Below are 57,671 nucleotides of genomic sequence, written 5' to 3' on the forward strand. Positions count from 1 at the left end.
GTGCGGGGCGGTGAACTCCTCGTCGGGATAGCGGGCGAGTTCGGCGTGCGCGTCCTTGCCGTAGCGGGAGGAGTACTCGTCGCCGAGTTCCCGCAGCAGCGGTTCCACGCGCGGGTCCGAGACCGTGACCTGAATCACCGTCAGTTCAGCTGCGGGTGACGGTGGTTGTCCGAGGGAGCTCATCCGCGCGCACCCCGCTCGGCGTCGCGCTTGGCGACCTCCTCACGGACGATCGGGATGACGTACCGGCCGAAGTCGATCGCGTCGCCGAGCAGGTCGTAGCCGCGGGCGGAGATGATGTCGACGCCGAGGTCGTAGTAGTCCAGCAGGGCCTGGGCGACCGTCTCCGGGGTGCCGACCAGGGCGTTGGAGTTGCCCGCGCCGCCGGTGGCGGCCGCGGTCGGGGTCCACAGGGCCCGGTCGTAGCGCTCCCCCGCCTCGGCGATCGCGATGAGCCGCTGTGAGCCGGTGTTCTCCGGGGCGCCGCCGCGACGGTGGCGTACGAGCCCCTGTTCGCGGCGGGCACGGATGGCGCCGACGGTCTCGTGGGCCTTCTCCCAGGCCAGTTCCTCGGTCGGGGCGATGATCGGACGGAAGGCCACCTGGATACGCGGGGCGTCGGTGCGGCCGGCCGCCTTCGCGGCGGCCTTCACCGCGGCGATCTGTTCGGCGGTCTTCTCCAGTGGCTCGCCCCACAGGCAGTAGATGTCGGCCTCGGCACCACCGGCCTCGTACGCGGCGGGCGAGGAGCCGCCGAAGGAGACGCCGGGCCGTGGCTGCTGGACGGGGAACACATCGCTGACGAAGTCGTGGAAGCGGTAGTGCTCGCCCTCGTGGTCGAAGGCCTCGTGGCTGGTCCAGATCCGCTTGACGATCTCGATGTACTCGCGGGTACGGGTGTAGCGCGCGTCCTTGCCGAGGGTGTCGCCCTCGCGTCCCTGCTCCTGGTCGTTGCCGCCGGTGATGAAGTGGACGGTCAGCCGGCCGTCGCTGATCTGGTCGAGCGTGGCGAAGGTCTTGGCGGCGTAGGTGGGGTACGAGACGTTGGGGCGGTGGGCGAGCAGGAGCTGCAGGGTGTCGAGTCTGCTCGCGATGTACGCGGCGGCGGGCGCCGGATCGGGCGAACCGGAACCATAGGCGAAGAGCACCCGGTCCCAGCCGTGGTCCTCGTGGGCCCTCGCGAGCCGGAGCGTGTACTCCCTGTCGAAGGCGGCGCCGGAGCGCGGAGTGGTTTCGGACCCGTCATGGGTGGCGGCGATACCGAGGAACTCCACAGGCATGGACATGACCTTTCGGAAAGGACAACGAGGCAACAGCGGGCGCGTACGCGGGCATGACGGAACGTCAGTGCGTGGAGACAGGCGTGATGACACCGGAACGTCGGGTCAGGAGGGAGCAGGAGAGAGCAGGTGGGGGGAGGTGGGGGACTCGGCACATGTCCGGACCCGCACCGCGGTACGTACGCGGATCGACGTACGCGGATCGACGTCCGCGTCAGGCGGCGTCAGGTCGGGGGAATCGGCCCGCGTCGGGGATACCGAAGGAGGGAAGGGCCGGTCGGACAGCCAGCTGAACGGGTCAGCCGCGACACGCGGCGGACCACACCCGACCGAAGTCGATGTGGTCGCGGGTGACCAAGGGCTGCTGCTGGGCAATCACATGATTAATTGAGCAGCAGATCGTGTGCCACGTCAACCACTGCCCGGATGCCGGACCGGCCGGCCGACCCGCTCCAGGCGTTGTTGACAGACGCGTGGTCCCGAGCCCTACGATCGGGACGGAACGGTCGCGTTGAGGGACGCGGCGAGCGTGATGACCCCGCCCAGCCGCGTCCACTGCCCCGGCAGCGGCGCAGGCAGCCCGCGCCCCCGCGATTCTCTCCCCCCGGAGCCTCTCCATGGCCACGCCGTCCGATGTCACCGCTGCCGACGCCGCCGCGTCCGGGCCGCCACCCGCCTCCGGAGCCGACGAGCACCCCTTCGGCGGCCCACCGCGGATCGTGCCGCGCCGGCACTTCGGCCGCTGGTCCGCGGCCGCCGCCGCACTGCTGGTCTTCGCGATGGTGGCCGGTTCCGTCGTCCGTAACAGCGCGTTCCAGTGGGACGTGGTGGGCCGGTACTTCACCACCGGCGCCGTGCTCGACGGGCTGCTGCTGACGCTGTGGCTCACCGGCGCGGTGATGGTGCTCGGCTTCCTGCTCGGCACCCTGCTGGCGGTGATGCGGCTGTCCGCCAACCCCGTGCTGCGCACGCTGAGCTGGGGCTATGTGTGGATCTTCCGGTCCACTCCGCTGCTGGTGCAACTGCTGTTCTGGTTCAACATCGGGGCCCTGTATCCCACAGTCGGGTTCGGTGTCCCCTTCGGCCCGCAGTTCGTCACCGTCAAGACCGTGAACCTGCTCGGACCGACCCTCACCGCGGTCATCGGCCTGACCCTGCACGAGGCCGCCTACGCGGCCGAGGTGGTGCGCGGCGGCGTGCTGTCCGTGGACGCCGGCCAGACCGAGGCCGCGCAGGTGCTCGGCCTCAGCAGATGGCGGACCATGCGCAGGATCGTCATTCCGCAGGCGATGCGGTCCATCGTGCCGACCGCGGGCAACATGCTGATCGGCACCCTGAAGGGCACCAGCATCGTCAGCGTACTGGCCGTGCACGACCTGCTGTTCTCCGTCCAGCTGGTCTACAACCGCACCTACCAGGTCATCCCGCTGCTGATGGTCGCCACCCTCTGGTACATCGCCGTCACCACCGTGCTCGGCATCGGCCAGTTCTACGTCGAGCGGTACTACGCGCGGGGCACCACCGTCGCGGTGCCTCCCACCCCGCCGCAACGGCTGCGGGCGCGGCTGCGCACGGTCACGGCCGCCGACGCGCGTCCGCTCCCCGACCGCGGCCGGTGACGCCGGGGCGGCGCGCGCACCTCACGTCCGGGCAGGGGGAACGCGCGGTCACAGGGCCCCGGAGCGCAGGGCGAAGGCGACCGCGTGAGTGCGGTTGCGCAGCCCGAGCCGGTTGGTCATGGCGCTCACGATGTTCTTGATGGTGCGCTCGGAGTAGTTCAGCTTCTGGGCGATCTCCACCGTGTCCAGCCCCTCGGCCAGCAGCCGCAGGACCTCGACCTCGCGGACCTCCAGCCCGGACGGCGTCAGCCCGAGCGGGGCCAGTACGTCGCGCTGGATCGAGCGCATCCGGTCGATCAGCCACCCCTGGACCGGCGCGGGCAGTTCGGCGTTGCCCTGGGCGGTCTCCCGCATCGTCTCCAGGACCTGCTGATAGCCGCATTCCTGACGCCACATCACACCGCGCAGCCCGTACTGGACGGCGCGGATCAGCTGGTCCTCCCGTATGCGGTCGGTGACCAGCACGATGCTCATGCCGGGGTTGGTGGACTCGGCGGAGAGCGTCTCCATCAGCCGGACCGTCTCCTCGCCGACCTCCGTCGTCAGCATCAGCGCCACATCCGCCTCCGCGCGGCGGTCCGCGGGGAGCAGCAGCACCCCGCGGCAGCCGCGCAGATAGGACGTCGCGCCCTCGCCGGTGATCCGGTCGTCGGCCAGGACCGTGATCGCAAGCATCCCCGTGTGTCCGCCTTCTCGTCGTGCCCGTACCCGCCGGCGGGCGCCGGCCGTCCCTCGTGTGCGTGAACCGGTTACGCCGGGCCCGGGGTGCCGCGCAGTTCGCGGCAGCGACGGGCGTACTGGCGCTGCCCCACGTACTTCCAGGCCAGCCGGCCGACGACGGGCACCCGGGAGAGGAAGAAGGCACGTTCCTGCGGGGTGGCGTCCTCCAGGATGGCGCCGAGTGCGAGCAGCACCTTGTTCTTCGGGATGGTCTCCAGCCCCCGGGCCCCGACCAGGTCCCATTCCGCGACGGTGAGGTGCTCGGCGATCAGCGGGAGCACGAACTCCTCCTCGTGGTCGAGGTGTTCGAGCAGCGTCGTACGGTGCTCGTCGAGGGCGGCGGCCAGTGCCTCCCCGGCGTCCTTGCCCGCGTCCTCGCGCCACGTCGCGAGCGCGTCGGCCACCGCGGCCAGACCGCGGTCGATGTCCTGGTGCTGCGTCTCCATCCGCGCCACCAGGCTCTCGTGGCCCTCGGCCCGCTCGCGCAGCAGCGGCCGGACGAGCTCGTCCTCCAGGCCGTGGTGGTGGTGCAGACCGCCCAGGTACTCCTGGACGTACCCGGCGAGCGTCGCCGCGCGCCCGGTGTCACCGGAGGGTACGGCGCGCACGAGCCGGGGCAGCAGGCGGGACTCGCGCCGGAACACCCGGTGGATGATCACCATCTCGTGGGTGTACGGACGCTCGCCCGCGAAACCGCTGTCGGTCGTACTGGTGGCGGACACGTGAATCTCCCCGAATGTGCTGCGTCGGACTGACGGGTCCACATCATCGGGGAACGCACTTGGCGGTTACTTGGCGTCCGGAGGGAACCGCCCCGCGGGCGGCGCGGCGCGCCCACCGGGCACGGCCCACGCTCCGCGCCCTCCCGCCGGCGAGTCCGACGGGTCCCCCGCCGCAGGATGGCGGTGCGTCGGAGCGGAGCCGGGAACGGAGCCGGTCCGGGCGCCGCCCGCCGGCGCCGGACGCCTACGGCACCGTCACAGGCCCACCACCGCGCCCGACGCGCGGAGTTCGTACTCCATGACGATCTCCTGCCGTTCCCCGGGCGCGAGTCGGAGGGCGTAGCACACGACGCCCTCGGCGTCGGGGCCCTCGGCGGGTTCGGGGTGGCAGGCCTGGGTGCGCAGATGTACCTCGACCGCCGATACCTCGGAGACGGGGATGCGTTCGCGCACGACGAGGGTGGTGGCCGCGCCCTCGGCCGTGGTGTCGAGCCTCGATACGAAGAGCCGGACCCGGCGGGTGATCACCGTACGGTGGTTGATGCCGGTCAGCCCTGTCGTGCTGCGGGTCTCCTCGACGTCGCGGACGACGCGGTAGGTGTCCTCGGTACCGAAGGCCAGCCGGAACTCCTCGCCGATCCCGGCGAAGGCGAGCTCCCCGCGGCCGACGAAGCCGCTGCCGCGCACCAGGTCCACCGGGCCGGCGAGCAGGACGTGCCCGGACGCGTTGGCCGCCCGGGCCACGAGGGCCACCAGCGGCGACAGTTCCGGGGAGGACGTCAGCCCGGCACGGCAGGGCGCGGTGAACGCCGACAGGTGCACGCGGTGCGGCTGCCCGTCGGACGTGACACTGACCGGCACCGCGGCCGCCAGCACCCGTACCTCGCCGCCGTCCTGGAGGCCGGGCAGATCCGTCGGGAGGGGACCGCCGGCACCCGTGGCCGCCGCCGGGGAGTCGGCGCCGACCGTGCGGATCTCCTCCTCGCGCAGATCCACTTCGACCGTACGGCGTTCCTCGGCGGAGCGGTCGCGCAGCACGAGGACGTCCTCGCGGAGCGTCGGCGGGTTCGCGGCGACGGTGGGCCGGGCGGTGGACAGCGACAGGCGGACCCCGTCCCAGTCCTCTCCGGTGCGCTGCCATACGACGGCGTCGGTCTCCAGGGCCACCGACTGCCGGTCCGGGGCGAGTGTCGCCCGGTAGGCGGGCCGCCACAGGGCGCAGGGCACCAGATGGGTCACCCGGAGCTGGGCCGGACCCGGCCGGTCCGCCTCGACGACCACTTCGACGAAGGCGGTCAGGGTCTCCGGCTCGTTCTCCGTGTCCGCCAGGACCCGGCGGGCCTGGCTCAGTTCCTCTTCGAGGTCACCCAGCCGGCGCCGCAGGACGTGCAGTTCCTCGCGCGGCACCTCGGCCTCGGTGTCGACGCGTTCCAGCCGGTCCGTCCAGCGCTCGGGGTCGGCACTGCCCGCTCCGGCCCCCTCGGTGATGTCCCGGTACAGGTCGGCCTTGGCCTGGGCGATGACCGCGAGCCGGCTCTCCAGCCGCTGCCTGTGCAGACCGGCGTCACGGATCGCCGTTTCGAGGGCGTGCACCTCCCGCCGGAGCACGGAGATCCCCTTTCCCGGCTCGCCGGGTCCGAGCCCGCCGGGTCCGCGCTCGCCCGGAGCCGGTGGGGTGTAGGCGCGGACGACGCGGGCGTCTACGACCCGCGCCCCGCCTTCGGCACCGGTACCGGGGTCGTCGAAGACGATGTCGGCGCGCAGGGACCGGTCCACGGCCAGGGGCGTGACCGGCCCGACGCGCAGCCGCTGCGCCCCCGCGACCAGGTCGACGTGGGCCCGGCGTTCCAGCTGGGCGCGGTCCTCCATGCAGGTCACCGCGGTGATCCGCGCCGGCGCCTGCGCCTGCGCCTGGGGTGCTGAGTCCGTCATGGTGTGGTCAGTCCCTCCGGTTTCCGCCGACCAGTGCCTTGCCCGCCGGGACCCGGACCTCGTAACCGCCCCTGAGGGTGGTGGTCCGGCCGGGCTCCAGCTCGACCCGCCAGACGCGCACCCCGTGCGGATAACGGTCGTCGTCCGGCTCCTCGGGGGCCGTCCAGGGCGGTACGGACGGGTGCTCCTCGATCCGTATGTCCTTGTCCGTGGTCACCGGTACGCGCTCGCGGACCTCGACCAGCACCGGGTGCGGGAGGCGGTTGGCCAGCTCCACCTCCACCGAGTGGTCCAGCACGGTCGTCCCCCCGCGCAGTCCGGCGGCGGACTCGCGCATATGGGCGCGCCGGGCCACCTGCACGCTCTCGACCACGCCGATCCCCACCCGCCGCCGCCGGCCGGGGGCGAGGGTGGGCAGCGGCGCGGTGAGGACGAACTCACCGTTGACCGTGACGTCGGCCGGTCCCGCCAGCAGCGGATGGCCGGAGGTGTTGGTCAGCACGATGGATCCGTACACGCGCTGGTCCTCGGAGGGCACGCACAGATACTCGGGCACCATCTCCACGGATGCCTCGCAGACGGGAACCGTGTGCCAGGTGCCGTCCGCCTCCACGTCGACGGGCGCGGAGGTGTCGAAGCGGTAGTCGAAGGAGCCGGCGGAGGACCGTACGGGGACGGTGTGCGACGGCGGCGCGAGCCGCGCCACGGACTCGGCGCGCCGCCGGTGCTCGGCGACGACCGCGCCGGGTTCCGACCCGCCGGGCCGCAGCTTTCCGCGGGTGCCCGGCTCGTCCGGGCCGGCCAGCGTCAGCCGCGCGTAGTCGAGCATGTCCTCGGTGGGACCGGCCGGCGGTGCGGCCGGGACCCCCGATGGTGACGGCGGCGGTGGCGGGGACATCAGGGGCGCGGCGCCCGCCGCCATCGGCGGCGGGCCCGACGGCGCGGCCGCGAGGGCGGGAGCGGCCGGGGGGAACGGGGCCGCACCGTACCCGGCTCCCGCCGCGCGCCGGGCCGACGACGGGGCCCCGCCCACCAGGGGCGCGGCGGGCCGCCGGGGCCGGGGCGGGGGCGGGGGCGGGGATTCGACGGGGGCGGCAGCCGCGTCGTAGCCGGTGAACAACTCCTGAAGTCCGGAGGGCGGTTCGCGCCATCCGGTCGGCGCGACGGGTACCGACTGATGCCGCCCGATCCGCAGCGACTGCAACTCGGGGATGTCGGTGCGCCGCAGCAGGTCGGCGGTGGACAGCCCCAGCCGCACGCCGGTCCAGTCCTCGCCGGTGCGCTGGGCCACGCAGGCCCGCAGGACGAGGGCCCCGCCGGCGCCGGAGTCCGTTGCGTCCAGCCGCAGTTGGTAGACGGGCGACCAGGTAGCCCCGGGCACCTGGTACTCGACCTCGATCTCGATCTCGATCTCGATCTCCGCGTCGGTCTCGGCACCGGCGCCGCTCCCGTCGAGCGTCAGGATCGCGGTGGCGTACTCCCTGCTCCGCCCGGTGTGGACGGCGCTCGACGCCTTCTCAACGCGGTGTACGAGCACGTCGGCCTGGTGTTCGGCCCGGCACAGTTCGTCCTCCGCGGTTCGCAGCAGGCCGTGGAGCAGCGCCAGCCGGCCGTCGAGGAAGCCGGCCAGGGCGAGCATGGACTCGACCGGCGCCCAGCGGGGCGCGTCCCCGCGCCGGGGCTGCGGCGGTACGGCGCGCAGTGCGGCGACCTCCTCGATCTCGGCCGCCAACCGGTCCCGGCTCGCGGTCAGTTCCACACAGCGGTCCTGGGCGTCCTCCAGGTCCAGCCGCAGCCTGGGCAGTTCGTCGGCCCGCTGGAGCCCGCCCGACCTCCTGACCCGTACGTCCGTCACCCGCAGGCCGGGTGGCCCGGACAGGACGCGGGCCCCTAGCGAGTGTTCGTACACCGTGACCGGCAGGCCCTCGATCCACACGGGGACCGGGGTCCCGCCGGGGCCGCCGACCGGCAGCTCACAGCGGGCACGCCGGGTGCACACGGCCCCGGTGGAGTGGACCACCACGGACTCCAGTACGGATTCCCCGCACAGCACCGGTTCCGCGAGTCCACGCCTGTCTGTCTCGGCCGTCACCCGTCCCCCTCACCAGCCCTCGCCTGATCGTGTCCGAACCATAGTCCTTCGCCCCGGCACGCCCCCTGACGACGTCCGCCCCCCGGTGCTGACAGAGCGTCACAACGCTGCCGGGGGCGACCACTTGGAGGTTTCGACATGCTAACGGTGACGGCCAGGGGCTCGTCGGTCACGCTCCGGATATGTAACGTGTCCGTACTGACCACTGGATTCCGGTGAAGAGTTCGGCCAACTTCACTCCGCCGGTCAGCCGTCAGGTCTTCGCACGCCGGTTCGCGTAATCGTCAGCCACTTCCTAGGGGGCTCCGTTCGTGTCGCACCAGCATCTTTTCTCCAGTGTTTCCTACCCGGTGTTCGCGTATCTGATGGCATGTCTGGGTTCCGCCCTGGGACTCGCATGTGCCAGGCGATTTCGCGCCCGGGGCCTCCGTGCGGGGTGGAACTGGCTGGTGGCCGGAGCGCTCACCCTCGGGTCGGGCATCTGGGGTATGCATTTCATCGCCATGCTCGGCTATTCGGTCGACGGGGTGGAGTTGCGATACGACGTCAGGACGACCGTGCTGAGCCTGGTCATCGCGGTGGGCATCGTGGGCGCCGGGATGCTCGTGGCCGGCCTGTGGCAGAACTGGATAACCCTTCTGAGCAGCGGTTTCATCGCGGGACTCGGGGTCGCCGCCATGCACTACATCGGCATGTCGGCACTGCGTTTCCCGGGCACGACGACCTACTCGACCTCGACCGTGCTGCTCTCGGTCGGCATTGCCGTCGTGGCGGCCACGGCGGCATTGTGGGCGACGCTACGGGTCAACAACCGTCTCACCATCGCCATAGCCGCGGTGGTCATGGGACTCGCCATCAGCGGTATGCACTACACGGGAATGGTCGCCGCCAAGGTCACGGTCGGTGGCGCTCTCCCCGACAGCGGAAGTGTCACCGGCATCGATTTGGTGGCGCCGCTGATCATCGGGCTGGTGCTCGAAGTGCTCCTGGTGTGGTTCGCCGTCCTGACGACTTCCGTGGAGGAAAGGCGCGATATCTCGCTGCGCGAGTACGATGATTCGCCGTCTCCGGTCGGCCCGCGGAATTCCTCCGGGAGTTACGAACAGGGTGCGCCGAATCTCTTCCAGGCGGGCGACCGTCCCACCTATCGTCAGACCCACGGGCGCCGGGCCAGGTAATCCCCCCTTCCCGCGGGGAAATCCGGCGGAGCCGCGGGGAGCGCCGGGAAGCCCCGCGGCCAGGGCCGCGAGGCTGTGCCCGCTCACAAACGCGTCGCAGTGCGGCAGCGCCGCGGCCATCCCGCCGGTGAGCGGGGCGTAACCGGCGGACGCCTTACGGGGGTCGACCCGGACGATGCGATGCGTGAGCCGGGCCGGCCGGGCCATCTCACGGGCGACGGCGGCCGGGGCCTCGCCCTCCCAGCCGTCGGAGAAGATCACCACCACGGCGCCCCGGACCATCCCCCGGCACCCGAAGCGGTTGTTGAACTCGGCCCGGCGGCGGCCGATGAGGGTGCCCCCCGACCAGTCGGACGCGGTGGCACCCGCACGCCGCAGAACCGTGTCGGCTTCGGTGTGCCGCAGCGCCGCCGTGAGCCGGGTGAGCCTGGGGAGTCGGGTGGCGAAGACGAACGCCTCGGCGGCCGCGCCCGCCGCGGCCCGCGGGAGAAGCCTCGGGCAGGCGCGGGTGCGGGGCTCCATCGAGCCGGAGATGTCGCAGAGCAGCACCGGCCGGCGGCGGCGCGTCGTGGCACGGCGGCGGACCGGCCGTACCGGTTCCCCGGGGTTCGTCGGCGCCATGGGGTCCCGCCGCACCCACGAGGAGCGGCTGCGCGGGCTCCGCGAGACCGCCCTCACCGACGGCGAACCGGCCCGGCTGTGCTCGCCCATCGGCCTGCACATCGGCCTTCGTCGGCCTGCACATCGGCGGACGTACAGCGCAGGAGACCGCTCTGTCCATCGCCGCCCGGACCGTCGCCCTCAGCCACGGCGGCTCCGGCAGCCCCCTCAGCCACACCTGCGGCCCCGTCCACGCCACTCCCCCGGTGCCGGCCACAAGCTGACGAACTCCCCCACGAGGACGTACGGGATGGACTACCGTGAATCGCCCGAACTGCGGGGCGGGCGACGGTAGTCCGTGACGGGGCGGAGGGGCGCGGTGGAGGCGGCAGAACCGGGCCGGGACGAGGCCGGCGAGAGCGGCGACGTGCACGGCGACCACATCGACTTCCGGGGTGGCGAGTTCCGGGGCATGGTCGCGGGAAAGGTGTTCGTCACCCAGTGCCGGCACTCCCCGCCCACGGCGCTGTCGGCGCTGCCCGCGGCGCCGGCCCGCTTCTCCGGCAGAGATGACGAACTCAAGGCACTGCTCGACGCGTTGAACCCCACCCATGGCAGGACGGCCCCCGGCGGCGCCCTGGGCTGCGCCGTGACCGGGCTCGGCGGAATCGGCAAGACCGCGCTGGCGCTGCACGCCGCCCACACCGCGCGCGACCGGGAGTGGTTTCCCGGGGGCAGTCTCTTCGTCGACCTCGGCGGCTACGACGCCACCCCGGTCACCGCCGACCAGGCCGTCACCTCGCTCGTCCACGCGCTCGGGGTCGGGCACGCCAACCTCCCGTCCGACAACGTGGACCCGTACACCCTCTACCGCAGCCGCCTCGCCCAGCTCTCCGACGACAACCGGCCGGTGCTCCTCGTCCTGGACAACGCCTCGGCGCCCGAGCAGATCTCCCCTCTGCTGCCCGGCAGTCCGGGGCACCGGGTCCTGATCACCTCCCGCGACTGGCTGGGCTGCCTGCCGGTCCGCGAGTTCGCCCTGGAGACCCTCAGCCCCGCCGACGCCGCGTCCCTGATCACCGGCGCCCTGAGCATGGGCCGCCCCGACGACCCCCGGCCCGCCCACGAGAGCGAGGCCGTGGCCGACCTGGCCCGGCTGTGCGGCCACCTCCCGCTGGCCCTGCAGATCGCCGCCGCGCTGCTGCGCCGCCGCCACCCGGGCCGTCCGGTCGCCTCACTGGTCGGGGAGTTACGGGCGGCGGCCGACCCGACGCAGGCACTGGTCAGCCACGGTGTCGACCAGTACGGCAGACGTCTGGCGCTGCCCCCGGTCTTCGACGTGTCGTTCGGCCGGCTCGACCGGGAACAGGCAGGGATGCTGCGGTTGCTGGCGCAGGCACCCAGCACGGAGTGCGGCACCGCCTCGGCGGCGGCCATGGCCGGCCTGGACCCTCCCGAGACACTGACCCTGCTGGAAGGTCTGGCCTGCGCCCATCTCGTCACACCCCACCAGGACCCGGCGGGGGCCGAACGCTGGCGGATCCACGACCTCGTACGCAGTTACGCGGCCGCACTGACCGCGGGTGATCCGGCCCTGGCCGAGGAAGGCCGGCTGGCCCGGGAACGCGCGCTGGGTTTCTACGGCCGGCTGGCGGATGCCGCCGACCGCCATGTACGGAGCCTGGAGCGGACACCTCAGGCCCTGGAGGGGCGTACGGCCGCGCTGGCGTGGCTCGACGCGGAGCGCGTCAATCTGGTGGCCGCCGCCCAGTGGACCGGGGACCGCTACGCGGCGGCGACCGTACGGCTGGCGCTGTCCCTGGCCGAATACCTGCGCTGGCGGCGGTACTTCGACGACTGGATCGCCGTCAACCGCTCCGCCCGCGAGGCCGCCCGCCACGTGAAGGACCACCACGGCGAGGCGACCGTCTGCCATCACCTCGGCAGTGCGCTGCTGCGGGCCGACCGGCACGGCGAGGCCATCGAGCCGCTGACCCACGCCGCAGGCCTCTCCCGCTCCACCGGCGACCGGACCGGCGAGGCCATGGCATGGAACACCCTGGGGCTCGCCCTGCGCAAAGCGGGCCGCTACGAGGAGTCGATCGCCACCCACACCCGGGCCCGCGACCGCTTCCGCACCACCGGCGACCAGCGCCATGAAGGCCGCGCCTGGCACAACCTCGGCCTCGCCCTGGACGCGGCGGGCCGCCCGCGACAGGCCGTCGGCGCCTTCCGGCAGGCATGCGCGACACACCGCACCACCGGGGACCAGGTGCTCTCCGGCGACTCCCTGAACAGCCTCGGCTGGGCCCTGCACGCGATGGGCCGCCGGGACGAGGCCATCACCGCGTTCCACGCGTCGGCCGACATCCGGCGGCAGTACGACAACTGGTACGCGACCGGGCTGACCCTGAACAATCTCGCCCTCGCCCTGGAAGCCGTCGGCCGCCAGGACGAGGCTCTGGCGGCCCGAGCCGAAGCCGCCGCCGCCTCGGCCCTCGCCGGCACGACCGCCGACGTCTACGGACACCTGCACTGAAAACCGCGTCGGCTTCATCCACCGGATGAAGCCGACGCCTGACCGGACCGCGAATTGCGCGACGAACGAGCTTTACATCGTCGTCGCGGAGAGCGGCTCGTCGCTCAGTCGGCAGATCGCTTCTGCGTGCCGAGCGCCATTCTCCTTCAGTGTCGAAGCCACTGCCTCACCGCCCGAAAGGCAGATGAGGGGAAGAAAAACGGCCACCACCACGATGCCAGTGATTCTGGTCAAGTCTGTCCTCTACCCGGCGCTCTGGCCTGCTCGAAGGAACGTATCTCCTGGCGGAGGTTTTAGCAGGAGCCCGTGGCTACGCGCAAACGACAGCACTATGCCAGCTCAGATGAGCGAATATGTGCAGCCTGACTGCGCTACCGACTCGGTCACACCTGACCATGATCAATCATTTTTGCACTTTTCTGAACGCGGAGCCATCCTCTCCCGCTCCGCCCGGAGTCTCGCGAGCGCATGGCGGGCGAGGTCCTGTTCACTCCCGGCATGGATGTCCCGGGAGAGCGCGAGAGCGGCTTCCAGGGTGGCCGAAGCGGCTTCGAGCTGCCCAAGTGCCAATTCGGCGGTACCGAGCAACCGCAAGGACTGGGCTATCTCGTGCGCCGCGCCGATCCGCAGGGCCATCGCGTGGGCGCTGTGGTGATGGGCCGCCGCCTCGCCGTAGTGCCCGGTGTTCTGCAGCACTTCGCCTATCGAATTCAGGGTGATCGCCTCATTCCTTCGGTCACCGAGGCGACGGAAGGTGAAAAGGGCCTCACGGTGGAGATCCAGCACCTCACCGGGACTCTCCGGGGCGTTCATGATATTCGCCAGATTGACCTGCGCCACGGCATAGTCCCACTCACTTCCGAGATCGCGGGTGATCTCCAGGGACTGCTCCAGCACCTGCCGGGCCGACACCCTGTCCCCCAGGGCCATCAGGAGGTCGGACAAATTATTCTGCACATTCGATTCTTCCCGCCGGTCACCCACTTCCCGGAATCCCGCCAATGAAGCCCGGAACAAATCCATCGCCGATTCATGCCTCCCCAGATACAGAAGGGTGACCGCCAGATTGTTCTGGGACCGGGCGATCTGCCAGGAATCCTTCTGGCGTTCGCGGATCTCCAGCGTCCTCGTCTGGTAGGTGTGGGCCTGATCGAGCCGGCCGAGATTCCAGGAGAGCCCGCCGAGCAGATGGAGCGCTTCGGCCTCGCCCTCACCGTCACCGGCGGCGCTCGCCACGGCGAGCGCACGTCGTCCGGCTTCGGCGGCCCTGTCGTACTGACTCGCGTGGGAGCAGACGGACGCCAGGTCGATCAGGGCGCGCGCCTCGGCCTGAAGGTTCCCCTCGTCGCGCCAGAAGTCCGCGGCATGCCGATGCATCCGCCGGGCTTCGTTCCAGTAGCCGCCGTCATCGAGGAAGGCCGACAGCGCATGGGCGAGGTGAGCGGCCCGGAGGGGGTGACCGTAGGTACGGGCGTGCCGCTCGGCGGCGATCAGCGCGGGGCGCTCGATGGTCAGCCAGTCCCGGGCCTCTCTGGCATCGCGCCAGGCAGGGATGGTGAACGCGTCGGTGTGACCGGCGACTTCGAGACGCGCGCGGCGCGGGAAGACGAGACGGTCCGCCTTGTCGACGGCCAGCACATAGAAATCGACGAGGCGTCGGATACGCGATTCGCGATCTTCCTCCGCGTCCTCGGCGACGGCGAGAGTCCTGGCGTATTCCCCCATGAGGTCGTGGAATCGGAAGCGGTCCGGCTCCGGCTCCTGGACCAGGTTCGAATCCAGGAGCGCCTCCAGGATCCGGTCGGTCTCGTCGAGCGGGAGACCGGTGAGCGCGGCCGCGGAATGCGAGCCGATTTCCGCGGCCAGATGGGTGCTGAGCGTGCGGAATGCCGCCTGCTCGACGGGAGTCAATGTCAGATAGGAAAACTCGAACGCGCGTGCGATCTCACGGTAGCCGTCACGAATTTCCATCAGCCTGCCGTGGCTCCGTGAGAGCCGGTGAATCAGGTGCCCGGCCGTCCAGGAGGACCGGGACTTCAAACGGCCGGCGGCAAGCTCGATCGCGAGTGGCAGATAGCCGCACAGGTGCGCGAGCGAGCGGGCTTCCCCCGGGTCCTCGACGCGGGTCGGATCGGCGAGCTGAGCGAAGAGCGCGACCGCGTCTTCGTCCGGCAGGATGTCGAGGGACATCGAACGGCCGCCCTGCAGACCCACCAGTCGGCGGCGGCTCGTCACGATGATCAAGGAGGTGGATTTGCCGGCAAGGAGGCGGCGAACCTGATCCGTTCCCGCGGCGTCATCGAGGACGACGACCATTCGACGGGTGCTCAGCATGGTGCGCCACAGCGCGGAGAGCTCGTCCACCTCGCCCGGGACAGCGGCGGCAGGGACCCCCAGAAGGCGCAGCAGCGACCTGAGGGCCGCCTGCGGAGTCAGTGGCTCCTCCCTGGGCGAATGACCTCTCAGATCCAGGTACAGCTGTCCGTCCGGGTACTGGTCGGCGAGGCCCCGGGCGGCGTGCAGCGCCAACGAGGTCTTCCCGACTCCCGGCATTCCGCTGACGGACCACAACCCGCACCCCGAGGGGCCCGACAAGGCCGTCCGGATCCGGGCCAGTTCGGTGGATCTGCCGATGAGATCACCCTGACCGGGCAGATTGCTGGGAGCCGGGTGCGAGGACGACGGGCGCTCCACCAGTGCGCCGCTGGGGACGCGGTCGAGAATGCGCCGATGGAGATCCTCGAGTGCCTCCCCCGGGTCAGTACCCAGTTCCGTGCGCAGCAGGCGCCGTGCGGACTCGTAGACGCGCAGAGCGTCCGACTGCCGGCCGGAACCGTACATCGCGATCATGAGATGGCCGATGACGGTCTCGTCCGTGGGGCACTTGGCGACCAGTGCGGTCAGCTCACCGACGGCGTCCGCGAAACCACCGGTCCGTAACTCGATGGAGATCCGGCTCAGAGCCGCGGAGAGCCATTCCTCCTCCATCTGCCGCCGGATGCCCTCGGCCCACAGGCCGGTCAGATCGCCGAGCGCCTCGCCTTGCCACAGATCCCGGGCCTGACGCAGCAGCGTCAGCGCCTGAGCCTCGTCGCCGCTGGCCAGGACCGAGCGAGCCGCCCCCACCAGTCCCCGGAAGCGGTGCCAGTCGACCTGGTCCGGGTCCACGTCGAGCAGGTACGCGTGCGCCTCCTGGACGATGCGCGTACGCGCCGCGGAATCCTCGGAGCCGGCCACCCTCAACCGGCGGCGGAGCCGGGCGGCGTACGTGTGCAGGCTGCTGCGCGGCTTGGCCGGCGGGTCCTCGTCCCACAGCCGGGAGGTGAGTGCGTCCAGGCTCACGGGCCTGCCGACGTCGACCGCCAGCGCGGCGAGCAGATGCCGCTCCTTGGCGGAGCCCAGCAGATCGTGGTCAGGGCGTCCGTCAGCGACGATTCCTACCGTGCCCAAGATCCTTATCTCGAACCGCCGCACCAGCGTCCCCTATCGCCGGTCCACCGCCACCCGTGCCTGCCATCAAAAAGGATGACACTTGCTCAACAATAAACACCAGACGGCAACAGATGGTCGACGAATCGATCCTTCTAGATGCCCTAACGGTCTTAAACCGCCAAGTCGTTGGGTAGGTCATTCGCACATCCACTACAGCGCCGGGTCGCCGCCATGCCCAGTGGGCGTGACGGGCCTGCGGGGAGGCCGTCGACAGTGGACCTCGTGACCGTTTCCGAACTGGCAGCCGCCCTGCGCCGGGCAGGCCCGGACCAGTGGCGCGGCCTGCACGACCTGCTGGCCGACCGGGGACCGGGCGAGGACGCCCCTAGAAGACTGCTGAAAATCTTGTCGAGGGGCTGTCCGGCCGCAGGCCGGGCGGCCCTTTTGCTATGCGGTGGCTGGGGTGAGATGCCAGGTGTTGCTCGTCCGGGTGAGTCCCAGGTTGATCAGTCGGCGGAGGTTGAGGGCGGCGGCGCGGTGGTGGAGCCAGATGTTGTTGGCGATGACGCCGCGGTAGGGAACCCGGCGGTTGCCCTTGGCGACGAGCCAGGCGATGGCGCGTTCGACGGGTGGCCGCCATCGGCGGTATTCGTCCTTCCAGACGGGGTCGGTGGCGGCCTGGGCCCGGGCGGCGGCCAGCAGTTCGTACTGGGGGTGGACGTTGAGGGTGCGTCCGGTCTTGGAGGTGGTGCAACGCGTCCGCAGCGGGCAGTCGGCGCACACACCCTTGAACTGGGCGGTGCGGGCGCCGTCGGGTTTGATCTGGCCGAGGTTGGCGGTGTTTCCGGCCGGGCAGGTCGCGGTGCCTGCGGTCAGGCCGATACGGAAGTCGTCGACGGTGAACCCGCCGGGGACTGCCTGCCGCAACGGCGGCGGCTTGATCACCAGGGTGTGGCCGTCGGCCTGCAGTTGCGCGCGCAGGTCGCCGGTGCCGTAGGCGGAATCGCCGAGCACGGTTAACTCCGCGCCCTCTTCCTCGTCGGCCAGCAGACCGGCGGCGACGGCGGCCTCGTGGTTGTCGGGGCCGTAGCCGCTGGTCAGGGCGACGGCGGTGAACAGCCCGGTCTCCGGCTCGAAGGACGCATGCCCTTTGAAGCCGTCCTGGTGACGGGTGCGGTTTTTGTGGATGTGCCGCGCGTCGGGGTCAACGGTGGACACCGTCCGGTCCGCCACCGTGCGCTTGGCGATGCGCCAGCGCCCGTCGCGTCCGTCGGAGTCCTCGGCGGGTTCCACGTCCTGCCCGGCGACCAGGGCCAGCAGGCCGACCGCGTTCGCCGCCTTCTCCCCCAGGTTCTGCTCGGGCAGGTGCCCGAGCAGGTTGAGGGCGTCGGTGACCAGCGCGTCGACCAGCGCGGCGCGGGCCCTCTCGTCGTCCCAGGCGATCCTCGGCTTGCCCGGGTCGGTGTAGTCGTGTGCCCGGCAGTGCCCCGCGGCCACCTCGTCGGCGCCGGGGACCTCGCGGATCACCCGGCGGATCGCGGAGATGATCTGGGTGACGGTGTCCTGGGTGGCCACCGCGTCATCGAGCACGGTGGAGTCCAGCGCGCGCCGCTGTTTGCCCTTGAGCACGCCGGTCGCGGCCACGACTTCCCTGACCTTGGTGAAGATCCGCATCGGATCGGCCGAATGACGCAAGCGGCGCCGGAAGTACGTCAGCAGCGACGGATCGAACGCGGTGTCGTACAGCCCGAGCCCGCAAGCCGCCTTCCACCGCAGGTCACACCGCAGTTCCTGGACCGTCTCGAAGTCCGACAGCCCCTGCAGGCTCTGCAGCACCACCGTCGCGGCCAGCACCTGCGGCGGCAGACTCGGACGGCCATTGGACGACGGATACATGTCCGCGAACATCCCCGGCGGGAACAGCACCTCACGATGCTCGGCCAGGAACGCGAACACACTCCCCACCGGGATCAACTCCCGGCACGTCTCCCACACATCCGGCCCGACCATCTCCCCGGCCCACTCACCCTGCATGCCTACAAGACTGGCCCCGACTCCACCGAGCCGGGGCCAGAACATGAGATTTTCAGCAGTCTTCTAGCCGGCCTCCGGCCGAGTTCGTGACCCAGGAGCCACCCCAGGACTCGGCGGCGCGTCACGCACTCGCCGAGCTGCTGATCCGCCGGGCCCAGGAATCCGCGGTTCTCCTCCGAGCACTACGGATGTGGATCACCATGACCGGCAGGCCGCACACGGCTGCCGAGGGCCAGGTCAACTCGGTCAGCGGCCGGACACACATCAAGGGCCCCAGTATCCAGGCACGCGACATCAACGGCGGCATCCACTTCCACGACGCCGGCCGCGACGCGCCCCGGATGCCCGTCCCCCGCCAACTACTGCCCACACCGCCACACTTCACGGGCCGCGAGGACGACACCGCCACGCTGCAGGAACTCCGCAGCAGCAGCCTGGTCGTGGTCACCGGTCTGGCGGGGGTGGGAAAGACAGCACTGGTCACCCGATGGCTTCACAGCCTCGGTGACGAATTCCCCGACGGGCAGCTGTACGCGGACCTGCGCGGCCACACCCCCGGTAGCCCCGCACACCCGGGCGAGATTCTGGGGCGGTTTCTGCGCGCCTACGGGGTGACGGAGGTGCCGGCACATCTTGATGAGCAAGCCGCCCTGTGGCGCTCGGTCTCCGCCGGCCGACGCGTCACGGTGATGCTCGACAACGCCCTGAGCGCCGCCCAGGTACGCCCGCTGCTGCCCGGCGCGGCACCCGACAGCCTGGTCGCGGTGACCAGCCGAAACCGGCTGCCCGGACTCGGCGTCGACGGCGCGGCCTTCCACCACCTGCGTGTCCTGACCACCGGCGCGGCCGTCGAACTGCTGACCCGGCGCGTCGGCGGCGACCGGGTGGACCGCGAGCCGGAGGCGGCCCGGACGGTGGTGTCGCTGTGCTCCCGACTGCCGCTGGCGGTCTGCCTGGCCGGGGCCCAGCTGGCCGCGCGCCCCCGGCAGCCGGTCTCGGCCATGGCAGGTGCGCTGGGCCGCGACGACGCCCGTCTCGCGACCCTGGAAGTGGAGGGAGACAGGGCGGTCGAAGTGGCCCTCAACGAGTCGTACGCCGGGCTGAGTTCAGAACTGGCCCGGGGCTACCGCCACTTGGGCCTGCCACCGGTGACGGTGTTCACCGCCCCGATCGCCGCCGCTGCCTGCGCGGTGTCACTCGACTCGGCCGACCAGCTCCTGGACGAGCTCACGGAGAAGAACCTGATGGAGGATCTGGCACCCGAGAGCCACACCGGGCACGGCCGCTACCGTTTCCACGATCTGGTCCGACTGCACGCCAGCCGGCTGGCCGCCAGCATGGATGCCCCCGGCGACCGGCGGGACACCGTACGCCGCGTCGTGGACCTGCTGCTGGAGCGCGCGACCGCGGCGGAGGCGGTACTGTCGCCCAGCCACCGCACCCTGAGCCGCGACTACTCCTTCCCGCCGCACAATCCCACCGTGTTCGCCGGTGAGCGTGACGCCCTGGACTGGCTGGACGCGGAACGGTCGCACCTGATGGCCGCCCTGCGCACCGCCGCCGAACAGGGCTGGGATGCCACCGCATGGCAGCTCGCCGATGCCATGTGGCCGCTCTTCCTCCGTCTTCGGCCCTACGACTTGTGGATCGAGGCGCACGAGATCGGCCTCGCCGCGGCCCGCCGCGCAGGTGACCCGGCGGCCGAGAGCCGGATGCTCACCAGCGGCGGAGCGGGCCTGCGCAACGCCGGACGGCACGACGAAGCCGTACGGTGGTTCGCACAAGCCCTGGGGTGCGCCCGGCGCGACAACGACCGCCGTGCGCAGGCCCAGGCACTGCACGGACTCGGCCAGTCGCACCGGCTGGCCGGCCGGCTGGGGACAGCACTGCCCCACTTCGCGGACGCCCTCCGATTGCGCGAGGCCATCGGATACCGGCGCGGGGCTGCCCTGACCCGGCTGGCCATGGGGGACATCGCCCTGGCCACGGGCCGCCCGGACGACGCACTCCGGCTTCTGGACCAGGCACGCACCGCGCTGCTGGCCGAGGCCGACGGTTACGACGCGGCACGCGCACTGGCCTATCTGGCGCAGGCACACGCACGCGCCGGCCACGGCCACGCCACCGCCGAGGAGATGCTCCGGCAGGCGGCGGACGAATTCACAACGGCAGGCTCGGTCCACTGGCAGGCGCGCACCAGGGAATTCCTCGGCGACCTCGCCCTGGAGCGCGGCGAGGCCGCCACCGCCAGGCACTGGTTCGAAGAGTCCCTGGAGCTGTACGAGCCCGTCAGCGCCGAAGACACCCGGCGCCTGCGGGGCCGGCTACGAGAACTGACCTGAGGAGCGGATCGGGCTGAGCCGGTACCTCCGCCCGAGGAACGCGACCTCGATCGGCTCCGGGCGGCCCGGCGGCGGCCGGACCGCCAGCATCCACGCATGCAGTACGCGGGCGACCGCGGCGAGGTCGCCGGCCCGGACCGGGCCGCCGCCCACCCGGCATACCGTCGCGGCGGGGCCCGTGCGGGTCACCGCCAGACCCCTGCCGCTCCGCGGTTCGCGCACCACGACGATCAGACAGCCCGGGTAGCGCCGCAGCAACTCCCGGGCCCGCCCGGACCGGCCGGCCCCGTACAGCACATCCCCGCACGCCGTGAGCGCCTCGTCCGCGCACCGGTCGACATCGACGCAGACGCAGTCGCCGTCCGTGCGCGGTAACCGGTCCCCGACCGCCCCGGGGGCCTCCATGGCACTCATACCCGGGTCTGCGGGCAACCGCCCAGGTGCGGACCGTCCAGCGGATCGGGCAGGGGCACGGGATCGGTCTCCGGGAAGTACGCGGGCTCCCCGAGTCCCAGCAGCCGGTACATCAGCCGGCGCATGTTCCGGTTGAAGCGGCCGGGCTCCGAGGAGATCCGTCGCGCGATCCCCGCGTACGCCTCCGCCGGATACTCGGCCGCCGCGTACGCGAGCTGCTCCCGTAGCGGGTACGAAGGCGACAGTGCCGGTGCCACCTGGGCCAGGGCCGCACCGGGCGAGGCGGCGTTGACATCGTCCTCGGGGAAGCGGGCCATCAGGATCGGCGCTCTCGTCAGCGTCGTGTACAGCGTGACCGACCCGTGGTCGCCGATGACCCAGTCGGCGGCGACGAGCGCCGCACGCCAGTCCGCCCAGGGCGGGATCACCGTCACGCCACGCCCGCGGCAGGCCGACAGCCAGGCCCGGACCTGCCAGTCGCCGTGTCCCGCCCACACGTTGGGATGCACCAGGACGGCAACCCGGTACTTACTGCGGGGCAGCTCGGCCAGCATCCTGGGCAGGAGGGCGTCCAGACGGTTGAAGGAAGAGCCCAGCCCCCAGGTGGACGAGAACAGCACCAGTTCCTGCCCGGAACGCAGGCCCTGTGCCCGGCGATAGCGATCCCGCAGCGGCAGACTCGCCGCGATCCGGTCGCGGCACGGATCCCCCACCACCTCGGCCACCGGCAGCGCCTCGGGGCACCATCGTTCCAGCTCCGACAGCTCGTCGTGGTGTGCCAGCGCCAGGGCCTTCGGCACCACGCGGCCGTCCCGCACGAGGTACGGCCGCCCCAGACCGCCGACCGTACGCGGCACACCCGCGGGCGCGTCCGCCACCCGGGACATCTTCATGTGCCCCGCGCCGTGCGGCAGCCGGACCAGTGGCGCACGGACCTGGTCCATGCCCTGCGACCCCGCCGCGAGCGCGAGATCGAAGTCGGTGGACACCGCTTCCTCCCACGGCAGCACGTCGGCACCGATGCTCCGCAGAAAACGCACGGCCCCTCGGTTGAACGCGTGCGGCGCGACTGTGAACGCCGTCTGGATCCGCAGATCCGATGCCAGCAGCGGCAGCAGATCCCCAAGGCGCTGCCCGTAGACCTCCGTGTGCACGATGACCAGGACCTTCTTGCAGCCTGGCAGCGTGAGCCATTGCACCGGCTCCCGCCGCACTTCAGCGACCGACTTCCTCACAGCGGACATCACCGAACCGACACCCCCGTCGTTGCATCTCGGACCCGACTACCGCGGAGGTGCCCCGCCGGCCGGACGGAATCCTTGCCACGGCCTTGACGAAAGCTTGCAGCCGGTTCCGAACTGCGGGTGCGCGGTGCCGCGCCGCTGTCCGCGGTCGGCCGCTTCCGCCTGGAGTCGGCTCGTCGCCCGCCGGCATGTGCGCGACGCCCGCGCCGGGGTTGATGGCGGCTCAGCCGACAGGTGCCTGCTCCTTCAAAAAGGCGACCAGGAGATCGGTGACCTCGGAAGGCCTTTCCATACTGGGCAGATGGCCGGCCCAGGGCAGTTCGACGTGGCGGATGTGCGGGAGCAGGCCGGTCAGCCGGGCGGCTATCTGCTGGAAGGACTCCAGGTCGTGTCCGCCGGAGACGACCAGGCCGGGCGCCCGGATCGTCGACAGGTCGAAGGTGGCCTCGATCGGTTCGAACTCCTCGGTCGCGGCCAGTTGTACGTCGAAGGCATGCCGCTGCATCACCCGCACCGCCTCCCGGACGGTCTCGTCGGCGTCAGGGCCCAACCAGGTGTCGACATTGAGTTCCACCGCTGCGGCGATGTCCCCGGCCTCGATCAGCGCATCCTCCCGCCGGCCGAACGAGCGCAGTTCGGCGGTGGGTTCGAGCCCTGGCATCCCGGGGCACAGCAGCGCCAGCGCGGTCACCCGGTCCGGCAGTCGCGCGGCGATCTCCAGGGCGACCCGCCCACCGTACGAGGATCCGGCCAGTACCGCCCGCTCGATGCCGAGGGCGTCGAGCAACTCCCGTACATCGTCGGCGTCCCGGTAGGACCGGTCCGCGACGGGGGTGCCGCCGTGGCCCCGGAAGTCGCAGCGCACCAGCCGGTATCCGGCATCGATCAGATCCGTCCACTGGGGATCCCACATCCTCCGGTCGCTGACTCCGGAATGCAGCAGAACCACCGTGGGGCCGTCTCCGGCCACGTCATGAGAGAGCGTCATTCCGCTGACCTTACGCAATGGGCGATCGCGGGACCTCCCAATATGCGATGCGGGAAAGGGCAGGGTCGCACGTGGTGAGCCGTCCGGTAGGCACCGTTGCCGGCGATCGTGCTGGGGCCCCTCCCGTTCGGCCTGTCCGCGCGGGCCGTCGGCGCGTCGGAGGGGCCGGCCTCACGGGGCGGTGAACAGCCCCGGGAAGCCGGAGGCGAGCCAGGGCTTCGCGCCCCACGCGAGGACCTTGCCGCGGGCCATGGCCCCGACGGCCGTACGCCGCCCGAGGGCGATCAGCAGGAAGGTCACCGGTTCCGTCAGGATCGAGCAGTCGGGGCGCCGGGGCGGCTCGGGGGTCACTGTGGCCACCCCGTCCGTGAAGGTCACCGCGAACGCGGAGTCGCGGGGCAGGCCGCGCAACCGCAGCGCGTAACAGTTGTTGTGGCCCGCCGCCCGTTCGTTGACCACGCGCGGCATCGCGAGCCGCAGGAAGGGCAGGGTCAGGGCCACCAGTCCGGCGTCGGCCATGTGGGGGCGGCGCAGGGCCAGCGCGATGTCGTACCCGTGGCCCAGCATGTGGGTGAGCAGGTACGAGCCGAAGGTGCCCAGGTCCATCGGGCCCATCGGGGTGACCACGGGCTCGTCCGCCCGGAGGCGGGAGGCGGTGCCCGTGAAGGCCCGCGCGTGACGCACGATCCCCTCGGCCAGCACCTCGGGGGCCCGCTCCGTGAACACCTCCAGCGTCGCGGCGTTGGCGGCGGCCAGGCCCTGCGGAGTGCCGTCCCCGTACGGCTGCGGGCGGCCGGCCGCCACACCGGCCATCAGCTCGTTGGCCAGGCACAGGTGGGCCGCGGCCTCCCCCACGGTCCATTCGGCGCCGGGTATGCGCACCCCGGGATCCGGGCAGTCGCGCAGCAGGGCGGCGATGCGGTCGGCGACGGTCTCGATCGCGTCGGGCAGCCCGGTGTGTACGGAGACGTTCATGGTCGAGAAGGCTGTACGACGATCGCCCGGATGTCCAGGGTCCGGACGCGACACACGCCGCGGCGCGGGAGGCCCGGTCAGGAGGGGCCGGTCAGGGGCCGGTCAGGGGCCGGTCAGGAGGGCCCGGTCAGCAGGGCCCGGTCAGGAGACCTTGAGCACGATCTTCCCCCGGCGGTGCTCCCGCTCCAGCGCCGCGTACGCCGCCGCGGTCTCCGCCAGGGGTACCACCCGGTCGACGCTCGGCCGCAGCCGTCCTGCCCGGACCAGGGCCGTCAGCTCCTCCAGCCCGGCGCGGTCGGGCTCGACCACGAAGAACACGCCGCGGGCCGTCGACGGCTGCTCCTGCCCGGGCGGGGAGACGATGCTCACCAGCACGCCTCCGGACCGCAGCACCTGCCACGACCGCCGCTGGGTGTCGCCACCGACGGTGTCGAAGACCAGGTCCACGTCCTTGAGATGGTCCTCGAAGCGATCAGCCGCGTAGTCCAGCACCTCCGGGGCGCCCAGCTCCCGTACGAAGCCGGCGTCCCGGGCGGCGGCGGTGGCGGTCACCGTCGCGCCGAGGGCCGCCGCGATCTGCACCACGAAGGAACCCACTCCGCCGGCTCCGCCGTGGACGAGGACATGGTCGCCCGAGCGCAGACCGCCATGGCGCAGCAGGCCCTGCCAGGCCGTCAGACCGGCCAGCGGGAGGGCCGCCGCCTCGTCATGGCTCAGCCCCGGCGGTTTCAGGGCGAGCACCGCCTCGGGTACGACGGTGTATTCGGCGGCCGCCCCGTCCAGCAGGAAGGGGATCAGTCCGTACACCTCGTCCCCCACGGTCCGGCCCGAGGTCGCCGGGCCGAGGCCGGCGACGACACCCGAGACCTCCTTGGACGGGATGACGGGCACACGCGGCTCGCCGCCGCCGTCGAACCGGTCGGTCCAGGTCGCGTCCCAGGCGAGCTCCCCGGAGGTGATCGACGCCGACCGCACCTCGACCAGCAGTTCGCCCTCCCCCGGAACCGGGCGCGGGGCGATCTCGAGGACGAGTTGTCCGGGGCCACCGCGCCGGTGTCCCCGCACTGCGCGCATCGTGTCACCCATGATTGCCTCCCGTACGGGTGCGGCCGGGCCCACACCGACGATACGGGCTTCCCGTCCCCGCCGCAGCGGCGCGAGTGCCCCGCCGAGCCGTCCCGCAGGCGGCCCCGGCGACCGGCCGAGACCGCGTCTACGGGTGGCGAAGGCCGAGCCGGTGCGCCCAGGCCGAGATGGCCGCGGCGATCAGAACAGGCTGGTCCTCCGGGGTGTGGTGTCCCGCGACGGCTTCGAAGTGTTCGATCTCCAGGGCGGCGATGTTCTCCGCGCACCACGCGATGATGCCCTCGTGCATCATCGCTCCCGGCCCGGGTTGGAAGGTGAGCAGCAGTTTCGGCACGTCCGTGCTGGCCTTCAGCCACCGGTCGTACGCCTCGATCCTGGCCACGACGTCGGCCGGCTCACCGCCCAGCGGCATCGAGCGCGGCCACTGCAGGAGCGGCAGTCTGCTCTCACGGGTCGGGTACGGCTTGCGGTAGACGTCGAGGTCGCCCTGTGTGAGCGCCGTGGCGACGGTGCCGGGCAGGGCCTGCTCGATGAAGGCGTTCTCGTCGAGGATCATGGCCTCGCCGACGCCGGCGGCCTTGATCGCCTGGAACAGCTGTCGGCCGCCTTCGGGGAACTCCTCCCAGGCCATCGGCTTGACGATGGTCTCGGTGAACGCGATGCCGCGCACCCGGTGCGGGTGGCGCGCGGCCCAGTCGAAGGCCAGGGCGCCGCCCCAGTCGTGCCCGACGAGTATCACGTCCCGAAGATCGAGCGCGTCGAACCAGGCGTCCAGATAGCGGGCGTGGTCGGCGAAGGTGTAGCCGATATCGGGTTTGCCCGACTCGCCCATGCCGATGAGGTCGGGGGCCAGCAGCCGTCCGGGTCCTACCGCCGGCATGACGTCCCGCCACAGGTACGACGAGGTCGGATTGCCGTGCAGGAAGACGACCGGCACTCCGGTGCCGGACTCCCGGTGGTGCATGGTCGAGTCGAGGATGTGCTGAACGGGCATGTTCCAGTCCTTTACCGGAGGTTGAGCCGTGTGATGCGGCCGACCGCGATCTCGATGACCACGAGGCCGGGCGGTGTGGGCGGCGGTGCTCCGTAGCGCGCGGTGCGGCGGCGGGCGCCTTCGGCCGGCCGCCCGGGTTCGTCGCGCACGGCGTGCCGTCGGGGCGCAGGGTGGTGAGGGTGGCCGGGTGCGGCCGGGTGAGAAATTCGCCGGCCGGTGCGGTCACCGGAAGGCCGCGGAGTTCCGTTCGGCCCAGGCGGTGAAGGTGCCGGGCGCCCGGCCCAGGACGCGTTCGGCGTCGGGGCTCACTCGCTGTTCGTCCTCGGTGGGCCGGCCCAGGATGGCCAGGGTCGCGGCGGCGACGGGCGGTGGCATGAACCGGGTCATCTGTGCGTGGGCCTCCTCGGGGGACTGTTCGTCGAAGTGGACGGGTTCGCCGATGGCGGCGGCGATGGCGGCCGCCCGCTGGCGTGGGGTGGTGGCTTCGGGGCCGGTGAGGGTGTAGGTGGCGCCCGGGTGGGTGTTCTGGCGCAGGACGGTGGCGGCGACCGCGGCCACGTCCTCGGGGTCGACGAAGGGCAGGGCGACGTCGGCGAACGGCGCCGCGGCCCGGCGTCGGGCGCGGATCGACTCGGCCCAGGCGAAGGTGTTGGTGGCCATGCCGCCCGACCGCAGGACCGTCCAGTCGAGCCCGGACTCCTCGACGGCCGCCTCGAACAGGACGGGGTGCCGGTATTCCCGCGGGCGGGTTCCCGCGCCCTGCGAGGACAGCAGTACGACCTTGCGGATCCCGGCGGTCTTCGCCATCTCCAGGACGGTGCGCGGTTCCTCGCCCGCGACCAGCAGGAACAGTGCCCGGGCCCCGTCGAAGGCGTCGCGCAGGCCGGCCGGTTCGGCCAGGTCGGCGGCCACCGCCCGCACTCCGGGCGGTACGTCGGCGTCGGTGATGTGCCGGGCCACGGCCGTGACCGGCACGTGTGCCTGGGTGAGTGTCCGTACCAGCGCCCGGCCGACGTTGCCGGTCGCACCTGTCACCACGATCATGTCGGTCTCCTCGTTCATGGGTGGGTGAGGAGTTAGTTAGTTGACTGACTAACTCGCTTGAATGCGACGCTACCACGCTCCGCCCAGCGGTTGTCTATAGTTAGTCAGGTGACTGACTCAAAGGATTCCCGGCATCCCCGGACCCCCCGGACCCCCGCCACCGGCAAACGGCAGCGCCTGACGGCCGCCACCGCCCGGATCCTGCACGAGCAGGGCGTGGAACGCACCACCATCGCCGACATCGCCCGCGCCGCAGACGTCCCCACGGGCAACGTCTACTACTACTTCAAGACCAAGGACGACCTGGTCCAGGCCGCCCTCGACGAACACACCACGCACCTCAAGGCCCTCACCGCCGGCCTCGACCAGCTCCCGGACCCCCGCGAACGCCTGAAAGGGCTCGTGGACGCATGGGCCGGCCAACGCGACACCACCGCCCGTTACGGCTGCCCCACCGGCACCCTCGCCGCCGAACTCGACAAACGACACGACGGCGGCCTCGACCTCGCGGCAGGCAACGTCATCCGCCGTCTCCTGATCTGGGTCGAAGAGCAGTACCGCCAGCTGGGCGCAGCCGAGCCCGAGGACCTCGCGCTCGCACTCGTCGGCGCCTACCAGGGCATGTCCCTGCTCACCAACGCCCTGCGCGACCCGGACATCATGACCCGCGGAGCGCGCCGGCTCATCCGTGATCTCGACAACCCGGCACTCAGTTGACCGGCCAGGCCCGCCCGGCCGCCCAGCCGCCGAAGCGCTGCCAGCCGATCCCGGGAAAGTCGCGCCGCAGCCCGTCCACGTCCACATCGAGGCCGACCTCGGTGAAGTAGCGGAACATCGCGGCGAGATCGGCCGAGAACGCCTCGACCTGGGCGATCGGCAGCCGCTCGAAGACGATCGGCCTGCCGCACACGCCGGTCAGCGCCTCCGCGATCTCCGGGCAGGTCAGCTCGTCGGAGGCGATGTCGATGCGCCGGCCCGCGAACTCCTCGGGCCGCGCGAGCACATGGGCGGCGAAGGCGCCGATGTCCCGCGCGGGAATCAGTGTCAGCGGCCGGTCGGCCGGCATCGGCAGGACGAACCGGCCTTCGCGCAGCCCTTCGAGCGACCACTCGACCGTGTAGTTGTCCATGAACGCGGCCGGGCCGAGGACCGTCCACGGCACACCCAGCCCGCGCAGGTGGCGCTCGATGCGGTACTTGCTGTCGAAGTGCGGGATGCCGGTGTCCCGGTCGGCGTGCGCGGCCGAGGTGAACACGATGTGCCGCACTCCGCGAGCCGCCTCCAGCAGGTCGATGCCCTGCCGGACCTCGGTCTCCAGGTCGGTGCCGAACGGCGTGGACATCGCGAACAGGGCGCCCGCGCCTTTCAGGGCGGCTTCCAGCGACTCACGGTCGTCGAAGTCGGCCGCGCACACCTCCGCGCCGAGCGCCCGCAGCGCGTGGGCCGCGGGCGAGTCGGGAGTGCGGGTCAACGCGCGGACCTCAAAGCCCTGGTCGAGCAGCGAGCGGGCGGCCGCGCCGCCCTGTGCGCCGGTCGCTCCGGCGACGGCCACCACGGGCCGGTAGGATTGCTTCGTCATGCGGCTACTGTACGACACAGTCACTGCGCCGCGCAGATATTAAAAAAGGGTGCCCATTGCTGATCGACGATCTCCAGCAGGAGTCCCGCCGCTACCTGGCCTCGTACGTGATGTTCAACCAGGCGGTCGCGGACCACCTCAAGCTGCACCCCACCGACGTCCAGTGCCTCAACCTGCTGACCGCCGAACCGGGCCCGTTCACCACCGGCCGGATCGCCGAACTCACCGGCCTGACCAGCGGCTCGGCGACCCGACTGGTCGACCGCCTGGAGAAGGCCGGCTACGTGGTCCGGCACCGCGACAACGCCGACCGCCGCCGGGTTCTGGTGGAGCCCGTCCCGGAAGCGATGCGGGACATCACGGAGCTGTGGGCCGAACTGGGCAAGGGATGGCGGGAGATGTTCGCCGGCTACACCGAGGACGAACTCGGCCTGCTGCACCGGCACATGCAGCGCACCGTCGAGCTCTCCCGCCGGCAGATCGCCCACCTGCGCGACAAGCACTGACGGACGGGGCCCGGCCCGTCGGCAGTGACGGGCGCGGGCGGACCGTTCAAGGGCTCCCACCTCCGCGGGGCTCCGGCGATGCCGAGTACCGGCTGCCGCCACCATGCCCGCAAACCGCGCCAAGGCAGTCCGCACCCGCCCATCCACCGGCCTGACGCGTGCGGAAATGCCGCTTGCGCAGTCCTGATCGCTGGCATACGCGACAGGCGAGGGTCGCCGGCGCCTTCCCGAACCGCATTTGCGGGTTTCCAGTGCCGGATCGTTGCGCTTGTGCGATGTGCGGGAGCGGACTGAGTTCGCTTACGCGGTACTAAGATCAGCTCATGCGCACGTGCCGCACGGCCGACTCGGTCGTGGAGGGATCGTGAACCCGCGCTCCCGTGCGCGGCAGATTGGGGAGAGACCTGTGATGACCCGTTCCGCGCGCCCCCGGACCCTGCGGCTGGCCGTCGGGGGCACTGCGGTGGTGCTGACGCTCAGTGCGTGCTCGTCCTCGGACTCCGATTCGTCCTCGTCCTCGCCGGCCTCGGCCTCGTCGTCGAAGCTCTCCGGGACGGTGACCGTGTTCGCGGCCGCGTCGTTGAAGGAGAGCTTCACCGCCCTGGGCAAGGAGTTCGAGGCCACCTACCCGGGCACCAAGGTCACGTTCAACTTCGGCGGCAGTGACGTACTGGCGGCGAGCATCACCTCCGGCGCCCCGGCCGACGTGTTCGCCGCCGCGAGCCCCAAGACGATGAAGATCGTCACCGACGCGAAGGACGCCTCGGGTACGCCGGCGACGTTCGTGCGCAACCAGCTGGAGATCGCCACCCTCCCCGGCAACCCGAAGAAGATCTCCTCGCTCAAGGACCTCACGAAGTCCGGCCTGAAGGTCGCGCTGTGCGACAGGACGGTGCCCTGCGGGGCCGCCGCGCAGAACGCGCTCACCGTGTCCGGTCTCAAGCTCACCCCGGTCTCGTACGAGCAGGATGTGAAGTCGGCGCTGACGAAGGTGGAGCTGAAGGAGGTCGACGCGTCCGTGGTGTACAAGACCGATGTGAAGGCCGCCGGTGGCAAGGTGACGGGGGTGGAGTTCCCCGAGTCGGCCAAGGTGATCAACGACTACCCGATCGTCGCGCTCAAGGAGGCGCCCAACCCCGTGGCGGCCAAGGCGTTCATCGCGCTGGTGGAGTCCGCCGAGGGCAAGAAGGTGCTCACCGCCGCAGGGTTCCTCAACCCGTGACGGACCATCCACGGGCCGGGCGGCCCGGCAGGGCCGGGCGGCGGCCGCGACCGGGCGGCGGGCGGGTCCCGCTGCCGTTGCTGCTGCCCGCCCTGGCCGGCCTCGCGTTTCTGCTGCTGCCGCTGGTCGCGCTGCTGGTACGTGCCCCGTGGAGGACCCTGCCCGCTCAGCTGGCCGGTGCCGAGGTCTGGCAGGCGCTGCGGCTGTCGCTGCTGACCGCCACCCTGGCCACCGCGGTGACGCTGGTGCTCGGAGTGCCGCTGGCCTGGCTGCTGGCCCGTACCGAGTTTCCCGGCCGCCGTCTGGTCCGGGCCCTGGTGACGCTGCCGCTGGTACTGCCCCCGGTGGTGGGCGGTGTGGCGCTGCTGCTGGCGCTCGGCCGCAACGGCGTCGTCGGCCGGTGGCTGGACTCCGCGTTCGGGATCACCCTGCCGTTCACCACCGCCGGAGTGGTGGTCGCCGAGGCGTTCGTCGCGATGCCGTTCCTGGTCATCAGCGTCGAGGGCACGCTACGGGCCGCCGACGCGCGGTACGAGGAGGCCGCCGCGACGCTGGGGGCCTCCCGGTTCACCGCGTTCCGGCGGGTCACGCTGCCACTGATCGCGCCGGGCATCGGCGCCGGTGCCGTACTGGCCTGGGCGCGGGCGCTGGGCGAGTTCGGTGCCACGATCACCTTCGCGGGCAACTTCCCCGGCCGCACGCAGACCATGCCGCTGGCCGTATACCTCGCCCTGCAGAGCGACCCGGCGGCGGCGATCGCCCTCAGTCTGGTGCTGCTCGCCGTCTCCATCGCGGTCCTCGCCGGGCTGCGCGACCGCTGGATGGCCGCCGCGTGAAGCGCCCCGGGCCCAACCCCGGGCCCCGCCCGCTGCCCGGTTCCACGACCGGCCGTCCGGAGGACAGCGGCCTGGACGCCCACCTCGTCGTGGAGCGCGGCGCCTTCCGGCTGGACGTGCGCCTGACCGCCGCCCCCGGCGACGTGGTGGCCCTGCTCGGGCCCAACGGCGCCGGCAAGACCACCGCCCTGCGCGCGCTGGCCGGCCTCACCCCGCTCAGCGCGGGCCATCTGCGGCTGGACGGGGCCGCGCTGGACGGCACCCCGCCCGAACGGCGCCCGGTCGGGGTGGTCTTCCAGGACTACCTGCTCTTCCCGCACCTGTCCGCCCTGGACAACGTCGCCTTCGGCCCCCGCTGTCACGGCGTTCCCAGGGCCAGGGCCCGTGCCGAGGCCGCCGTCTGGCTGGACCGGATGGGGCTGGCCGACCACGCCGCCGCCAAGCCCCGGCGGCTGTCCGGCGGCCAGGCCCAGCGGGTCGCCCTGGCCCGCGCCCTGGCCACCGGACCACGGCTGCTGCTGCTGGACGAGCCGCTGGCCGCGCTGGACGCCCGCACCCGCCTCGACATCCGCTCCCGACTGCGCCACCACCTCGCCGACTTCGACGCCGTCGCCGTGCTGGTGACCCACGACCCGCTGGACGCGATGGTCCTGGCCGACCGCCTCGTCGTCGTCGAGGACGGCCGGGTCGTCCAGGAGGGTACTCCGGCCCACATCGCCCGACATCCCCGTACCGACTACATCGCCAGCCTCGTCGGCCTCAACCTGTACCAGGGCCGGGCAGACGGCCACAGCGTGCGGCTGGCCGACGGGCCCGTCCTGACCACCGTGGAGAAACTGACCGGCCCGGTCTTCGTGGCGTTCCCGCCGGCCGCCGTCACCCTGCACCGGGGGCGCCCCGACACCAGCGCCCGTAACGTCCTGCGGGGCGAGATCGCCGGCCTCGAATCGCACGGTGACCAGATCCGGGTCGAACTCACCGGCGAACTCCCCCTCACCGCCGACCTGACCCCCGCCGCCGTCGCCGAACTCAGCCTCCACCCGGGCGCGGCCGTGTGGGCCACCGTCAAGGCCGCCCAGACCCACGCCTACCCGGAGTCAACTTGACCCGGACCTGAAGGACCGGGCTTGGAGGTGGCGCCCGACTGACTGCCGGGTGGGCTCCCCCGTCCCGGGTTCCTCGCCGGATCCCGCTGAAGCCGGCCTCGCACGGCGCTCAGGGCGTGGGCACCTGCCGGGGGGCGCCGGCGCCCTGGTCCGTGGCCGCTGTGCCCTCCGCGCCTGCCGGCTCCTGCCGGTTGAGGGAGAAGTCGCCGGGGCCGCCCATGAAGCGGGACCAGATGCGGGGCGGGAAGACGTTGCCGCGCAGCGAGCCCTTGCCGCCGGTGCCCTGGAGGGGCAGCAGTTCGGGGTGGCCCGACCTGTTGCGGAACAGGGTGATCGCGGTGGACAGGTCGTCGTCGTAGCCCACGAACCAGGCCGACTTGGTCCGGTCGCTCGCCCCGGTGGCCACGGACGCCACGCCGGGAACCACGCTCTGCGTACCGGAGACGGCGGCCACGCCTTGCAGCACCTTGGTGACGACGGCGGCCGTGTCGGACGTCAGGACGCGCCGGGAACCGGGACGGTCGAGGCCGGCCAGGGGCTTGCCGCCCTTGAGGACCCGGGTCACCGAGAACGGCTCGCTGTGCCGGCCGTCGTCCGCGAAGGTGGCGTAGGCGCCGGCCATCCGGATGGCGCTGGGCGTGGAGGTGCCGATGGGGAAGGTCTGCTCCAGGTGCGCCATGCTGCTGCGCAGCAGTCCGGACCGTACGGCGGTGTCCCTGATCCGGGCCCACCCCACCGCCTTGCCGAGCTGGACGTACGGTGCGTGGCCGGAGGTCACCAGGGCGTTCTCCAGGGCCGTGAACGAGGGCACGGCCTCCTTGCCCGCGACCGGCACGCCACGCCGGGAACCGGTCAGCTCCCGCAGATACGCGGCGAGCGCGAAGGGCTTGAACGTGGACCCGACCGGGACGCCGGTGGTGTCGGCGTTGTCGGTGAAGCGCGAGGTGGCGTCGGCGCCCCCGTAGACCGCGACGATGGCGCCGTCCTCGGGCCGTACGCAGGCGGCGCCGACCTGGACGTGGCGGTCGGCGGCACGCCCGTGCGGGTCGAGGCCCTTGGCGGTGACCTCCCCGACGGCCCGGCGCAGCCGCTCCACGGTGTCCTTGTCGAAGGTGGTGCGGATGCGGTAGCCGCCGTGCGCGAGGTCCTGGTCGGTGAGGCCGGTGCTCTTCTTGATGTAGTTGTCGGCGATCGTGACCAGATACCCGGTCTGGCCGGCCAGGCTGGTGGACATCGACACCTTTTTGGGCTCGGGAAAGACCCGGTACCTGGCTCGCTCCGCCGGGGTCATCATGCCGGTCTGGACCTGGCGGTCCAGGATCCAGCGCCAACGGGCCACCGCGCGGCGGTGGTTGGCCGCGCCGGTCGAGGGGTCGAAGCTGTCCGCGCCCTTGAGCAGTGAGGCCATCAGCGCGGCCTGGCTCGGGTCGAGGTCCTTGGCCGGAATGCCGTAGTAGGCGGCCGCCGCGGCCTGGATTCCGTAGCTGCGGCGCCCGAACCAGCTGGAGTTGAGGTATCCCCGCAGGATCTCGTTCTTGCTCTTCCGCCGGTTCACCTTCAGGGCGATGAAGAACTCCCTGAACTTGCGGGTGTAGGTCTGTTCCTGCGACAGGTAGGTGTTCTTCACGTACTGCTGGGTGATGGTCGAGCCGCCCTGGGCCTCCTGGCCGCGGGCCATGTTGACGACCGCCCGCGCCTGGCCGGTCAGGGAGACGCCGGGATCGCTGTAGAAGCTCGCGTTCTCCGCCGCCACCACCGCGTTCCGCACCGAGACGGGGATCGCCGACAGCGGGACGATCTGGCGGTCCACCTCGCCCACGGCGACCATCTGGCTGCCGTCGGCCCAGTAGTAGACATTGGCCTCCTGGCGGGCCGCCGCGTTCTCGTCCGGGATGTCGATCCGGGCGTAGACCACGGCGAACAGCGCGGTGACGCCCCCGGTGAACAGCGTCAGGGCCCCGAGCAGCAGGCGCCATGACGGCAGCCAGCGCCGCAGGCCGGCTCTGCCACGGCGCGGATAGTCGACCAAGCGCCTGCGGCCGTGGCGCGGGGCCTTGCCGGTGCCGGTGCCGACCCCGGTGCCGGTGCCGGTGCCGGCGTCAACGGGCGGCCGGGGCCTGCTCCGGCGGTGACGGAACCGGGCTTTCCTGGAGTTCACATGCTGCACGGTCATGGCCGGTCAGGCTGTGACCACCAGATGACCGGATCCGGCCCGGAGCGTAACGAAACAGTAACGGCCCGATCCCCCGGCCGGGCCCCGAACGACCCGGCCGGGGCTATGTGATCGTCCCGTAACAGTTCCCCGGCCGCCCTCCGTCCGGGGCCTGCGGCACCGGGCTCGTACGGATACTGAGCCCATGCCACGTGTCCTGCTGATCGAAGACGACCGCGCGGTCCGCGAAGGAGTCCAGCTCGCCCTGAAACGGCAGAAGTACGAGGTCGCCGTCGCCTGCACCGGGGAGGACGGACTCGAACAGCTCCGGGCGTTCCGGCCGGACGTCGTGGTGCTCGATCTGATGCTGCCCGGCATGACCGGGCTGGAGGTGTGCCGGCGGATCCGCGTCCACGACCAGGTCCCGATCATCATGGCGACCGCCCGGAGCGACGACCTCGACATCGTGGTCGGACTCGAAGTCGGAGCCGACGACTACGTGGTCAAGCCCGTCCGGGCCCGGGTCCTCGAAGCCCGGATCCGGGCCCTCCTGCGCCGGGTCGGCGGCACCCCCGACAACGGCCCGGCCGTACCCAGACCTGAGACCCACGGCGAACTGACCCTCGACCGGGCCGCGTTGACCGTCGCCCACCGGGGTGCACCGGTCGCCCTCGGTCCCTCCGAACTGCGGCTCCTGCTGACCCTGTCCGCCGCACCCGGCCAGGTGTTCAGCCGGCAGCAACTCCTCGAAGCCGTCTGGGAACACAGCTACCACGGCGACGCCCGGCTGGTGGACGCCTGCGTCAAGCGGCTGCGCACGAAGATGGGCGAACCGCCGGGCAGTCCGCGCTACATACACACCGTGCGCGGCTTCGGCTACCGCTTCCTGCCCGGATGACGGCCCTGCCGCTGCTGCGCGGCCTGCGGGTCCGGCTCGTCGTGGCCTTCGCCCTGGTCGCCGCCGTCGCGGCCCTCACCACCGGCGCGCTGACGTTCCGGGAGGCACGCACCGGTGTCCTCCAGCAGAGCCAGGACACCGTGATCCAGCAGTTCCGCAGCCATGTGGACGGTCTCACCCCCACGCTCGGCTTTCCCCCCGGCCAGGACGAACTGCAGCAGTTCGCCGACCAGGTGGCCCGTGCCGGGCCGTCCGGCAACTGGCGCGTCCTCGCGGTCTATCACGACCTCAGCGTCACCTCGCAACCTCAGGACCCGTTCGCCGAGCTGACGTCCGCCATGCGCACCGCCGTGGGCACCCGCCGCGCCGCCGTCTTCCAGCGGGTGACGACCGACGGGCGCCCCTCGCTCGTCGTGGGCCTGCCCGTCGTCTTCGGCACCGGGGACGGCACGACCAGCCCCTCCGGCCTCGCGGTGTACCTCACCGTCCCCCAGTCCGGCGAACAGGCCTACGTCGACGCCCTGGTCACCGCCGTCGGGCGGGCCACCGTACCCGCCCTCGCGCTGGCCGTACTGCTCGCCCTGCTGGCCGCCCGGGGAGTACTGCGCCCGGTCCGCGAGCTGCGCCGCGCCACCCGCAGCATCGCCCGGGGCCGGCTGGACACCCGGCTCGCCGTCAACGGCTCGGACGAACTGGCCGACCTGTCCCACACCTTCAACGAGACCGCGGCCGCGCTGGAGGAGTCGGTGGCCGAACTGCGGCGCATGGAGGCACGCGCCCGCCGGTTCGCCGCCGATGTGTCGCACGAGCTGCGCACCCCGCTGGCCGCCATGTCCGCCGTCACCGACATCCTCGACGAGGACGCCGCGGGACTCGACCCGGACACCGCCGCCGCCGTACGGCTGATCAGCGAGGAGACCGTGAAGCTGGCCCGCCTGGTGGACGATCTGATGGAGATCTCACGCTTCGACGCGGGCGCGGCCGGCCTCCATCTCGACGAGATCGACCTCGCCGAATCCATGCGCCGCACCCTGGTCTCCCGGGCCTGGCAGGAGAGCGTGGACACCCTTCTCCCCGGGCCCGACGAGGTCCGCGGCCGCGTCGACCCGCGCCGGCTCGATGTGATCGTCGCCAACCTCGTCGCGAACGCCCTCCGCCACGGCGCACCCCCCGTACGGCTGCGCCTGTACGCGTGGGAGCAGCCCGACGGCGGAAGCCTGGCGGTCGTCGAGGTGGCGGACAGCGGACCGGGCATCCCCGCCGACGTCCTGCCTCATGTCTTCGACCGCTTCTACAAGTCGGACACCGCACGGACCCGGACCGAGGGCAGCGGGCTGGGACTCGCCATCGCCGCCGAGAACGTCCGGCTGCACGGCGGCTCCTTCCGCGCGGCCAACCGCCCCGAGGGCGGGGCGGTCTTCACCGTCGTCCTTCCCCTGCGACGGCAAGGCCGGCAGCCCGACGAACCCGAGGAGAACCGGGAATGAAGCACGCCCAGCGCGCGGTCCGGGCGGCGCTGCCGGCCCTGGCCGCCGTCCTGCTCTCCGGCTGCGGCATCCCGTCCACCGGGGTCGTCGAGGCCGGCGACCCCGCGACCGGCCTCCGGCCGCTCACCCTGGTCTACTTCGTCCAGGACGGCGCCCTGATCCCCGTCGCCCGCTCGACCGTCGAACCGGCCGGCGTGGACATGGCCGTGAAGCTCCTGGCCGAGGGCCCGGCCGGGCCGGAACGGCTCGACGGTGTGACGACCGACCTGCCGCTGCCGATCTTCTTCAGGTCGGTGCGCGTACAGGCCACCGGGGTCTCGATCGAGATATCCGGCGACGCCAGGCCGCTGAGCCGCATCGCCGTCCGCCAGCTCGTCTGCACCGCCACCACCGCCCGCCGGATCACCGAACCGCAGGCCGACCCGGCCCAGGTGACCGTGACGGGCCCCGACGGCCGCCGGGTCGACGGATCCGGCATGGACTGCTCCGCCTAGGGCGGCGGCCGAAGTCGCGCTGGGGGCGGCGAACTTCAGCGCCTCCGGCTACCGCTGGGAGCGGCCCCGGTCCGGCGGTCGGTCGAGGACGACACGGCCACCGGACGGACGGCGCCACGTGCCCGACGCCCCCTGACACCACGGCCCACGGCCGGTGACGTTCCGGTCCGCTCAGCGGACCGGGACGCGACAGGCGTCCGCCGCGCGGCACACGCTGTCCACCGCAGGACCCGGAGAGCCACGGAGGGCCCCTGTGGACCCGTCCGTGCCCGCGCGTTCGAGGAGGAGCCATGGAGCCGTCACGGCGGCGGTACGACGCGGCGGCGTTCCGGCGCGACCCGCTGGCCTGCCTGGCCGCGGAGTTCGACGGTGGCGAGGACGTGTGGCGCACCGGGTCGGGGCGGCTGTGCGTGGCCGGCCCGGAGGCGGCCCGGGAGGTGATGGGCAACCGTCGGGGCACGTATGTCGACACCTCCGACTTCTTCCACACCCGCGACGGGGTCTTCGGCCCCCGGTCCGCGCAGATCGCGATCGGCCGGGCGGCCCGCGCCCTGCTGCGCCGCCACGCCGACGCCCACCGCGCCGACCTGCCCCGCCTGGTCGCCGAGCGGCTCGCGCCGTCGAGCCGCTGGCCGGACGCGGGCAATCTGCTGGTCCGCGAGCACCTGGCCGGGGTGCTGCTGTGCCCGCAGGCGCCGGCACGGCTGCACGAGGCCGTGGACGGCATCGTCCGCCGTGCCGTGCTGGCCGGCGCGCGCCGACGCCATTCGGCGGTGTCACGGCTGCTGTTCCGGCAGCGGGCGACCCGCGTTCTGCTGCGGGAGGTCCGGGCACGTCGCGGTGCGGGTGCCGGTGAACCGCGCGACCTGCTGGACGTGGCCGTCACCGGCGCGGGACCGGCGGCTGAGCCCGCCGACGTGGCCGAGGTCTATCTGTCGTTCCTGTTCGCCACGGTCGGTTCCATCGGCTTCGCGCTCGGCTGGTCGGTCTATCTGGCCGGCACCCATCCCGGCACCGAGGGCGACGAGCCGGGGTGGATCGCCCGCGAGGCGCTGCGGCTCTGGCCGGTCGCCTGGCTCTTCGCCCGTACCCCGGCCAGGGCGCACGACCTGGCCGGGGTGCCGGTCGGGCCGCGGGACGACGTGGACGTGTGCTCGTACCTCGTGCACCGCCACCCGCGGCACTGGGACCGCCCGGACGAGTTCGTACCGGCCCGCTGGGCGGTGCCCCGGCCCGATCCGGCCTTCATCCCGTTCGGCTTCGGGCCGCACACCTGCGCCGGCGCGACCGTCACCATGACGCTGCTGGAGGACCTCGTCCGCGTCATCACCCGCGACTGGCATCTGTCGGTCGCCCCTAGCGGCGACGGACCCCACCTGGGGCCCGCGCTGGCTCCGCCACGCTTCACCGCGGAGCTGCGTCCCCGCGTCGACACGCCCGGGAGGAGGTGAACAGCATGAGGAAGCTCTACCGTTCCGCCAAGTCCGCGCTCAACATCCGCTCCGGCTACGGCACGTTCTGGTACCTGTACCACCACATCTGATCCGTACGAGCCGGGGGAGTCGCCGGCCGGCGGCTCCCCCGCCCGCCGTGAGGAGGCGACGCCATGACCACTCCGCACCATGCCAACGACTTCCTGCACGACCTGCGGCTGCGCAGCGCGGCCGAGGACGGGGTCTTCTGGGTCGACGACGACATGCTCGCCCTCTTCGAACCGGACGCGGCCCGCCGGGTGAGCGGTTCGAACTGGCACCGGCTCCTCCTGCACGACCGCCTCTCCGACACCCTGCGCAGGCGCCGCAGCACCCCGGTGCGCTGGACCCGGATACGCGGCGCGTGGCTGACCCAGCTGCACAGGCTCACCACCGGCGAGCACAACGCCCGGATGGCCGCCCGGATGGAAGCCGTCATCGACTCGCGACTCGGTGACGACGTCGACCTCGTCCTGCTCGCCCAGGACGTCGCGGTACAGTCCCTGCTGCCCGTCGCCCTGTCCGGACTCACTCCGCGCGAGACCGCGCGGATCAGCCAGGACCTCAACCAGAAGCTGCTCCGGCTGATCGTCCGCCACGCGGGCCGCGGGCCCTGGCACCATCTGCGTTTCGCCGCCGTGCAGTTCCGGGCCGGACTGGTCGTACGACGGGTGCTGCGCGAACGCGCCGGCGGTCACCGCCCCCGCGAACTGGACCTCGCCGACCCGATGGTGGACCTGCTCCCGGACCTCGGCACGGACCGCGCGCTCGACGTGGTCACCACCGTGCTCACCGCCATCGCCGGGCCGCCCGGCGCCGCCGCCGCGAGCGTGCTGTACGAGTTCGCCCGCAACCCGGACTGGGCGCGGCGGCTCGGCGAGGAACTGCGGGCCGTGGACCCGGCCGCGTTCCACGCGGCCCCGACGAAGGCGGCTCCGGTCACCCACCGCTTCGTCAAGGAGGTGCTGCGGATGTGGAGCCCACCACTGCTCCTGGTGCGGCGCTCACGGTTCTCCTTCGACCTCGGCACGACCCGGCTGGAGGCAGGACGCGGTTATCTGACGAGCCCTCACATGATCCACCGCGACCACCGGTACTGGCAGCAGGCCGACACCTTCGACCCCGACCGTTTCCTCCCCGGCGCGCCCCACGGCCCCGCCGGCAAGGGCCACTACGTACCGTTCGGCTGGGCCCCCAAGAACTGCGTCGGCGCCGACCTCGGCACCATCCAGCTGATGATCCTGTGCCGCCTGCTGTGCACCCGCTACCGGCTCACCGTCCCGGACGCCGCGAACGTCACCATGGCCTACCGCTTCGCCCCCGTGCCCCAGCGGTTCCACGGCCGCCTCGTCGTCGACGACGACCGGCCGGAGCCCGGTCGGTAGCATTTGCCGGCGGCCACGGTGCAGGCGACGATCCTGAGGTCTGATCCGGGCCCGGTGAGGATGTCGCAGTCGAGGGTGATGTCCCCGATGAGAAGTGAACTGGGGCAGGAACCTGACGAGTACCAGGTTGCGCCGGTCCGCGGGGGATTGCGCGGGCTCCCCGAACAGTGAGCCCCACAGCGGAGTGCACGTGCTGAGTGTCCAGTCCGCGGCAGAGACGGCCGGCGCCCGGCCAACCCCAAGGGCCTGCCCGTCGAGGCGTTCGACGTCATCCGCGCCTGCGTCGCGGTGGACCGCTCCCAGTTCTGCAAGGACCTCAGCGAGGCCTTCTACGGCTTCAACCTGCCCGGGGCCACCGTCTCGGAGGGCAAGCGGAACGAGTTCTGGCTGCAGAGCATGCAGGTCGGGCTGAAGGGCGCGCTGGACTGCGTCGCGGCGTTCTCCGAGACCGACTTCACCGAGGAACTCAAGCGGATCGGCATCCCGGTGCTGGTCGCGCACGGCGACGACGACCAGATCGTGCCGATCGGCGCCTCCGCCGAGGAGTCCGTCAAGCTGCTGCCCCACGGCACCCTGAAGGTCTGCCCCGGTGCCCCGCACGGCCTGACCGGCCGCCCGGGGTCAGGGCATCGGCGGCAGTCCGGGCTCCGGCTGGACCTGGAGGGAGTTCAGGGTGAAGGCCAGCAGGTGGTAGTGGCCCACCAGCATCGGCAGTTCGATCAGCTGGCGCGCGGTGAGGTGGGCCGTGAGGCCGTCCCAGGTGGGCCGGGCGATCCGTGCGGACGTGTGCAGTTCGTCCGCCGCCCGCAGCAGCAGCGTCTGCCGCTCGGTCCACCCCGGGGCGGGCCCGCGCTGACCCGCTCCAGGTCCGCCGGGGTCAGACCGGCCCGGGAGGCGATCCCCGCATGCTGGCCCCACTCGTACGGTGAGCCGCAGTTGCGCGCCACCCGCAGAATGACCAACTCGCGTTCCTCGAAGGGAAGATCACCGGCGAGGAGCAGCTGACTGCTGAACGGCAGCCAGGCGGTGAACAGCTCCGGATGCCGGGCCAGGGTCGTGAACAGATGCGCCTCGCCGAGCGAGGCGACGCCCAACCCGAGTGCGCTGATGTCTGCGGACAGGGTCGCCCTGACGGACTCGGCCCACTCGGCCTCGGGCTGCGGCCGGATCCGGGGGCCGTCGGCGGGCGAGGGTGACGACGACGGTAACGACGACGGCTGGGACACGCGCACACGCTACGCCGAGCGACAGTCCCCGGGAAGGGCCGGGCGCCGAGCCCGCGCTCCCCCTCGCTCAGCCCGCCCCGGCCGGTTCCGGCGGGTCGAGGGCCACGAGTTCGACCTCGAAGCCGTCGCTGTTCTCCAGGTAGGCCGCGTAGTGCCGGTCGCCGCCGGCGTACGGGTGCCGGTCGGGGAACATCAGGTGCCAGCCGTCCCCCTGGGCCGTGGTGGTCAAGGCGTCCACCGCGGCACGGTCCTCGACGTGGAAGGCCAGGTGGTTCAGTCCGGGCCGGCGTCGGTCGTGGCGGTCCGCGGTGAGGTCCGGGGAGCGCTCGACCACGAGATAGGTCGCGCCCAGCCGCCAGCTGCGTCCGTGCTCCCAGTTCTGGAAGAGCGTGTAGCCCAGGGCCTCCAGCAGCCGGCCCAGGGAGGCTACGGCCCGGTCGAGATCGGGCACCCAGATCTCGACATGGTGCAGCGTTCCGTGCGCCGGCCTCGCCATACCGCCTCCCGGGGCTCTGTCACGAACTGTTGCGCGAGCAGGTTAAGGTCTGTGGCCATGCAAGGGGCGGACGTCATGGACGGTGTTGCCGGAACGACCGGGAGGCGGCCGGGCCGGTTCGCAGGACTGCTGCGGCACCGGCACCGGCGGTGGCTGCTGGCGCTGGTCGTGGTCGCGCTGCTCGCCGAGATGGCGGCCGCCATGGTCACGACCGCCGTGGAACAGACCCCGACCATCGACGAGCCGGTCTACGTGGGCACGGCCGAGGTCTACCTGCGGCAGCACAGCCTGCGCTACAACCCCGAGCATCCGCCACTGGGCAAACTGATCATCGCGACCGGGGTGGCCTTCGCCCACCCGCACATGGACACCGCCTTCGACGGCGACCAGACGGAGCTGGGCCGGCATCTGCTGTACGAGTCGGGCAACGACCCGTGGCGGCTGATGCTGTGGGCGCGGCTGCCGGTCATCGTGCTGACGCTGCTGTTCGGCCTGGTGGTCTTCGCGTTCGCCCGCGACCTCGCCGGGGCGGTGGGCGCCGTGGCGGCGCTGGCGCTGTACGCGTTCTCACCCGACGTCATCGCCCACGGGTCGCTGGCGACGCTCGACGTCCCCGCGGTCGGCTTCCTGCTGACGTCGGTCTGGCTGCTGTGGCGGGCCCGGGAGCGGCCGGTGCTCAATCTCCCGCTCGCCGGGCTGGCGCTCGGCGCCGCCGTGGCCACGAAGATGAGCATGCTGCCGGCGGTTCCGGTACTGCTGCTCCTGGCCGTACTGGCGGTGTGCCGGGCCCGGCACACCGGCGGTTCCGGCCCGCGCGCGACGGCGCGACGGCTCGCGCTCGGCGTGGCGGCGGCGGCCGGCGTGGCGCTGGTCGCGGTGGGCGTGGTGTGGGCCGTCTACCTCGCCGTCGACCCGGCGTTGCGCTGGACGGCTCCCACGAGTGTGCCGGCCGTCGGCGGGCTGCGCGGGCTCGCCGTGGACCTGCTGCCGTTCCCGGAGGCGTACCGGGACGGGATGCGTGTCCAGTTCGGCTTCGAGGACTCGACGTTCAGCGGCTTCCTGTTCGGCCGGCACTACGTCGGTTCGCTCTGGTACTACCTGCCGGCCGCGCTGCTGGTGAAGACGCCACTGGGCATGCTGGCGCTGTGGCTCGCCGGTGCCGTGGCGATGGGTACGGTCCCCCGGCTGCGGCCCGCCGCCGTTTACGTGCTGCTGCCCACGGCGGTGCTGCTGGCTTCGGCCCTCGACGAGTCCCGCAACTTCGGTGTCCGGTACGGGATCTTCATGCCGGTGTTCCTGGCGGTCGCGGCGGCCGGCGCGTTCACCGTCCGGTGGCGGTGGGCGCCCGCCGTGGCGGCGGGACTGGTGGCGTTCGTCGCGATCAGCTCGCTGCGCACGTATCCGTACTACCTGCAGTACTCCAACGAGGCGTTCGGCGGTACGTCCAAAACCCACCTGCGCCTGCACGACTCCAACGTCGACTGGGGCCAGGACCTGGGACGGCTCGCCGACCGCCTGCGCCGGCGGTATCCGGGCGAACGGGTCTGGCTCGTCTACAAGGGCAGCGGCGTGCCGTCCTACTACGGCATCGACGCCTCCGACCCGCGCACGGTGGCCCCCGGCAAGGTGCACGGACTGCTCGTCGTGTCGGACTCCTCGATCGCCAAGGCCGACAGCCGGCTGGCCGCGCTGATCGACAGCAGCGAGCCGGTCGACGAGGTCGGACACTCGATCACGATCTTCCGCCGGGCGTAGCGCGGCGGCACTTTACCAGCACTTGACCTCCGGTGTGCATGGAATCCCCCAAGAGTGTCCTGACGATTGAACTCAAAGCGCCGAGGAGCCGTACGGCATGACGGCGGCCCCGAACTCCCGAGCCCGGTCCGCCGGACCACCACCGGGCTTCGCACGGAAGGATTGTTGGATTGTCGTTCATCACGCGCTTTCGTCAGCTGCCGAATGCGGACGGGGCAACCACAGAGGAGGGCCCGGCACCGGACGGCCCTGCGGAGCGCACGCCGGACGACACCGCGCCGGGTGCCGGCGGCACCGCCGCACCCGAGACCACCCCGGACCAGGCCGCGGACGAGACGCCCGACGAGCCCGCAGGGCAAGCACCGGACGAGCCCGCCCAGGAACCCGCCGGCGAGACGCCGGACGAGCCTGCCCAGGAACCCGCCGGTGAGACGCCCGGCGAGGCCGCCGACGAAACCGCAGGGCAAGCACCCCGCAAGGCGGCCGTACAGAAGCCCACAGGTGAAACGCCGGACGAGGCCGCCCAGGAACCCGCAGACGAGACGCCCAGCGAGACCGCCGACGAGCCCGCAGGGCAAGCACCGGACGAGCCCGCCCAGGAACCCGCAGACGAGCCCGCAGGGCCGGCACCGGACGACCCCGCCGAGGGGCCCGCGGGGCGGGGCGGGGGCTGGCGCGGGAGGTATCCGGTCGCGGCACGCAACCTGGCGACGGTGACCACCGTCCTGGCCGCCGCGCTGGTGCTCTTCGCCCTCCTCATGCCGAACCAGATCAGCCTCCTCACGCTCGGCAGGTTCATCCGCATCCCGGCGGAGGCGATCCTCATCTCCGCCCTGCTGCTCGCGCTGCCGCCGAAGCCGCGACGGGTGCTGGCGGTGGTCTCCGGCGTCTGCCTCGGCCTGATGACCATCCTCAACGGCCTGGACATGGGCTTCTACTCGGTCCTGAGCCGGCCGTTCGACCCGGTGCTCGACTGGATCCTGTTCGGCGACGGCGAGGCGTTCCTCAAGGACTCGATAGGCCAGGCCGGAGCGATCGGAACCGTGGTGGGGGTCGTCGTCCTCATCGTCGCCGTGCTCCTCCTCATGACGCTGGCGGTCGTCCGGCTGAGCAACCTCCTGGTCCGGCACCGGGCCACGGCGAACCGCAGCACCCTGGTGCTCGGCATCATCTGGATCACCTGCTCGACGCTCGGCGTGCAGCTCTTCGACGGCATGCCCATCGCCTCCCGGAGCGCCACCCATCACGTCCAGGCGCGTGCGGACCGGGTGAGTGCGACGCTGGCGGACGAGAAGGTGTTCGCCAAGCAGGCCGCCGTGGACAAGTTCCGTAACACTCCGGCCGACCAGCTGCTGACCGGGCTGCGCGGCAAGGACGTCATCTTCGCGTTCATCGAGAGCTACGGGCGCAGCGCGGTGGAGGACCCGGCGATGGCGCCGGGGGTCGACGCCGTGCTCGGCAAGCAGACCCAGGTGCTGAAGGACGCCGGGTTCGCCACCCGCAGCGGCTGGCTCACCTCTCCGGTGACCGGCGCCGGCAGCTGGCTGGCGCACACCACCTTCCTGTCCGGGCTGTGGGTGCAGAACCAGCAGCGCTACCGCAACGTCACCTCCAGCGACCGGCTGACCCTCACCAGCGCCTTCAAGAAGACCGGTGCCTGGCAGACGGTCGGCATGATGCCGGGCGTGACGCGGGCCTGGCCGGAGCAGAAGTTCTTCGGCCTCAACACGGTCTACGACTCCCGGAACATGGGCTACCAGGGCCCGAAGTTCAGCTGGTCGCCGGTGCCGGACCAGTACACCCTGAAGGCGTTCGACCGGCTGGCGTACGGCAAGAAGAACCGGAAGGCGATGATGGCCGAGATCGTCCTCGCCACCAGCCACAACCCGTGGTCGCCGCTGCCCACCACGATCGGCTGGGACCAGGTCGGTGACGGTACGGTCTACAAAGCGCAGGAGAAGGCGGGCAAGGACCCCAAGCAGGTCTGGAAGAACCCGGCCAGCGTGCGCCAGGAGTACGGCAAGGCGATCCAGTACTCGGTGACCAACCTGACCAACTTCATGGCGAAGTACGCCAACAAGAACACCGTGCTCGTCTTCCTCGGCGACCACCAGCCGGTCACCACGGTCACCGGCAGTGCCAACGCCAGCCGTGACGTGCCGGTCGCGATCGTCGCCCACGACCAGTCGGTGCTCGACAAGATCTCCGACTGGGGCTGGACGGACAGCCTCCAGCCCGACCATGACGCCCCGGTCTGGCGGATGGACACCTTCCGCAACCGCTTCCTCACCGCCTACGGCTCCACCCCGTCCCCGTGAGCCTGTAGGCGGCCTTTCGAGGGGGACGTAGAGCGGAACGACGGTGGGGCGGGGCCTTCAAGGCCCCGCCCCACCGTCGTGTGTGCGTCAGCGCATGACCAGGACCAGCTTGCCGGTCGTGCGGTGGGAGTCGCCGAGTTCATGGGCCTTGGCGGCCTCTTCGAGGGTGAAGGCGTCGGCGATCGCGGCGCGCAGCATGCCGGAGCGGGCCAGGTCGGCGATGGCCCTCATGCCGCCGAGGTCGTGCTCGACGAGCATGCGCTCCACCCGCACGCCGCGCCGCCAGGCCGCCTCGGTCAGGTCGGGCTGGCCGAGGGAGAGGATGGACACGACCGTGCCGCCTCTGCGCAGGACGCTCAGGGAGCGGCTGCAGTGGTCGCCGCCGAGCGTGTCCAGGACGACGTCGATGTCACCGACGGCCCGGGTGAAGTCGGTGGTGCGGTAGTCGATGACCTCGTCAGCGCCCAGCGACCGCAGGAAGCCGTGCTTCGCGGCACTGGCGGTGCCGACGACGTACGCGCCCCGGGCCTTGGCGATCTGCACCGCGAGGTGGCCCACCCCGCCGGCGGCGGCGTGGATGAGGACCCGCTGCCCGGGGCGTACGTCGACCGTGTCGGCCAGCGCCTGCCAGGCGGTGAGGGCGGCCAGCGGCAGCGCCGCGGCCTGGATGTGGTCGATCGAGGGCGGCTTGAGCGCGAAGGCGCGGGTCGGCCCGGTGACGTACTCGGCGTGGGATCCGACCCCGTACGGGTAGGGCAGCATCCCGAAGACCTCGTCGCCCGGCCGGTAGAGGGTGACGCCGCGGCCGACCGCCTCGACGACGCCGGAGACGTCCCAGCCCAGTGTGTGCGGTGCCTCACCGAGGAGCCGCAGGGCGCGGTGCTTCCAGTCGGCGGGGTTGAGACCGGCCGCGTGCACCCTGACGAGCAGTTCGCTGAAGCCCGGCTCCGGACGGTCGACCTCGACCACCTTCAGCACCTCGGGCCCCCCGAGGACTTCCTGGCCCACCGCACGCATCGTCAAAGGTGTACTCATGAACGCAAGACTGCCCTCTGATTGCCGTCAGGGACCATCGGGGAGGCGCCATTGCCGAAAGATCCCTGCCGACCGGGCCCCGGACACTAGAATTTGCCCCTCCCCGCAGCTGTCCCGTGTTCCGTGGTTCCCGCCTCGGGCGGCCGGTCACCGGAACCGTCGGCCCACGGGCCCGGTGTCGGTCTCCCACCAGGGGCGAACGCGGTCCGGGCCGGGCCCCGATGACGACGTGAGCGGGGCGGCGGGCACCAGCTCGGCATCCAGCCGCCGGTCCAGCTCCGCCGTCCTGAACCGCTCCGTACGGGCCCATTCCACGAACACCGCGATCAGGAACACCAGTCCCACCAGCTCGGCGATGGCGATCATGGCGCCGCCGCCGATCATCTGGTCGCGTCGCGGCCCCGGGCCCCAGGTGCGGTGCTGCGCGGCGTACCAGTGCCGGGCGACCAGCGTGCCGCTGGTCATCACCACGAGCCCGGGGACGGCGTCGAAGACACCGTCGACGAAGATCAGCGCCGCCCGGACCGGGTGGCCGCACCAGGACGGCAGCAGCCGTTCGCGGGTCAGCATCGGCAGTACGAACAGGCAGCCCACGAGCAGGAGTTGCAGATACATCACCTCGTGCAGCGCCCGGTGGCGCAGCGCGGTCCCGAAGTACGGCGTGAAGTAGACGGCCAGCTCCGTGGCGACCACCAGGACCGAGCTGACCAACGGGAACGTCAGCAGCCTCACCGTGCGTCCGGCCATGGCCCCGCGCAGCCGCCCGGCGAGCGGTGGCGGCAGGGCACGGCAGGCCAACGACAGCGGGTCGCCGAGCGCGAGGCCTATGGGGGCGATGAGGTCGAGCAGGATGTTCTGGACGGCGGCGGGCCAGAACAGGACGCGGTCGTAGACGGCCAGCGCGGACATGGTCGCGACGACGATCGTGCCCAGGCCGATCAGCCCCAAGGCGGCCGTCCGCGTCACGGACCACCGCTCGCCCGTGCGCCGCAGCCGGATCACGCCCCAGGCGTACGCGCCGCCGAGCAGCACCACCAGGAGGACGGCCGCCGGATCAGCCTGCCAGGTGACGGCCAGACGTCCGCCGGTCAGCTCCGGCAATGCCTGCGCCCAGCCCTGGCCCAGGAGTTCGGGCATCCGCCCCGTTCCCGGCTCCATCCCCGGCTCCCTTCCCCGTCCCGCCGTTCATGCCGCTGTTCGTCCCGCTGTTCGTCCCGCTGTTCGTCCCGCGCCGGGCCTCGCCGGGCCTCGCGGCCACCTGACACTACAACCCGTAGGGGTGCCCGGTTCTCACCGGGGAATCGGCCAGGTGCCCCGGCGGTGCGGCGGGCGCACCATGGGGTCATGGACGGACGCGTCGGGGACATCAGCGCACCGGGACGTCTCGCCCGACCGGACGAGGGCGTCACCGCCGAGGAACTCGCCCTGGCCGCCCGTAACCACGGCTTGCCGCTGGAGGCCCTGCGCCACGAACTCACCCCTCCCGGGCTGCACTACCTGCTGATCCACTACGACATCCCCGTCGCCGACACCGAGGCGTGGCGGCTCACCGTGGGTGGCCGGGTGCGCACACCGCTGAGGCTGGACCTGCCGGCGCTGCGGTCCTTCCCGGCCGTCACGCACCGCGTCACCATGGAGTGCGCGGGCAACGGGCGGGCCCGGCTCGCGCCGCGTCCGGTGAGTCAGCCGTGGCTGGTCGAGGCGGTCGGCACAGCCGACTGGACGGGGGTGCCGCTGCGCACGCTGCTCGCCGAGGCCGGGGTGACACCGGCGGCCGTGGAGGCCGTGTTCACCGGGGCCGATCACGGGGTCGAGCGGGGCGTCGAGCAGGACTACCGGCGCAGCCTCCCGCTGGCGGTTGCCACCGGCGGCGACCCCGAGGTGCTGGTGGCGTACGGGATGAACGGCGGGCCGCTGCCGCCGCAGCACGGCTGCCCGCTGCGGCTGGTGGTCCCGGGCTGGTACGGGATGGCACATGTGAAGTGGCTGCGGGACATCACCCTCACCGACACCCCCTTCACCGGCTTCCAGCAGGTGGAGGCGTACCGCTACCGGCAGCGGCCGGACGAGGCCGGGGAGCCGGTCACCCGGATCGCCCCCCGCGCGCTGATGGTCCCCCCGGGGTTTCCGGACTTCATGTCCCGCACCCGGGTCGTACACCCCGGACCGGTGCGGCTGGAGGGCCGCGCCTGGTCCGGGCACGCCCCGGTGACGAGGGTGGAGGTGAGCACGGACGGCGCCAGGACCTGGTACGACGCCGATCTCACCCCGCAGGAGGGGCATCCCTGGTCCTGGCGTGGCTGGCAGGCCCGGTGGCAGGCGGCGCCGGGCAGGCACACCCTGAGCGTCCGGGCCACCGACGCCACGGGCCGCACCCAGCCGGTCGTCCAGCCCTGGAACAGGGGCGGCTTCGGCAACAACCTGGTCCAGTACGTCCCCGTCCTCTGCGCCGAGCGGGAGGAGCGGGTGCCGCCGGACTGAGCCGTCTCCCCCGACCCTTCGCCGCCCGGCACCTTTCGCCGGCGCGGGGCGGCGGTCGTCGCGGCGCACCCGGGTTGATCGAAACGATTGCGTTTCGGTAAAGTGGGATCTAGAGTATAGGTACGAAACCGTATCGTTCCTACTGGGTCCCGGGGAGAGCCGCTATGTCACAGCAGGTCACAGAGCGCGCTCTCGCGGCCGGCGCGGGTGCGCGATGAACGGACTCGTGCCGGCCCTGCTGCTGGGACTGCTGTCGGCCGGTGCCTACGCGGCGGCGGCGGTCCTGCAGGAGCGGGTGGCCGACGGCTCCCCGGCCGGTGCCCTGCTCGGGCAGCGGCGCGGCCGGGCCGCGCTGGCCCTCAACGGCCTGGGCGCCGGGCTGCACGTGGTGGCCCTGCAGTTCGGGACGCTGACCCTGGTGCAGGCTCTCGGCGCGCTCACCGTGGTGCTCGCCGTCCCGATGGGAGCGGCGGCCAACGGCCGCGGGCCGACCCGGCGGGAGTGGCGCGGCGCCGCCGTGACCGGGGCCGCACTGAGCGCTCTGGCCGCCACGCTCGCCGCCGGATCCTCCGCACGCACGCTCGGCCTCACGTCCTCGCTGGCCCTGATCGGCGCGGTCGCTCTCGCCCTGTGGCTGCTCAGGATCGCGCCCGGTTCCTCCGGCCTGCGGCTGGCCGCCTCGGCGGGCATCGCCTTCGCGGCGGGTTCCGCGTTCACCCAGACGGTCAGCGTCGCCCTCACCGACCGGGGGCCGACGGCCCTCGCCTCGGCCGGCGTCCTGCTGCCGGCGTTGTGCGTGATCCCGCTGTCCGTCGCCGGCATGCTGCTGTCACAGGCCGCCTACCGGGACGGCCTCGGCGCGCAGTTGGCCACCCTCACCCTCGTCAACCCGGCCGTCTCGGCGGTCATCGGCGTGACCCTCCTGGGCGAAGGACTGCGGGGCGACGGCCCCCTGTGGCCGCTGATCGCCCTGGCCGCCACCGCGCTCGCGGCCCGCGGCGTGGTACTCCTCACCGCTCCCCGGCCCCCGGCCGTCACCCTGCCGCACCCGGTGCGGGGGCGGTTCAGGACCGCCGTCGCCGAACCGGCGCAGGCGTCGGCCGCCACCGCGGCGTAACGCCGCGGCCACGCCGGGTCAGTCCCCGAGGTTCCGTGGTTCCGATGTCGCGGTCACCGCTGCGGGCAGAGCGCCGTCGACCACCAGGTCGCGGGGCAGGGACACCTTGAAATGGTCTTCAAGCGCGCCGAACAGCCTCTCCACGTAGTCGTCGTGGCGTTCGCCGCCGAGCGGCCCCCCGGTGGGCGAGACCAGCCCGGCCCGCGCGAGTGCGGGCACGAGTACGTCCGGGTCGTTCCCGCGCCGTCGGCTCTCGGACCCGATGTCCATGGCGCAGACGGTGGCCCCGTTCTCGTAGTACCAGAACTCACGCGGCGGGTCGTCGGGCTTGGGCGTCAGATGAATCATCTCTACGCCGCCCCGGGTCATCTCCGGCTTCGCCCACCACGCCCTGGAGTGGTACCCGTCCTCCACCGCGAAGGACCATCCGGCGCACGTGCCGATCCGCGCGACCCGGAAGCAGTTCCTGCCGTCGATCATGTGGGCCGCCTGCCTGGCGGTCACCGGGGGCAGCACCGACCCGGGCTCGGCGCCGAGGCGCACCGCGAGCTCCTCCGGATCGACGCCCCTGGCGAAGGTGACACCGCAGTACCACCCTCCCCGCTGCGTGGTCAGCCACCGTATGCCGTCCGTCATGCGCGGTTCCCCGTTCCCCGTTCCCCGTTCCGTCGAGCAGAAGGGCATCACCGTACGGAACCGCGTCGGCGGTGGGCGCACCGGGGGCGCACCGGGGCTTCCTTGGCACGGAACCGGGCTCAGCCGGGTATCCGTACAGGAGTCGGAAGCTGGCGGGGCGGCGGAGGCGGGGAACGCGATGGAACGCTGGGTCAGGCGCTCGGCCTCGGGGCCCCGTCGCGGCCGCCGGGAGGCAGCGGCGGGGCGGAAGCGACATCACGGTCCCACCTTCTGGGAAGTCGCCCCCGGACTGGCCTTGCTGTGCGCGGTGACCGTCGCGCCGGTGCTTGTGGTGGCCTGGCTGTCGGCGCGGTTCGGGACGACCGGGCTGGCGCTCGGTCTGGCCGGGCTGGCGGCGCTCGCGGTGCCGTTGGCATGGTGGGGCGGTGCCGCCTCCCGCCGGCAGGGCGGGGTGTGGTCCGAGGACGAGTTACTGGCCCTGGAGGACGGCCGGTTGTGCGCCGCGGTGCGTACGATCCTGCGGCGTGACGGCTGGCGGGTGGCGCAGGCACCCTCCGGGCGGGGGCCCCTTCTGCTGGGCCTGCACCCCGGGTCGGGGATCCGGATCGCCGTGGAGTTCCGGCTGCCGGGCGAGCGGGCCGCGGCGGCCGGCACGCCGCTTCCGCTGCCCGGGGGCGCCGATGGTGCCGGGGGCGGCGCGAGCGGCGAGATCCGTGTCGTCGTATCCCGTGGGGAGTTCTCCCGTACCGACTTCCGCTGGGCGGCCCGCCACGACGACGTACGCCTGGTGGGCCGGCACCAGCTCGCCGCCTGGTCGGGCGGCGAGTCCCTGCAGGACCTCCTCGGCCTGTCCGGCGACCGGCCGGGCCCGCCGGTCAGTCCTTGACGACGTTGCCGTCCTTGTCGACGACGACCTTGCTCCAGTAGGTGTCCCACGTGTCGCCGACATGCTGCGGAACCTTGTTCTCCGGGTACCGCACATAGCCCTTCGACGGCTCCTCGCCGTCGGCCACGCAGGCGGATCCGGTGGTGCTGCCGACCGCCTTGACCGGATACTCACCCGAGCCGCAGATACGGTCCTGGGTCGAGCAGCCGGTGGCCAGGAAGGCGGCGGCCAGTCCCGCCACGGTGAGGGCGGGAAGGGAACGCCGGGCGGCCCGGCTTCCGGAAACGGCGCTGCGCGTGATCCCACATCGGCTGTTCTGCGGCATGTTCTGCAACCTCTCTCGCTGGTGAGGCCAGTCTGTCCGCGCGGGCGGCACCATCCATCGGCGCGCGTACTCAGAACGGCACTGAGTACGCACCCGTCGCGGCAGCACCGCGAGCGGTGGTCACCCACCGGCTCCGGCGCGGCCTGCCGGACGGCGTCAGGAGAGTCTGAGGTCGACGAAGGGCACGCTGTCGCCGGGCAGCACATACCGGTCGACCTCGACGAACCCATGTCCGTGCGCGAACCGCAGCCCCTCCGGGTTCGACGCCAGGACGACCGTCTCGATCACCTCTGCACCCAGCGCCCGCGCCCGTTCCAGCCCCCGGAGATAGAGCTCCTCGCCGAACCCGCGCCCCCGGTGGGCGGGCAGCACCCGGGCGATCACCGTGGCCGTCCTCGCGTCGTCCGTGGGCGGACGGACCGTCGTACAGCCCACCACGACGCCGTCGAGGTAGGCCACGTCCAGGTGGTTGCGGCCGGCGCGCTCGCGCACCTCGTCGAGGGAGAGGACCGCCGTGGGGATGATCCGGTTGTGGACGTACTGCCAGTCCTTGAACAGGGCTTCGCCGTCGGCCTGTTCGATACGAAGGTGCGACATCGCACCAGGAAACCCGTGGGTGGTCCCGGGCGTCAACCGCGTTCACGGGGCGGACCGGCCGGAGCGGGCGCGGCCTGGGCCGCCGCCTCTGCCGCAGCCGCGTCCGCGCCGAGTTCGACGGCGAACTGGGCACCGGCGAGCAGGGAGAGGTTGGACAGCCACAGCCACACCAGGAAGACCACGACCCCGGCCAGCGACCCGTACAGCCGGCTGTAGCTGCCGATCCCGCCGGCGTAGGCGGTGAAGGCGACCGACGCGGTGAGCCAGAGCAGCGCGGCCAGGATCCCGCCGGGCAGACTGTGACGCAGCGTGCGTGCCACGGGTGGCCCGGACCGGAACAGTACGAGGACGAGCAGCGCGACCAGGCAGACCAGGGTCGGCCACTTGAGCAGCCCCCAGGCGGCCTCCCCCGCTTCGCCGAGATGCAGCAGCCGGCCCAGGGCTCCCGCCACGGGACCGCTGATGATGAGGACCACGGCGCTGGTGACCAGCAGGGCCAGCAGCACCAGGGCGGTCAGGACGATCCGGGGTGCCTTGCGCCAGGCGGGCCGCTGGTCCTCGACCCCGTGCAGGGCGTGCAGCGCGCGACGGAAGACCGCCAGGTAACTGGAGGCGGACCACAGGGCGCTGACCCCGCCGGCCGCGGCCATGGTCACCGCGGCGGAACGGTCGCCGGCCAGGTCGCCCAGTGCCCCGCGCAGTGCGGCACCGGAGGGGGCGGGCGCCCAGGTGGTGACATGGGCGATGAGGGCGTCGGTGGTCGAGGTGCTGACGAGGCTGACGAGCGACACCGTCATGAGCAGTGCGGGCAGCAGGGCCAGGACCGCGTAGTACGTCAGGGCCGCGGCCCAGTCGGACAGGTCGTCGCGCCACATCGCCACCGGGGTCCGGCGCAGAGCGGCCCGCCGGCGCGACCAGCGCGGCGCGGCCGGACGGCCCGGAGCGGATGTGGAACCTCGGCCCGGTGCCCGGCCGGGCGGACCGCACGGGGCCGCGCCCGGGTGGACGGCGACGGCCTGTGCCACGCCGCTGTCCTGCTGTTCGGTCGTGCGCCCTGCCACGGCGTCGCGTCTCCTGTTCCGGCGTCCGGTCGCCCGCACACACCCATGCCTACGGCACCTTCTGGGCGTCTGCCCCGGATTCCGGGGGGAATCCCTGCCGGGACGGGATCCGCCCCGGCAGGAAACGCTACGGCACCGACGGCGCCATACGCGACGAGCGGTTCGACGATCGCCGGGACGACGATCGCGGCGCGGTCACCGCCGGCGATTCGCGGGAGACCCCCGCGCCGCGCCCCGGCGAAACCCCTTCGTCCAACCCCTTGCCGAAGTCCTGTGAGGCAATAACGTCCCACCGCACGCACGGAGTTGGTGAGCCGCCGACAGGACAAGGACGTCGCCATGCGGGTTGGGACAACAAGGAGTGCGCGACGCCCGAGCGGGGCGGCCGGCGCCGGCGGCAGAGGCCTCGGCCGCCCCGGCCTGCCGAGGCCGGCCTCGGGGACGGGAACCCGGCGCCGGGCCCGTCCGGGCCCGGCGTTCCCACGGGCGGTCTCACTGGTGGTCGCGCTCATGGCGGGGCTGGTGGCACCACTGACGCTCGCCCGCCCGGCGGTGGCCGCCACCACCTCCCCGGCCGGCGCCACCACCTCAGCCACCGCCATGCGCGCGGCCGGCGCGGACCCGGTGCGACTGAGCGTCCACGACGAGGAGACCGGCGATCCGGCCCCGGCCGCCGTGGAGACCCCGGCCGCGGACCCGGCCGCCGGAACCTACTACGGGCCGCAGGACATCACCCTGTCGAGCGCGACCGAGGACGCCACCCTCTACTGGACGACCGACGGGAGCACCCCGTCCGTCACGAACGGCAAGAGGTACACCGGCCCCGTCCGTCTGGGCGCCTCGGCGACCCTCAAGGCGGTCGCCGTCACCTACTAGGACATCTCCGACCCGGGCAGCTGATCCGCGCTCCAGCCGGTGGGCAACAACACCACCTTCTACCTCTGATCTTGGCCAGTGCTCCGCCCTTCAGGGCGGGGGTGAAGGCCATCCTTGGCCCGGAGGCGCGAAGCGCCGGAGTGCTCTGCGCCTCCGTGGTGACGGTCAGACGGGGCGCTGCTGGTTTTCGATGTACTGCTTGACGACGGTCAGGGGTGCGCCGCCGCATGATCCGGCGAAGCAGGAGCCGGACCAGAAGTGTCCGCCCCACAGGTACCGGCGGACGTGGCTGTCGTACTCTCCCCCAGCCTTCGGCTGGGAGGTGCCCCCAGGCGGAGCCTGCGGGAGCTGACGCCCTTGAGGGAGTTGACCAGCTTGGAGAGCTGGACCTTGGGCGGGTAGTGCACGAGCAGGTGGACGTGGTCCTGTTCGCCGTTGAACTGTTTCAGCTCGGCCTCGAAGTCGGCGCAGACCTCCCGCATGATCTCTTCTGTGCGGGTCAGCATGGCGTCGGTGAGCGCCCTCCGCCGGTACTTTGTGACAAAAACCAAGTGAACGTGCAGGTTGTAGACAACATGGCGACCGGTTCTGACATCGGGATCAGGGTTCCAGCGGGGTGGCATAAACCAATGGCAGACTCTCGATGGTGAGTCACAACACCCTGGTCAAGCGGCAGTTCGGGCACCGTGCCCGGCTTGCGCTGTCGCCTGCCGAGGTGTTGAAGACGGACGACCAGGCGCACGCCGCCCGCACGATGTGGAACCTGCTGCACGCGTGGTGGCAGATGATGCCGAAGGAGAAGCGGACACTCGCGAACGCGGACGCCGCGATCCGTCAAGCCCGCCAGGACATCGACTTCCTGGCCGTCCTGCCCGCCCAGGCCGCGCAAGCGGTACTCAAGACGTACTTCCAGGCATGGAAGAACTGCTGGGACGGGCGCGCCGACGCCCCGGACTTCAAGGGCCGGTTCCGCACGGTGATGTCCGTGGACATCCCACAGGGCCGCGACCTGAACATCACCCGCGTGCACCGACGCTGGGGCATGGCCAACATTCCCAAGGTGGGCCGGGTCCGCTTCCGCTGGACCAAAGACCTTCCGGCCGGCAAGCGTGCAGGCGCGCAGAACCGGATCACCGGGGCACGACTGATCAAGGACGCACTCGGCTGGCACATCGCCTTCCGTGTCCAGACCCTTCAGGTCAAGCCCGATCCCCACCAGGGGCCGGACATCGGCATCGACGTGGGCGTCACCGTGCCCATCGCCCTCTCGGACGGCGAAACGTACGAGCACGGCGAATGGCTGACCGGCAAGGACAAGGCCAGGCTCCTGCACCTGGAGCAACGCGCCGCGCAGCGTAAGCAGCACCGCAAGCCCGGCGAGCGCACCAGCCGCCGACTGCACCACACCTACGACCAGATCGCAGGACTGCGCGCGAAAGCCAAGCGCCGGGCCCTGGACTGGCAGCACAAGACCACCACCGACATCGCCCGCACCTACGGCACCGTCGTGGTCGAAGCACTCAGCATCACGAACATGGTCAAGTCCGCCAGGGGAACGGTTGGGAAGCCGGGGAAGAACGTCGCCCAGAAGTCCGGGCTGAACCGCTCCATCAGCGGGGAGGCATGGGGCCGCACCGTCAACATGCTGACGTACAAGACCACCCAGCTCGGCGGCACCCTGCACAAGGTCCCCGCCCCCGGCACCTCCAGACGCTGCTCAGCGTGCGGCTTCACCACGCCCGACAGCCGGGAATCCCAGGCCGTGTTCGTGTGCAAGAACCCCGACTGCGGCTGGTCGGGCAACGCCGACCACAAGGCGGCCCGGAACGTCCTGCACCTGTACCGGATGGGCCTCGCGCTCATCCCGGCTGCCGGGAGGGCAGTCGCCAGGCGCGCCAAGCGCGTCAAACCCGCTGCCGCAAGGTAAGCAGGAATCTCCCGGCTTCAACCGGGAGAGCACTTCAAAGCCAGCCCACCAACATCCTGCCCATCCAGGGCGAGGACGGCACCGAGAGCTACGTCTACATGGGCGACCGCTGGAACTCCAAGGCCCTGGCCGCCTCCAGCTATGTCTGGCTGCCCCTGACCATCAACAGCTCCGACGTTGCCGCCGGCGCCCCAAGCGTGAAGATGGGTTACGAACCGTCCTGGTCACTGGACGCCGTCACCGGGAGCCTCGACCTGTCGACCGACCGCCTGGTCTCCCGGGGCCGGCCCGTCACCGCCACCCGGTCCAGTGCCGCCTACCCGCCGGGCGCGGCCAACGACGGCAACGCCTTCAACCTCAACATCAGCGGCGACAGCACCAACTACTACCTGCCGCCCGGCGTTCCCTACACCTGGACCGTCGACCTGGAGCGGGCCTACGACCTCAGCCGGGTCGACATCGCCTTCCGCACCTACAACGGATCCGAGGCCTACAGCGGCTACACCGTCGAGGCGAGCGACGACGGGCAGAGCTGGACCTCACTGGTCGCCGCCACCGCCAAC

General features: G+C 72.0%; 49 protein-coding genes and 3 pseudogenes (2 of these 52 running past the window's edge). 25 read left to right on the top strand and 27 right to left on the bottom strand.

Translation table 11 applies throughout. The annotated features are described in order from the left end of the window. Both RWE79_RS04140 and RWE79_RS04145 read right to left on the bottom strand, forming a co-directional pair. Positions 1–183, bottom strand: partial view of a GNAT family N-acetyltransferase gene (locus RWE79_RS04140; RefSeq protein WP_475938631.1) — the 5' end (the start) only. 366 nt of this gene lie to the left of the window's left edge; the window shows 183 of its 549 coding nt (coding positions 1–183); the start codon lies at positions 181–183; the stop codon falls past the left edge of the window. After that, entirely contained in the window at positions 180–1,280 is a 1,101-nt protein-coding gene (locus tag RWE79_RS04145) for an LLM class flavin-dependent oxidoreductase (RefSeq protein ID WP_475938632.1), read from the bottom strand. The genes RWE79_RS04140 and RWE79_RS04145 overlap by 4 nt, the downstream gene beginning before the upstream one ends. Positions 1,281–1,897: 617 nt before the next feature. Between RWE79_RS04145 and RWE79_RS04150 the strand changes: the two genes are divergently transcribed. Then, on the top strand, positions 1,898–2,899 hold the full coding sequence (locus RWE79_RS04150; RefSeq protein ID WP_475938633.1) for an amino acid ABC transporter permease: 1,002 nt from the start codon (positions 1,898–1,900) through the stop codon (positions 2,897–2,899). Between the two features lie 48 nt (positions 2,900–2,947). Here RWE79_RS04150 and RWE79_RS04155 read toward each other — a convergent pair whose 3' ends face one another. The 4 genes from RWE79_RS04155 to RWE79_RS04170 all read right to left on the bottom strand — a co-directional run bounded on the left by RWE79_RS04155 (position 2,948) and on the right by RWE79_RS04170 (position 8,365). Further along, complete coding sequence (locus tag RWE79_RS04155) at positions 2,948–3,574, bottom strand: helix-turn-helix transcriptional regulator (protein ID WP_475938634.1); 627 nt, start codon at positions 3,572–3,574, stop codon at positions 2,948–2,950. 74 nt (positions 3,575–3,648) lie between these two features. Then, positions 3,649–4,341, bottom strand: coding sequence for a hemerythrin domain-containing protein (locus RWE79_RS04160; RefSeq protein WP_475938635.1), 693 nt, complete (start codon positions 4,339–4,341; stop codon positions 3,649–3,651). Between the two features lie 255 nt (positions 4,342–4,596). Continuing rightward, a complete protein-coding gene (locus RWE79_RS04165; RefSeq protein WP_475938636.1) occupies positions 4,597–6,273 on the bottom strand; it encodes a DUF4139 domain-containing protein in 1,677 nt (558 codons plus the stop codon). Positions 6,274–6,280: 7 nt separating this feature from the next. Continuing rightward, the gene (locus tag RWE79_RS04170; protein ID WP_475938637.1) at positions 6,281–8,365 is read right to left on the bottom strand and encodes a DUF4139 domain-containing protein; all 2,085 of its coding nucleotides are present in this window, start codon (positions 8,363–8,365) and stop codon (positions 6,281–6,283) included. Between the two features lie 311 nt (positions 8,366–8,676). Here RWE79_RS04170 and RWE79_RS04175 point away from each other — a divergent pair, with 311 nt between their 5' ends. Next, positions 8,677–9,543, top strand: a complete 867-nt coding sequence (locus tag RWE79_RS04175; RefSeq protein WP_475938638.1) for an MHYT domain-containing protein — start codon at positions 8,677–8,679, stop codon at positions 9,541–9,543. A 123-nt stretch (positions 9,544–9,666) separates the two neighbouring features. On the opposite strand, the pseudogene RWE79_RS04180 reads toward RWE79_RS04175, so the two are convergent. Beyond that, positions 9,667–10,092 (bottom strand): annotated as a pseudogene (locus tag RWE79_RS04180) (VWA domain-containing protein); the annotation flags it as partial. Between RWE79_RS04180 and RWE79_RS04185 the strand changes: the two are divergent. Both RWE79_RS04185 and RWE79_RS04190 read left to right on the top strand, forming a co-directional pair. After that, on the top strand, positions 9,983–10,498 hold the full coding sequence (locus RWE79_RS04185) for an XdhC family protein (RefSeq protein WP_475938639.1): 516 nt from the start codon (positions 9,983–9,985) through the stop codon (positions 10,496–10,498). The pseudogene RWE79_RS04180 and the gene RWE79_RS04185 sit on opposite strands and share 110 nt — an antisense overlap. Before the next feature lie 24 nt (positions 10,499–10,522). Beyond that, on the top strand, positions 10,523–12,682 hold the full coding sequence (locus RWE79_RS04190) for a tetratricopeptide repeat protein (RefSeq protein ID WP_475938640.1): 2,160 nt from the start codon (positions 10,523–10,525) through the stop codon (positions 12,680–12,682). Between the two features lie 399 nt (positions 12,683–13,081). On the opposite strand, the gene RWE79_RS04195 is transcribed toward RWE79_RS04190, so the two are convergent. After that, on the bottom strand, positions 13,082–16,156 hold the full coding sequence (locus tag RWE79_RS04195; protein ID WP_475938641.1) for an AfsR/SARP family transcriptional regulator: 3,075 nt from the start codon (positions 16,154–16,156) through the stop codon (positions 13,082–13,084). A 405-nt stretch (positions 16,157–16,561) separates the two neighbouring features. After that, positions 16,562–18,148 (bottom strand): IS1182 family transposase, encoded by a 1,587-nt coding sequence (locus RWE79_RS04200; protein ID WP_475938642.1) that lies wholly within the window; start codon positions 18,146–18,148, stop codon positions 16,562–16,564. Positions 18,149–18,234: 86 nt separating this feature from the next. On the opposite strand from RWE79_RS04200, the gene RWE79_RS04205 reads away from it, so the two are divergent. Continuing rightward, complete coding sequence (locus RWE79_RS04205; RefSeq protein WP_475938643.1) at positions 18,235–20,490, top strand: ATP-binding protein; 2,256 nt, start codon at positions 18,235–18,237, stop codon at positions 20,488–20,490. Here the strand turns inward: RWE79_RS04205 and RWE79_RS04210 are convergent. The 7 genes from RWE79_RS04210 to RWE79_RS04240 form a co-directional block, all read right to left on the bottom strand. Next, positions 20,473–20,904, bottom strand: a complete 432-nt coding sequence (locus RWE79_RS04210; protein ID WP_475938644.1) for a hypothetical protein — start codon at positions 20,902–20,904, stop codon at positions 20,473–20,475. The two genes, RWE79_RS04205 and RWE79_RS04210, sit on opposite strands and share 18 nt — an antisense overlap. Beyond that, entirely contained in the window at positions 20,901–22,148 is a 1,248-nt protein-coding gene (locus RWE79_RS04215; RefSeq protein ID WP_475938645.1) for a hypothetical protein, read from the bottom strand. The genes RWE79_RS04210 and RWE79_RS04215 overlap by 4 nt, the downstream gene beginning before the upstream one ends. A 223-nt stretch (positions 22,149–22,371) precedes the next feature. Continuing rightward, a complete protein-coding gene (locus RWE79_RS04220; protein ID WP_475938646.1) occupies positions 22,372–23,136 on the bottom strand; it encodes an alpha/beta fold hydrolase in 765 nt (254 codons plus the stop codon). A gap of 171 nt (positions 23,137–23,307) precedes the next feature. Next, positions 23,308–24,111: a maleylpyruvate isomerase family mycothiol-dependent enzyme gene (locus tag RWE79_RS04225; protein ID WP_475938647.1), complete on the bottom strand. Its 804-nt coding sequence runs from the start codon at positions 24,109–24,111 to the stop codon at positions 23,308–23,310. Positions 24,112–24,252: 141 nt separating this feature from the next. Continuing rightward, on the bottom strand, positions 24,253–25,197 hold the full coding sequence (locus RWE79_RS04230; protein ID WP_475938648.1) for an NADP-dependent oxidoreductase: 945 nt from the start codon (positions 25,195–25,197) through the stop codon (positions 24,253–24,255). A gap of 127 nt (positions 25,198–25,324) precedes the next feature. Continuing rightward, a complete protein-coding gene (locus RWE79_RS04235; RefSeq protein WP_475938649.1) occupies positions 25,325–26,191 on the bottom strand; it encodes a haloalkane dehalogenase in 867 nt (288 codons plus the stop codon). 222 nt (positions 26,192–26,413) lie between these two features. Further along, positions 26,414–27,235, bottom strand: a complete 822-nt coding sequence (locus RWE79_RS04240) for an SDR family oxidoreductase (protein WP_475945592.1) — start codon at positions 27,233–27,235, stop codon at positions 26,414–26,416. 108 nt (positions 27,236–27,343) lie between these two features. On the opposite strand from RWE79_RS04240, the gene RWE79_RS04245 reads away from it, so the two are divergent. Then, positions 27,344–27,952 carry a TetR/AcrR family transcriptional regulator gene (locus RWE79_RS04245; protein WP_475938650.1) on the top strand — a complete coding sequence of 203 codons (609 nt, stop codon included), beginning with the start codon at positions 27,344–27,346 and terminating at the stop codon, positions 27,950–27,952. Here the strand turns inward: RWE79_RS04245 and RWE79_RS04250 are convergent. Continuing rightward, complete coding sequence (locus RWE79_RS04250; protein ID WP_475938651.1) at positions 27,945–28,814, bottom strand: NmrA/HSCARG family protein; 870 nt, start codon at positions 28,812–28,814, stop codon at positions 27,945–27,947. The genes RWE79_RS04245 and RWE79_RS04250 overlap by 8 nt on opposite strands. Before the next feature lie 110 nt (positions 28,815–28,924). Here RWE79_RS04250 and RWE79_RS04255 point away from each other — a divergent pair, with 110 nt between their 5' ends. From RWE79_RS04255 to RWE79_RS04270, 4 genes are all read left to right on the top strand, one after another. After that, positions 28,925–29,320: a MarR family winged helix-turn-helix transcriptional regulator gene (locus RWE79_RS04255; protein WP_475945594.1), complete on the top strand. Its 396-nt coding sequence runs from the start codon at positions 28,925–28,927 to the stop codon at positions 29,318–29,320. Between the two features lie 409 nt (positions 29,321–29,729). Next, positions 29,730–30,542, top strand: coding sequence for a molybdate ABC transporter substrate-binding protein (gene modA, locus RWE79_RS04260; protein WP_475938652.1), 813 nt, complete (start codon positions 29,730–29,732; stop codon positions 30,540–30,542). Further along, on the top strand, positions 30,539–31,378 hold the full coding sequence (locus RWE79_RS04265; protein ID WP_475938653.1) for an ABC transporter permease: 840 nt from the start codon (positions 30,539–30,541) through the stop codon (positions 31,376–31,378). Before modA ends, RWE79_RS04265 begins: the two co-directional genes overlap by 4 nt. 32 nt (positions 31,379–31,410) lie before the next feature. After that, positions 31,411–32,484: an ABC transporter ATP-binding protein gene (locus RWE79_RS04270; protein ID WP_475945596.1), complete on the top strand. Its 1,074-nt coding sequence runs from the start codon at positions 31,411–31,413 to the stop codon at positions 32,482–32,484. A gap of 109 nt (positions 32,485–32,593) precedes the next feature. On the opposite strand, the gene RWE79_RS04275 is transcribed toward RWE79_RS04270, so the two are convergent. Further along, the gene (locus RWE79_RS04275; RefSeq protein WP_475938654.1) at positions 32,594–34,657 is read right to left on the bottom strand and encodes a transglycosylase domain-containing protein; all 2,064 of its coding nucleotides are present in this window, start codon (positions 34,655–34,657) and stop codon (positions 32,594–32,596) included. A 184-nt stretch (positions 34,658–34,841) separates the two neighbouring features. Between RWE79_RS04275 and RWE79_RS04280 the strand changes: the two genes are divergently transcribed. The 7 genes and pseudogenes from RWE79_RS04280 to RWE79_RS04310 form a co-directional block, all read left to right on the top strand. Continuing rightward, a complete protein-coding gene (locus RWE79_RS04280) occupies positions 34,842–35,534 on the top strand; it encodes a response regulator (RefSeq protein ID WP_475938655.1) in 693 nt (230 codons plus the stop codon). Next, a complete protein-coding gene (locus RWE79_RS04285; RefSeq protein WP_475938656.1) occupies positions 35,531–37,021 on the top strand; it encodes a sensor histidine kinase in 1,491 nt (496 codons plus the stop codon). The genes RWE79_RS04280 and RWE79_RS04285 overlap by 4 nt, the downstream gene beginning before the upstream one ends. Beyond that, complete coding sequence (locus RWE79_RS04290) at positions 37,018–37,515, top strand: hypothetical protein (RefSeq protein WP_475938657.1); 498 nt, start codon at positions 37,018–37,020, stop codon at positions 37,513–37,515. Before RWE79_RS04285 ends, RWE79_RS04290 begins: the two co-directional genes overlap by 4 nt. A 290-nt stretch (positions 37,516–37,805) precedes the next feature. Beyond that, positions 37,806–38,966 (top strand): cytochrome P450, encoded by a 1,161-nt coding sequence (locus tag RWE79_RS04295; RefSeq protein WP_475938658.1) that lies wholly within the window; start codon positions 37,806–37,808, stop codon positions 38,964–38,966. A 5-nt stretch (positions 38,967–38,971) separates the two neighbouring features. After that, a complete protein-coding gene (locus RWE79_RS04300; protein ID WP_475945598.1) occupies positions 38,972–39,058 on the top strand; it encodes a hyalucidin A family RiPP precursor in 87 nt (28 codons plus the stop codon). A 63-nt stretch (positions 39,059–39,121) separates the two neighbouring features. Next, positions 39,122–40,372: a cytochrome P450 gene (locus RWE79_RS04305; protein ID WP_475938659.1), complete on the top strand. Its 1,251-nt coding sequence runs from the start codon at positions 39,122–39,124 to the stop codon at positions 40,370–40,372. A gap of 231 nt (positions 40,373–40,603) precedes the next feature. Then, positions 40,604–40,984, top strand: a pseudogene (locus RWE79_RS04310) (alpha/beta fold hydrolase); the annotation flags it as partial. 107 nt (positions 40,985–41,091) lie between these two features. Here the strand turns inward: RWE79_RS04310 and RWE79_RS04315 are convergent. Both RWE79_RS04315 and RWE79_RS04320 read right to left on the bottom strand, forming a co-directional pair. Beyond that, positions 41,092–41,604: a carboxymuconolactone decarboxylase family protein gene (locus tag RWE79_RS04315; RefSeq protein ID WP_475938660.1), complete on the bottom strand. Its 513-nt coding sequence runs from the start codon at positions 41,602–41,604 to the stop codon at positions 41,092–41,094. 61 nt (positions 41,605–41,665) lie between these two features. After that, entirely contained in the window at positions 41,666–42,094 is a 429-nt protein-coding gene (locus RWE79_RS04320; RefSeq protein WP_475938661.1) for a VOC family protein, read from the bottom strand. A gap of 75 nt (positions 42,095–42,169) precedes the next feature. Between RWE79_RS04320 and RWE79_RS04325 the strand changes: the two genes are divergently transcribed. Together RWE79_RS04325 and RWE79_RS04330 are read left to right on the top strand one after the other, a co-directional pair. After that, positions 42,170–43,849 carry a phospholipid carrier-dependent glycosyltransferase gene (locus RWE79_RS04325; protein WP_475938662.1) on the top strand — a complete coding sequence of 560 codons (1,680 nt, stop codon included), beginning with the start codon at positions 42,170–42,172 and terminating at the stop codon, positions 43,847–43,849. Between the two features lie 170 nt (positions 43,850–44,019). Next, positions 44,020–46,167 (top strand): alkaline phosphatase family protein, encoded by a 2,148-nt coding sequence (locus RWE79_RS04330; RefSeq protein WP_475938663.1) that lies wholly within the window; start codon positions 44,020–44,022, stop codon positions 46,165–46,167. A gap of 87 nt (positions 46,168–46,254) precedes the next feature. On the opposite strand, the gene RWE79_RS04335 is transcribed toward RWE79_RS04330, so the two are convergent. Together RWE79_RS04335 and RWE79_RS04340 are read right to left on the bottom strand one after the other, a co-directional pair. Continuing rightward, positions 46,255–47,202: an NADP-dependent oxidoreductase gene (locus RWE79_RS04335; protein WP_475938664.1), complete on the bottom strand. Its 948-nt coding sequence runs from the start codon at positions 47,200–47,202 to the stop codon at positions 46,255–46,257. A gap of 147 nt (positions 47,203–47,349) precedes the next feature. Further along, on the bottom strand, positions 47,350–48,360 hold the full coding sequence (locus tag RWE79_RS04340; RefSeq protein ID WP_475938665.1) for a cytochrome c oxidase assembly protein: 1,011 nt from the start codon (positions 48,358–48,360) through the stop codon (positions 47,350–47,352). A gap of 186 nt (positions 48,361–48,546) precedes the next feature. Between RWE79_RS04340 and RWE79_RS04345 the strand changes: the two genes are divergently transcribed. Continuing rightward, the gene (locus RWE79_RS04345; protein ID WP_475938666.1) at positions 48,547–49,683 is read left to right on the top strand and encodes a sulfite oxidase; all 1,137 of its coding nucleotides are present in this window, start codon (positions 48,547–48,549) and stop codon (positions 49,681–49,683) included. Positions 49,684–49,897: 214 nt separating this feature from the next. Continuing rightward, entirely contained in the window at positions 49,898–50,800 is a 903-nt protein-coding gene (locus RWE79_RS04350; RefSeq protein WP_475938667.1) for a DMT family transporter, read from the top strand. 18 nt (positions 50,801–50,818) lie between these two features. Here RWE79_RS04350 and RWE79_RS04355 read toward each other — a convergent pair whose 3' ends face one another. Then, positions 50,819–51,436, bottom strand: a complete 618-nt coding sequence (locus RWE79_RS04355; protein ID WP_475938668.1) for a DUF6461 domain-containing protein — start codon at positions 51,434–51,436, stop codon at positions 50,819–50,821. A 307-nt stretch (positions 51,437–51,743) separates the two neighbouring features. Here RWE79_RS04355 and RWE79_RS04360 point away from each other — a divergent pair, with 307 nt between their 5' ends. Beyond that, positions 51,744–52,322: a hypothetical protein gene (locus RWE79_RS04360; protein WP_475938669.1), complete on the top strand. Its 579-nt coding sequence runs from the start codon at positions 51,744–51,746 to the stop codon at positions 52,320–52,322. Here the strand turns inward: RWE79_RS04360 and RWE79_RS04365 are convergent. The 3 genes from RWE79_RS04365 to RWE79_RS04375 form a co-directional block, all read right to left on the bottom strand. After that, on the bottom strand, positions 52,312–52,647 hold the full coding sequence (locus RWE79_RS04365; RefSeq protein WP_475938670.1) for an SCO0607 family lipoprotein: 336 nt from the start codon (positions 52,645–52,647) through the stop codon (positions 52,312–52,314). The two genes, RWE79_RS04360 and RWE79_RS04365, sit on opposite strands and share 11 nt — an antisense overlap. Positions 52,648–52,803: 156 nt before the next feature. Further along, complete coding sequence (locus RWE79_RS04370) at positions 52,804–53,244, bottom strand: N-acetyltransferase family protein (protein WP_475938671.1); 441 nt, start codon at positions 53,242–53,244, stop codon at positions 52,804–52,806. 32 nt (positions 53,245–53,276) lie between these two features. After that, positions 53,277–54,305, bottom strand: a complete 1,029-nt coding sequence (locus RWE79_RS04375; protein ID WP_475938672.1) for a YihY/virulence factor BrkB family protein — start codon at positions 54,303–54,305, stop codon at positions 53,277–53,279. Positions 54,306–54,827: 522 nt separating this feature from the next. On the opposite strand from RWE79_RS04375, the gene RWE79_RS04380 reads away from it, so the two are divergent. Then, positions 54,828–55,181 (top strand): chitobiase/beta-hexosaminidase C-terminal domain-containing protein, encoded by a 354-nt coding sequence (locus RWE79_RS04380; protein WP_475938673.1) that lies wholly within the window; start codon positions 54,828–54,830, stop codon positions 55,179–55,181. A 165-nt stretch (positions 55,182–55,346) separates the two neighbouring features. On the opposite strand, the pseudogene tnpA reads toward RWE79_RS04380, so the two are convergent. Next, positions 55,347–55,804: pseudogene (gene tnpA, locus RWE79_RS04385) on the bottom strand (IS200/IS605 family transposase). 20 nt (positions 55,805–55,824) lie between these two features. Here tnpA and RWE79_RS04390 point away from each other — a divergent pair. Next, positions 55,825–57,108, top strand: coding sequence for an RNA-guided endonuclease InsQ/TnpB family protein (locus tag RWE79_RS04390; protein ID WP_475938674.1), 1,284 nt, complete (start codon positions 55,825–55,827; stop codon positions 57,106–57,108). 98 nt (positions 57,109–57,206) lie between these two features. After that, positions 57,207–57,671, top strand: partial view of a discoidin domain-containing protein gene (locus RWE79_RS04395; protein ID WP_475938675.1) — the beginning only. 753 nt of this gene lie beyond the right edge of the window; only the first 465 of its 1,218 coding nucleotides appear in the window; it begins with the start codon at positions 57,207–57,209; its stop codon lies beyond the right edge, outside the window.

The organism is Streptomyces sp. RLA131 (assembly GCF_056270125.1).

Bases quoted from the DNA above. Each gene is read 5' to 3' on its own strand.
- RWE79_RS04145 (WP_475938632.1), bottom strand. From the start codon at position 1,280: ATGCCTGTGGAGTTCCTCGGTATCGCCGCCACCCATGACGGGTCCGAA.
- RWE79_RS04150 (WP_475938633.1), top strand. From the start codon at position 1,898: ATGGCCACGCCGTCCGATGTCACCGCTGCCGACGCCGCCGCGTCCGGG.
- RWE79_RS04155 (WP_475938634.1), bottom strand. From the start codon at position 3,574: ATGCTTGCGATCACGGTCCTGGCCGACGACCGGATCACCGGCGAGGGC.
- RWE79_RS04165 (WP_475938636.1), bottom strand. From the start codon at position 6,273: ATGACGGACTCAGCACCCCAGGCGCAGGCGCAGGCGCCGGCGCGGATC.
- RWE79_RS04200 (WP_475938642.1), bottom strand. From the start codon at position 18,148: ATGCAGGGTGAGTGGGCCGGGGAGATGGTCGGGCCGGATGTGTGGGAG.
- RWE79_RS04210 (WP_475938644.1), bottom strand. From the start codon at position 20,904: ATGAGTGCCATGGAGGCCCCCGGGGCGGTCGGGGACCGGTTACCGCGC.
- RWE79_RS04215 (WP_475938645.1), bottom strand. From the start codon at position 22,148: ATGTCCGCTGTGAGGAAGTCGGTCGCTGAAGTGCGGCGGGAGCCGGTG.
- RWE79_RS04220 (WP_475938646.1), bottom strand. From the start codon at position 23,136: ATGACGCTCTCTCATGACGTGGCCGGAGACGGCCCCACGGTGGTTCTG.
- RWE79_RS04225 (WP_475938647.1), bottom strand. From the start codon at position 24,111: ATGAACGTCTCCGTACACACCGGGCTGCCCGACGCGATCGAGACCGTC.
- RWE79_RS04230 (WP_475938648.1), bottom strand. From the start codon at position 25,197: ATGGGTGACACGATGCGCGCAGTGCGGGGACACCGGCGCGGTGGCCCC.
- RWE79_RS04235 (WP_475938649.1), bottom strand. From the start codon at position 26,191: ATGCCCGTTCAGCACATCCTCGACTCGACCATGCACCACCGGGAGTCC.
- RWE79_RS04240 (WP_475945592.1), bottom strand. From the start codon at position 27,235: ATGATCGTGGTGACAGGTGCGACCGGCAACGTCGGCCGGGCGCTGGTA.
- RWE79_RS04250 (WP_475938651.1), bottom strand. From the start codon at position 28,814: ATGACGAAGCAATCCTACCGGCCCGTGGTGGCCGTCGCCGGAGCGACC.
- RWE79_RS04255 (WP_475945594.1), top strand. From the start codon at position 28,925: ATGTTCAACCAGGCGGTCGCGGACCACCTCAAGCTGCACCCCACCGAC.
- modA (WP_475938652.1), top strand. From the start codon at position 29,730: ATGACCCGTTCCGCGCGCCCCCGGACCCTGCGGCTGGCCGTCGGGGGC.
- RWE79_RS04275 (WP_475938654.1), bottom strand. From the start codon at position 34,657: ATGACCGTGCAGCATGTGAACTCCAGGAAAGCCCGGTTCCGTCACCGC.
- RWE79_RS04280 (WP_475938655.1), top strand. From the start codon at position 34,842: ATGCCACGTGTCCTGCTGATCGAAGACGACCGCGCGGTCCGCGAAGGA.
- RWE79_RS04285 (WP_475938656.1), top strand. From the start codon at position 35,531: ATGACGGCCCTGCCGCTGCTGCGCGGCCTGCGGGTCCGGCTCGTCGTG.
- RWE79_RS04290 (WP_475938657.1), top strand. From the start codon at position 37,018: ATGAAGCACGCCCAGCGCGCGGTCCGGGCGGCGCTGCCGGCCCTGGCC.
- RWE79_RS04295 (WP_475938658.1), top strand. From the start codon at position 37,806: ATGGAGCCGTCACGGCGGCGGTACGACGCGGCGGCGTTCCGGCGCGAC.
- RWE79_RS04300 (WP_475945598.1), top strand. From the start codon at position 38,972: ATGAGGAAGCTCTACCGTTCCGCCAAGTCCGCGCTCAACATCCGCTCC.
- RWE79_RS04305 (WP_475938659.1), top strand. From the start codon at position 39,122: ATGACCACTCCGCACCATGCCAACGACTTCCTGCACGACCTGCGGCTG.
- RWE79_RS04320 (WP_475938661.1), bottom strand. From the start codon at position 42,094: ATGGCGAGGCCGGCGCACGGAACGCTGCACCATGTCGAGATCTGGGTG.
- RWE79_RS04325 (WP_475938662.1), top strand. From the start codon at position 42,170: ATGGACGGTGTTGCCGGAACGACCGGGAGGCGGCCGGGCCGGTTCGCA.
- RWE79_RS04335 (WP_475938664.1), bottom strand. From the start codon at position 47,202: ATGAGTACACCTTTGACGATGCGTGCGGTGGGCCAGGAAGTCCTCGGG.
- RWE79_RS04340 (WP_475938665.1), bottom strand. From the start codon at position 48,360: ATGGAGCCGGGAACGGGGCGGATGCCCGAACTCCTGGGCCAGGGCTGG.
- RWE79_RS04345 (WP_475938666.1), top strand. From the start codon at position 48,547: ATGGACGGACGCGTCGGGGACATCAGCGCACCGGGACGTCTCGCCCGA.
- RWE79_RS04350 (WP_475938667.1), top strand. From the start codon at position 49,898: ATGAACGGACTCGTGCCGGCCCTGCTGCTGGGACTGCTGTCGGCCGGT.
- RWE79_RS04355 (WP_475938668.1), bottom strand. From the start codon at position 51,436: ATGACGGACGGCATACGGTGGCTGACCACGCAGCGGGGAGGGTGGTAC.
- RWE79_RS04365 (WP_475938670.1), bottom strand. From the start codon at position 52,647: ATGCCGCAGAACAGCCGATGTGGGATCACGCGCAGCGCCGTTTCCGGA.
- RWE79_RS04370 (WP_475938671.1), bottom strand. From the start codon at position 53,244: ATGTCGCACCTTCGTATCGAACAGGCCGACGGCGAAGCCCTGTTCAAG.
- RWE79_RS04390 (WP_475938674.1), top strand. From the start codon at position 55,825: ATGGTGAGTCACAACACCCTGGTCAAGCGGCAGTTCGGGCACCGTGCC.